The sequence below is a fragment of the Achromobacter sp. Bel genome (assembly GCF_012928505.1).
Lineage (GTDB): Bacteria > Pseudomonadota > Gammaproteobacteria > Burkholderiales > Burkholderiaceae_B > Achromobacter.
Map to the genome: position 1 here is coordinate 57672 of NZ_JABBJN010000011.1, position 57671 is coordinate 115342.

At 64.4% G+C, this 57671-nt stretch carries 43 protein-coding genes and 1 pseudogene (2 of these 44 cut by a window edge); 25 read left to right on the forward strand and 19 right to left on the reverse strand.

The features are described from left to right. A protein-coding gene (locus tag HG262_RS09620; RefSeq protein WP_169270793.1) for an adenosylcobalamin-dependent ribonucleoside-diphosphate reductase crosses the window boundary here: on the reverse strand, positions 1–1040 show its 5' portion. Its footprint begins 757 nt before the window's first position; only the first 1040 of its 1797 coding nucleotides appear in the window; its start codon is at positions 1038–1040; its stop codon lies beyond the left edge, outside the window. Between the two features lie 14 nt (positions 1041–1054). Then, positions 1055–1513: a universal stress protein gene (locus tag HG262_RS09625; protein ID WP_169270794.1), complete on the reverse strand. Its 459-nt coding sequence runs from the start codon at positions 1511–1513 to the stop codon at positions 1055–1057. Between the two features lie 315 nt (positions 1514–1828). On the opposite strand from HG262_RS09625, the gene HG262_RS09630 reads away from it, so the two are divergent. Beyond that, on the forward strand, positions 1829–2476 hold the full coding sequence (locus tag HG262_RS09630) for a BON domain-containing protein (RefSeq protein WP_169270795.1): 648 nt from the start codon (positions 1829–1831) through the stop codon (positions 2474–2476). Between the two features lie 78 nt (positions 2477–2554). On the opposite strand, the gene HG262_RS09635 is transcribed toward HG262_RS09630, so the two are convergent. Continuing rightward, positions 2555–3202, reverse strand: coding sequence for a BON domain-containing protein (locus tag HG262_RS09635; protein WP_169270796.1), 648 nt, complete (start codon positions 3200–3202; stop codon positions 2555–2557). A gap of 369 nt (positions 3203–3571) precedes the next feature. On the opposite strand from HG262_RS09635, the gene HG262_RS09640 reads away from it, so the two are divergent. From HG262_RS09640 to HG262_RS09675, 8 genes are all read left to right on the forward strand, one after another. Beyond that, complete coding sequence (locus HG262_RS09640) at positions 3572–3727, forward strand: hypothetical protein (protein WP_169270797.1); 156 nt, start codon at positions 3572–3574, stop codon at positions 3725–3727. A 51-nt stretch (positions 3728–3778) separates the two neighbouring features. Beyond that, the gene (locus tag HG262_RS09645) at positions 3779–4828 is read left to right on the forward strand and encodes a CHAD domain-containing protein (protein WP_169270798.1); all 1050 of its coding nucleotides are present in this window, start codon (positions 3779–3781) and stop codon (positions 4826–4828) included. 64 nt (positions 4829–4892) lie between these two features. Next, the gene (locus HG262_RS09650) at positions 4893–5501 is read left to right on the forward strand and encodes a hypothetical protein (protein ID WP_169270799.1); all 609 of its coding nucleotides are present in this window, start codon (positions 4893–4895) and stop codon (positions 5499–5501) included. A gap of 68 nt (positions 5502–5569) precedes the next feature. Beyond that, positions 5570–6802 carry an MgtC/SapB family protein gene (locus tag HG262_RS09655; RefSeq protein WP_169270800.1) on the forward strand — a complete coding sequence of 411 codons (1233 nt, stop codon included), beginning with the start codon at positions 5570–5572 and terminating at the stop codon, positions 6800–6802. Between the two features lie 503 nt (positions 6803–7305). After that, positions 7306–7959 (forward strand): STN domain-containing protein, encoded by a 654-nt coding sequence (locus HG262_RS09660; protein ID WP_169270801.1) that lies wholly within the window; start codon positions 7306–7308, stop codon positions 7957–7959. After that, positions 7956–8471, forward strand: coding sequence for a sigma-70 family RNA polymerase sigma factor (locus HG262_RS09665; RefSeq protein ID WP_169270802.1), 516 nt, complete (start codon positions 7956–7958; stop codon positions 8469–8471). Before HG262_RS09660 ends, HG262_RS09665 begins: the two co-directional genes overlap by 4 nt. Before the next feature lie 106 nt (positions 8472–8577). Continuing rightward, positions 8578–9558: a FecR domain-containing protein gene (locus HG262_RS09670; protein WP_169270803.1), complete on the forward strand. Its 981-nt coding sequence runs from the start codon at positions 8578–8580 to the stop codon at positions 9556–9558. 143 nt (positions 9559–9701) lie between these two features. Continuing rightward, on the forward strand, positions 9702–22085 hold the full coding sequence (locus tag HG262_RS09675; RefSeq protein ID WP_169270804.1) for a filamentous haemagglutinin family protein: 12384 nt from the start codon (positions 9702–9704) through the stop codon (positions 22083–22085). A gap of 243 nt (positions 22086–22328) precedes the next feature. Here the strand turns inward: HG262_RS09675 and HG262_RS09680 are convergent, their stop codons facing one another. Then, on the reverse strand, positions 22329–22727 hold the full coding sequence (locus HG262_RS09680) for a YkvA family protein (RefSeq protein WP_169270805.1): 399 nt from the start codon (positions 22725–22727) through the stop codon (positions 22329–22331). 110 nt (positions 22728–22837) lie between these two features. On the opposite strand from HG262_RS09680, the gene HG262_RS09685 reads away from it, so the two are divergent. From HG262_RS09685 to arsH, 6 genes are read left to right on the forward strand one after another with little or no spacing between them, the layout of a single operon-like run. Further along, complete coding sequence (locus tag HG262_RS09685) at positions 22838–23164, forward strand: helix-turn-helix domain-containing protein (protein ID WP_169270806.1); 327 nt, start codon at positions 22838–22840, stop codon at positions 23162–23164. A 13-nt stretch (positions 23165–23177) separates the two neighbouring features. After that, positions 23178–23672: an ArsI/CadI family heavy metal resistance metalloenzyme gene (locus tag HG262_RS09690; RefSeq protein ID WP_169270807.1), complete on the forward strand. Its 495-nt coding sequence runs from the start codon at positions 23178–23180 to the stop codon at positions 23670–23672. A gap of 8 nt (positions 23673–23680) precedes the next feature. Further along, positions 23681–24181, forward strand: coding sequence for an arsenate reductase ArsC (locus tag HG262_RS09695; protein ID WP_169270808.1), 501 nt, complete (start codon positions 23681–23683; stop codon positions 24179–24181). A gap of 4 nt (positions 24182–24185) precedes the next feature. Then, positions 24186–25268, forward strand: coding sequence for an ACR3 family arsenite efflux transporter (gene arsB, locus HG262_RS09700; RefSeq protein ID WP_169270809.1), 1083 nt, complete (start codon positions 24186–24188; stop codon positions 25266–25268). 3 nt (positions 25269–25271) lie between these two features. Beyond that, entirely contained in the window at positions 25272–26459 is a 1188-nt protein-coding gene (locus HG262_RS09705; protein ID WP_169270810.1) for an MFS transporter, read from the forward strand. Between the two features lie 55 nt (positions 26460–26514). After that, positions 26515–27237 carry an arsenical resistance protein ArsH gene (arsH, locus tag HG262_RS09710; RefSeq protein ID WP_169270849.1) on the forward strand — a complete coding sequence of 241 codons (723 nt, stop codon included), beginning with the start codon at positions 26515–26517 and terminating at the stop codon, positions 27235–27237. 73 nt (positions 27238–27310) lie between these two features. On the opposite strand, the gene HG262_RS09715 is transcribed toward arsH, so the two are convergent. Then, positions 27311–28291 (reverse strand): LysR family transcriptional regulator, encoded by a 981-nt coding sequence (locus HG262_RS09715; RefSeq protein ID WP_169270811.1) that lies wholly within the window; start codon positions 28289–28291, stop codon positions 27311–27313. Positions 28292–28474: 183 nt separating this feature from the next. Here HG262_RS09715 and HG262_RS09720 point away from each other — a divergent pair, with 183 nt between their 5' ends. Beyond that, positions 28475–29797 carry an MFS transporter gene (locus HG262_RS09720; protein ID WP_169270812.1) on the forward strand — a complete coding sequence of 441 codons (1323 nt, stop codon included), beginning with the start codon at positions 28475–28477 and terminating at the stop codon, positions 29795–29797. Positions 29798–29830: 33 nt separating this feature from the next. Next, a complete protein-coding gene (locus HG262_RS09725) occupies positions 29831–31144 on the forward strand; it encodes an ArgE/DapE family deacylase (RefSeq protein WP_169270813.1) in 1314 nt (437 codons plus the stop codon). Here HG262_RS09725 and HG262_RS09730 read toward each other — a convergent pair. From HG262_RS09730 to HG262_RS09740, 3 genes are read right to left on the reverse strand one after another with little or no spacing between them, the layout of a single operon-like run. Continuing rightward, a complete protein-coding gene (locus HG262_RS09730; RefSeq protein ID WP_169270814.1) occupies positions 31141–32601 on the reverse strand; it encodes a TolC family protein in 1461 nt (486 codons plus the stop codon). The two genes, HG262_RS09725 and HG262_RS09730, sit on opposite strands and share 4 nt — an antisense overlap. A 10-nt stretch (positions 32602–32611) precedes the next feature. Then, positions 32612–33754, reverse strand: coding sequence for an HlyD family secretion protein (locus HG262_RS09735; RefSeq protein WP_169270815.1), 1143 nt, complete (start codon positions 33752–33754; stop codon positions 32612–32614). A gap of 12 nt (positions 33755–33766) precedes the next feature. Next, positions 33767–34231, reverse strand: a complete 465-nt coding sequence (locus HG262_RS09740; RefSeq protein WP_248293307.1) for a DUF3302 domain-containing protein — start codon at positions 34229–34231, stop codon at positions 33767–33769. Positions 34232–34402: 171 nt separating this feature from the next. Here HG262_RS09740 and HG262_RS09745 point away from each other — a divergent pair, with 171 nt between their 5' ends. Both HG262_RS09745 and ppk2 read left to right on the forward strand, forming a co-directional pair. Then, positions 34403–35332, forward strand: a complete 930-nt coding sequence (locus tag HG262_RS09745; protein WP_169270816.1) for a helix-turn-helix domain-containing protein — start codon at positions 34403–34405, stop codon at positions 35330–35332. A gap of 129 nt (positions 35333–35461) precedes the next feature. Then, entirely contained in the window at positions 35462–36298 is an 837-nt protein-coding gene (ppk2, locus tag HG262_RS09750; RefSeq protein WP_169270851.1) for a polyphosphate kinase 2, read from the forward strand. Between the two features lie 57 nt (positions 36299–36355). Here the strand turns inward: ppk2 and HG262_RS09755 are convergent, their stop codons facing one another. The 3 genes and pseudogenes from HG262_RS09755 to HG262_RS09765 all read right to left on the reverse strand — a co-directional run bounded on the left by HG262_RS09755 (position 36356) and on the right by HG262_RS09765 (position 38296). Next, positions 36356–36844: a DinB family protein gene (locus HG262_RS09755; RefSeq protein WP_169270852.1), complete on the reverse strand. Its 489-nt coding sequence runs from the start codon at positions 36842–36844 to the stop codon at positions 36356–36358. Between the two features lie 30 nt (positions 36845–36874). Next, positions 36875–37270, reverse strand: a pseudogene (locus HG262_RS09760) (VOC family protein); the annotation flags it as partial. A gap of 21 nt (positions 37271–37291) precedes the next feature. Then, on the reverse strand, positions 37292–38296 hold the full coding sequence (locus HG262_RS09765; RefSeq protein ID WP_169270817.1) for a threonine/serine dehydratase: 1005 nt from the start codon (positions 38294–38296) through the stop codon (positions 37292–37294). A gap of 85 nt (positions 38297–38381) precedes the next feature. On the opposite strand from HG262_RS09765, the gene HG262_RS09770 reads away from it, so the two are divergent. Continuing rightward, entirely contained in the window at positions 38382–39716 is a 1335-nt protein-coding gene (locus HG262_RS09770; RefSeq protein ID WP_211187096.1) for a PLP-dependent aminotransferase family protein, read from the forward strand. Between the two features lie 80 nt (positions 39717–39796). After that, entirely contained in the window at positions 39797–40417 is a 621-nt protein-coding gene (locus HG262_RS09775; RefSeq protein WP_169270819.1) for a glutathione S-transferase N-terminal domain-containing protein, read from the forward strand. Between the two features lie 29 nt (positions 40418–40446). Here HG262_RS09775 and HG262_RS09780 read toward each other — a convergent pair whose 3' ends face one another. After that, complete coding sequence (locus tag HG262_RS09780; RefSeq protein ID WP_169270820.1) at positions 40447–42780, reverse strand: cytochrome P450/oxidoreductase; 2334 nt, start codon at positions 42778–42780, stop codon at positions 40447–40449. Positions 42781–42885: 105 nt separating this feature from the next. On the opposite strand from HG262_RS09780, the gene HG262_RS09785 reads away from it, so the two are divergent. Next, on the forward strand, positions 42886–43707 hold the full coding sequence (locus HG262_RS09785; RefSeq protein ID WP_169270821.1) for a helix-turn-helix domain-containing protein: 822 nt from the start codon (positions 42886–42888) through the stop codon (positions 43705–43707). Here HG262_RS09785 and HG262_RS09790 read toward each other — a convergent pair. The 7 genes from HG262_RS09790 to HG262_RS09820 form a co-directional block, all read right to left on the reverse strand. Beyond that, positions 43697–44680 (reverse strand): hypothetical protein, encoded by a 984-nt coding sequence (locus HG262_RS09790; RefSeq protein ID WP_169270822.1) that lies wholly within the window; start codon positions 44678–44680, stop codon positions 43697–43699. The two genes, HG262_RS09785 and HG262_RS09790, sit on opposite strands and share 11 nt — an antisense overlap. 16 nt (positions 44681–44696) lie before the next feature. Beyond that, entirely contained in the window at positions 44697–45488 is a 792-nt protein-coding gene (locus HG262_RS09795; protein ID WP_169270823.1) for a hypothetical protein, read from the reverse strand. An 80-nt stretch (positions 45489–45568) separates the two neighbouring features. Further along, positions 45569–47140: a sensor domain-containing diguanylate cyclase gene (locus tag HG262_RS09800; RefSeq protein ID WP_248293308.1), complete on the reverse strand. Its 1572-nt coding sequence runs from the start codon at positions 47138–47140 to the stop codon at positions 45569–45571. A gap of 81 nt (positions 47141–47221) precedes the next feature. Then, complete coding sequence (ligD, locus tag HG262_RS09805) at positions 47222–49738, reverse strand: DNA ligase D (RefSeq protein ID WP_169270824.1); 2517 nt, start codon at positions 49736–49738, stop codon at positions 47222–47224. A 1-nt stretch (position 49739) separates the two neighbouring features. Further along, complete coding sequence (locus tag HG262_RS09810) at positions 49740–50669, reverse strand: Ku protein (protein ID WP_169270825.1); 930 nt, start codon at positions 50667–50669, stop codon at positions 49740–49742. Between the two features lie 122 nt (positions 50670–50791). Then, a complete protein-coding gene (locus tag HG262_RS09815; RefSeq protein WP_169270826.1) occupies positions 50792–51928 on the reverse strand; it encodes a PepSY-associated TM helix domain-containing protein in 1137 nt (378 codons plus the stop codon). Between the two features lie 31 nt (positions 51929–51959). Beyond that, positions 51960–54167: a TonB-dependent siderophore receptor gene (locus HG262_RS09820; protein WP_169270827.1), complete on the reverse strand. Its 2208-nt coding sequence runs from the start codon at positions 54165–54167 to the stop codon at positions 51960–51962. Positions 54168–54931: 764 nt separating this feature from the next. On the opposite strand from HG262_RS09820, the gene HG262_RS09830 reads away from it, so the two are divergent. The 3 genes in view from HG262_RS09830 to HG262_RS09840 are tightly spaced (at most 15 nt apart) and all read left to right on the forward strand, a layout consistent with a single transcriptional unit that may run on beyond the window. Continuing rightward, positions 54932–55957, forward strand: coding sequence for a glycosyltransferase (locus HG262_RS09830; RefSeq protein ID WP_169270828.1), 1026 nt, complete (start codon positions 54932–54934; stop codon positions 55955–55957). Between the two features lie 15 nt (positions 55958–55972). Further along, a complete protein-coding gene (locus tag HG262_RS09835) occupies positions 55973–57088 on the forward strand; it encodes an FAD-dependent oxidoreductase (RefSeq protein ID WP_169270829.1) in 1116 nt (371 codons plus the stop codon). A gap of 1 nt (position 57089) precedes the next feature. Next, on the forward strand, positions 57090–57671 hold the 5' portion of the coding sequence (locus tag HG262_RS09840; protein WP_169270830.1) for a hypothetical protein. 723 nt of this gene lie beyond the right edge of the window; the window shows 582 of its 1305 coding nt (coding positions 1–582); the start codon lies at positions 57090–57092; the stop codon falls past the right edge of the window.

Consider the following 57671-nt stretch of genomic DNA (forward strand, 5'->3'; position numbering starts at 1 on the left):
TCTTTGGCTTGGGCGGGTAACGGCCAACGGGTCAACTCGATCACATCGTCCAACATACGTACCTGCGTACGAACCATCTTTCCCAGTTTTTCCATATCAATTTCGGGTTCTCCGCCGATCCCGAACGAATGGTTGACTAGGCGCGTGAGATTGATTGGGCCCAACACACAGCAGCCGTACTCCGGCAAAGGCTGTTCGCCGCATGGGTTGGTGGCTCGCAAGGTTTCGATTGCCCGCAGGTTATTCGCTCGATTAATGGTGTCGATGTAGAGGAACCCAGGTTCCGAGCTGTGCGTAGCCTCTTCGGCCATTGTTGCCCAGAGACTTCGGGCAGGCTCCCGGCGATATTGCCAGAGGCCGTTACTCAATTTGAGCGCACCCATTGAGATACTGCGCTCGTCGGGCAGGGCCGGATGTACCAGGGGCCAGGCGTCGTCCTGCTGAACAGCAACCAGGAAAGCGTCAGTGATCGCGACTGAAATATTGAATGTGCGCCATCGATTGCGGCCGTGCTTGGCGCGTATGAAATCAAGAATGTCGGGATGGTTGCAGGAAAGCACCGCCATCTGCGCGCCACGCCGACTGCCCTGAAACGACAGACTGCGACAAGCCGCATCGTATCGGTCGATCGCCGAGCAAACAGCGGGTGTCGCGGCTTTCGCTTCGGCGCTTGCTGACGAAGGCGGCAAGGCGGAGAAGTCATACCCCACGCCACCGCCCATCGCCAATGTCGTACAAGCCTGTTCCAGTCCGGAATCGAAGGGCAGGGTGGGTGAGCCGACGCCCACCGGCTGCACGAAACAGTTAATCATGGTCGCGTGAGCGCTGGTGCCAGCATTCGCCATGATGCGGCCAGCTCCAATTGCGCCCATTTCCATATTGCGCAAAAATTCTTGCGCGATAAGTGTGCGCCGCTCCGGCGCTTCAGCTTTGGCCAATGCATGAGCTACGCGCGCATAGATTTGAGACGCCGTGGCCTCCCCCGGCGCTGCATATCTGTCGGCCATAACGTGAGCGCAGATGCGTTGCTGGTCGAGCATAACTGCCTCGGCGTCTACGATGTGCCTTGCGGGGCGCGTACGAGAAGTACCGGTACGCTTGCGTTGCGCATGATTCCCTCGGCGCTGCTTCCAAGCGCCAGGCGGCTGGCTCCTCGACGACCGTGCGTACCCATCACGATCAAGTCCGCCTTCCATGACAAGGACTCGTCCAGCACTCGCTGTTGCACGGTTCTGTCCAGGTTTTCGTATAAGACCGTGTCCGCCTCGACTCCCGCTGCTTTGACGGCATCCAGGGCAGAGTGAAGCACCCTTTCTCCGTTTTTCCGAATTGACTCGAGCAGTTCGCCCGCTCCATAGCCATAGGCGCCGATGGTTAGCGCAAACGAGAGCTCGTCGATGACGTGGATCAAGCGAAGACTGGCGTGGGTGAGTTGTGCGAGGCGTATCGCTTCCCCAAGTCCAAGCTCAGAGGTGGCGCTTCCGTCGATAGGAACAAGGATTCGCTGGTACATGCTGAAACTCCGGGAGAGAGGGGGCATGTCTTAGTATCGGCTGACCGAAGGCAAAAATATTGATGGTTGTCATGATTCACGCAGCGTGACGTCCGGAACGCGGGTGCAGCGAAGGGGCGCTTCACGGCACGATCGTTCGCGTTGCGATGCCGGTCACGATTTATCTTGACATTAGTCAACGACTAAACGTGGCCAAAGCTCAGGATGGATAGCGCGCGAAAGCGATCGGCGCAAATGGCGCGTGGGTGCTGTCGGTTACGACGGCATGGGTACCGAGCGGGTTACCGTTTGGCGATAGGCAACTGGGAGAGAATCATGAACGACGCAGCGCTGCGGGAAAGAGTACAGAGTGCACTAACGTTTGAGCCCAATATTGAAGCTCTGCATATCGGGGTCGCGGTAGACGATGGCGTCGTGACATTGACAGGCCATGTCGAAACCTATGCGCAGAAGCTTGCCGCCGAGGAAACGGTTCAGCGGGTCAAGGGGGTACGTGGTATTGCCCAGGAAATCGAAGTTCGCGCAGCGGCTGACAAGCAACTGGCAGACGACCAGATAGCGACTCGCGCGTTGAGCATCATCGCATGGGATGCAACGATCCCCGATGGAAAGGTGCAGGTGACCGTGCAAAAGGGATGGGTTAGGTTGAGCGGAACGGTGGATTGGTTCTATCAGCGCGAAGCCGCCGCGTGTGCGGTCCACAAACTGTCGGGCGTGACGGGCATTTCGAACTTGATAGAAGTGGTGCCGACCGTGCAGGCTGGCGACATCAAACGCAAGATCGAAGCGGCACTACTACGCAGCGCGCAGATCGAGGCGGGTCGCGTGGAAGTCAGCGTGCATGACAACAAGGTCATACTGAATGGGCGCGTCAATAGCTGGATTGAACGCGGCGCCGCCGAGCGGGCCGCTTGGGCTGTACCCGGGGTCGTCGAGGTCCAAGACAGACTAGTGGTCGGTTAGTGGAGGGCCAGACAACCCGGACGAGAAGCGAGTTTGCCGCGCGATCGGTGGGTGCTGCCGAGACGCACGCGGCGCGGATTAGCTGATTTCAAGCCTGTCATCAACGCCAAGCACGCTTGGAACGCTCCAGGCCGCCAGTTCGGCGGCATGACGATCCGCCCAGCTCCTCACTTTGCCTGTCAGCGTGACGTGCCTATCGCGCACCGAAACCTGAATATCGTGTGCTTCCAATTCGGCGCTACGCTTCAACGCCTTCTGTATCCGCTCCCTCACGTCGCCGATCTGTATACCTGCGTTGAGCGCGATCAGATTCGCGACTCCTTTGACACCAGACAGTCTCCGGACGGCGCTCTCCGCCGCCTTGCGCTGAAAGTTCCAGTCGACCTCTCCGCTCAACGTCACCCAGCCTTGCTGCACCTTTACCTGCACCTTGCTGTCGGGAACCGATACATTCCAGCCAATGCTGCTGAGTGCCCGTTTGGCTAGTTCATCGTCGGAGCTCCCTTGTTCGTAGTTCGTACGGACTTCGATGTCCTCAGCAATCCCCTTGACGCCTTTGACGTGCATCACGATTTTTTCGGCGTCGTATTTTTGGCTATAGGTACTGACGTGCCCGGTCAACGTGATAACGCCATCGGACGCGGCTACGCCAATGCCCGAAGCGTCGACGCGCGGGTCGAATTCCAGAGCATCCAGCACGTTACGGCGAAGTTCTTCGTTCTTCATGGTAATCCTCCAGTCGCGATCGAAGATGGGGTGAGCGGCCTGCGTGCTCGGTACAGCGCTTGCGGTGGACCGCTGCGCCGCATGTGAAGTTTCCGACAGCAGGGTGATCGAATATTGACAATCATCAATAGAAAAAATCGGGTCTGTTCGAAATCGGGCCCTGTGCAAGAGAACGTCATGGAATGCGGCTTACTCCTTGGGCTTGCGGCCGGTATGACACGGATGAGCGAACGCTGAGATCGTGATTTTTGTCAACACGATTTTTTTAGGCAGTTTCAACATCAAAGCAGTCCCGTGCAGCGTTCGGGCGCGCGAGGAATAGTGCGTCCACGATGGTGTAGGGATACCTAACAACCCCTGGAGGTCGACATGCAAAAACCTGTCAGTATTCCGCAGACCAAACAAAACAAGACACGATCCGACGGGAAAGAGGACGCAGCGCAGCATCAGCGGAAAGCCGAAATGGCCGAGGTGGTGGGACGGCACAAGAATATGGGGCAGAAAGACCATAAAGGCGCACGTTGAGATAGCAGCCGCCGCCCCAGCTTGGTCTGGGACCCTATCAGGAGAATGATCATGGCGCGAGCAGCACGACTGGGAAAAGAGGGGGGAGATGCAAGCACGAGTGGCGTATCTTCCAAGCCGCAGCCCAGGAAATCGCCTGCAAGCGGCGACTCGACAGGTCTACCGCTGTTGCAGACCAGATTGGAGGGGGTGGCGGACGCCTGGGCTGGCGAAATGAGGGCGCGCGCCCGACGGCTGACTGAGGTCAAGTCGCCGGGCGCCGCCGCGCCCGAGCTGATCCATGATCTGCGTGTCTACATGCGACGGCTTTCCGCCTTGTCCGATCTGATGCCGTGTAAGGAACGAGGTGGCGCGATAAGGCGGATGCTGCGTAAAGAGGTGGCCTGGGCGATGCAGCCTTTGTCGCGGGCGCGAGATTGGGACGTGTTTGTCATCGAGATGTTGCCGCGCCTATGCAATGCAGACTCGGATCTGGACCGAGTCGCTGCGACTAAACGAGCCGCCGCCCGATCCGACATCGTGCACAGTGAAATGTATGCCCATTTGCGGTCAGAGCGCTTTCAAGGTGTGCTTCGCCTGTTCCGGGAGCGGGACGAAGACATGCGGGTTGCCACCGCTGAACGCCGTTCCAAGGTGCTGTTCGGCCGGATTCACCGAAAACTGGAGGGTTGGGAAAAATCCATCCGAGATCGCTTGGCGGGGCCGGCGATGCGCGGCGCCCGCACTCAGCATCGAATGCGGATCAAGATCAAACGCTTGCGTTACGCCAGCGAGGCGCTGTTGCAACTGGCGTCCTCTCGCAAGCTGGACCGCTTTGTCCGATCTCTAGGACAGTTGCAGGGCAAGCTCGGCGATATCCAAGATCTGAGGACCGCCTCGCAGCTTGGAGGGGAGGTCAGCGTTAGTTTATCGACCGGCAGGTTAACAGGGCGGAAAGCCGAAAAAGTTTGCGCTCGATTGTTGCGCAAGGCCGAAGCCGAGCTGCGCGTAGCGAGTCGGAGTTTTGTGCGAAAGCCTTCATTCTGGGCTGACTCGAGACAGGGGAGAGTGGTTCGGCGATTGGTGTGCGGCAAGGTTTTGTCATCAGGTGTGCGGGCTTGAGTCCGCGCAATGCGTTGCGGCGGACGAAGATGTCGCTAACCAGGATTTCCCGATCGGGGGCGAGATGAAGACGCGTATCGTGGCAATGTGGTTCCTGCTCCTTCTCGCTGTGCAGCCGCTTGGCACGGCTTTTGGCCAGGCGGCAGATTCGCTGCTTACGGTTTCTCCTGCGATGCTCAAGAGGGTGGATCAGGACGCTGAGGCGACCCTGTTGCGCCTGTATCGCCAGTCGCCCAGGGCCCAAGCGCTGATTGCCCGTTCATTCGGCGTGCTGGTCGTGCCCGCCCTGCACGCAGATGGTGGTATTTTGGGCGTGGCTTATGGAAGCGGCGTGTTGATTGACGCCCTGGGGGACCGCAGCTATTACAACGTCATTGGCAGCCCGCCTGGTTCAGTGCTTGGATTGAACGACAAGGCCCTGATTCTGTTTTTCTCGACCTATGAGTCGCTGCGTGCGTTTGAGGCGACGCCGGGGTGGGTGGAGGGGCACAATGGAAGCATCCAGATCCTGGATGAGTCCTCCATGGCCAATCAGCGTAGTCCGGCTATCGAGCCGATCGGCGGTTTCATCCTGTCGGCAAACGGGCTGGCGAGCGGCCTGTCATTGAAAGGCAGTCTGTTCATCAAGGTGCCGATTTATCTATGTACAGAGGAAGCGGCTTATTGCCGCTGATCGTGCGGGGTCCGAATTTACGTCCACCAACGGCGGCGCAGTCTGGCGTTCGATAGCATCACGGCACCATGGATATGCAGACGACTCTCCCATTCGCGATCGCACTGGGCATCGGCTTGCTGATTGGCGTAGAGCGCGAGCGGCGAAACCGGCGATGGCTATCGGGCAAGACCGCCGGCGTGCGCACCTTCGCCATTGTGTCGCTCCTGGGCGCGGTAGCGATGCATTCGGGCGGGGCGCTTTTGCTCGGTTTGGTTGCAGTTGGGCTGGGAGGCGCGTTGTTGGCCCACGCGCGCGGGACCGAGCGTAGCCAAGGGCTGGCGACGCAGGTTGCCTTGCTGTTGAGTCTGTTGCTTGGCGGCCTGTGCCTGCGCGACCCGGCGTTGGCGTCGGGGCTGGCGGTAGCGGTGACTGCTCTGCTGGCGGCGCGTACTGGTCTGCATCGATTTGTGCGCTCGGTGCTCAGCCCGCAAGAGCTTGTCGACGCCTTGATCCTGGCAGCAGCCGCGCTGGTGGTGATGCCCCTGTTGCCAGATGCCTATGTTGGCCCGTTCGACGCCCTCAACCTGCGCACGATCTGGAAGTTCACACTGCTGGTCATGGCGGTTAGCGCCGCCGGCCATATCGCGTTACGGGTGTTTGGTCCTCGCATCGGTTTGCCGTTGGCAGGGTTCGCGTCCGGCTTCATTTCCAGCACATTGACTATCGGCGTAATGGGCGAGCGCGCTAAGGCCGATCCTGCGCTTAGAGGGCCGGCGGCCGCAGGCGCTGTTTTGTCCTCAGTGTCGACGATGTTGCTCATGGCAACGGTACTGGCCGCCATCAGCCCTGAAGTCTTGCGAGCGCTGGTGATTCCGCTTGCTTGCGGCGGCGCGACGGCGCTGAGCTATGGCGTATTGTTCCTTTTCAAGGTGATGCGTCAGACAGAATGCACGGCGGTCGAAGCTGGGCGGCCGTTCAAGCTGTGGACGGCTTTGGTATTGGCGCTCGTGGCGGCGGGGGTGCTGCTGTGTACTGCCACGTTGAATGCGTGGCTGGGATCGCGGGGTATCACCATTGCTGCGTTGCTGGGCGGTCTGATCGATACCCATGCCGCGGCTGCGTCAGTCGCCACGTTGGTGGCGGCAGAGACGATTTCCCCGGCGCAAGCAGCCGTGCCGGTGCTGGCGGCCATGTCTGCCAACGCGCTGACCAAGGCGATCTTCGCGGCAGTCAGCGGCGGATTCGCGTTTGCCGCGCAGGTGGTGCCGGGCCTGATATTGATGGTAGCGGCGGCCTGGGGGGGCTACACGATGACTTAGGCTAAATACGCATAATGTGTATTATGTAAAGTAAAGGAATGGGTTGCGGGATCTGGCGTCGTATCCTGAAACCGGCAGCCCATCCTGGGGCCCCTAATGGCAGCTCAAGCTCACTCAACGATGACCAAAGATGGTCGGGTGACCATCCCAAAGGACATACGACGGCGCCTTGCCAGCCGCCGCGCCGCCCTCCTCGCCTTCGTATTCGCCGCCACCTGATTCGTCAGCACCGCCATGGCCACGCATCTATCTGCCGCGGATGTTGGAGACTGCGGGGCGCCACGCTAACTGTGGTTGTTCCGTAGGCGCGTTCACCGGTGCATGGAATATGGTGCCAGACTACATCTAGCCGAAGTAACTAAATTGTCATCGGCGCGCCTTAGCATGTGCGCACACTCGCCGCCTCGCGCTGGTCTGCGTTGATTCTCTTGCGATATGCCCTGTTTCACCCAGGCTTTTCATCCGCGTTATTCGCCGCCGACGTGCACACAGGCCTGAGGCACATGCAGAAAATACTAGCGACTTTGGCCACCGGAGCGGTCATTGCCTCGTCTGTACCCGCGGCTGCCGAGATCTCGACCGTCATTGATCCTGTCTTGGCCTACGACCTCGACTGGCCGCGCCAGCCGCTACATGATGCGTTGCAGCGATATAGTCAGTTGACCGGAGACTCCGTGCTGTATGACAGTGGCCAGACGGCGGGAAAAATTGCTCCGGCGTTGACCGGCCGCTATACCGCCAGCGAGGTGCTGACGAGGATGCTGGCGGATACAGAGTTGCAGCCTCACTACACCGCCCCGAAGGCGCTGCTGCTGAGCCCTCGGACGCGCACACCTCCTGCCCCTGTGCCGCCAATTTCACAAGCCGCCCGACAGCAATACTATGGTCTGCTCCAGACCCGAGTGCTCGCGGCCCTCTGCGCCCGCCCAGACTTGGGCACGGGAGACTACCGCGTCGCGTTGCGCGTGGACCTGAATCGCCTGCACGCTTTGTCGGATGTCGTGGTCCACGCCACCGGCCGACCCGAGATGGAGGCAGCCGTGCGCGAGACTCTAGCCGGCCTGCCCATCGGCGCCCCACCGCCCGGATTCGGGCTGCCCGCAACCCTGCTGATCACACCCGAGGCTGCACGCCGCTATGGCGGCTGCGCGCCATGAGCGGCGCCGGTTTGGCCGCGCTTCGGCGCCTGATCGCCGAGCGCTACGACGCTATCAAGTATCAGGTGTCTCGCCGGCTGGGCGGTGCGTCCGACCTGGCGGGAGACGCGCTGCACGATGCCTATATGCGCTTGTCCGTGCGCGACGACCTGGATGCCATTCGCCACCCGCAGTCCTATCTGGTCAACACGGCCGTGCACGTGGCCATCGACCGTATCCGGCAAGATGTGCGGCTGCTCAGCGAAAGCGAGGTGAATGAGTTTTTCGACGTCGCGGATGCCAGCCCCGGCCCGGACGTGGTGATGCAATCACGCTCGGATCTATCGCAGATGTTCAAGGCGCTTGACGCGCTGACACCGCGTCAACGCGATATCTTGCTTGCCGCGCGCGTGGAAGGTCTGTCGCGGCCCGATCTCGCCAAGCGCTGGGGCATATCGGTGCGGTTGGTCGGGCGTGAACTACAAATCGCGCACGAGCATTGCGTACGGGCGATGGCTCGGACGGAGGAATAATTGCAAGAGAGTGTTTATTTCTCTCCGACGGAGTTCCGTTCCGGCTTCGTGAAAACGTCTAGATATAAGAACGGCACAAATAGTGCCGCGCAAGCGAAACAACTCCATGGATTCCGACCTTAACCCAGGCCCTGTTCCCGACCCCGCCATCGAACGCGAGGCCCATGCCTGGGCACGCATTCTGGCGACCAATGTGCCCACCACGCGAGACGGCGACGCCTTCAAGGCATGGCGCGCCCAAAGCGCGGCGCACGAGCGCGCGTGGATAAACGCCGCCCGCGCCTGGAGGGAACTGGGCCACATCGCGCACGCCTACACGGCGAGCAACCCAATGCCTGGCCAGACCCGCCCTGCCCCGGCCAAGCCGAGCAGAAGATGGTTCCTGGCGGGAGGCGCCGGCGCCTTCGCCAGCATGGCGGCAGTCGCACTGGTGCGGCCACCTTTTGGCCTGTGGCCGTCATGGGCACAAGCCAATGCCGACTACCGTACCGTCACGGGTGAACAACGCAGTATCGCGTTCACCAGCCAGCACCTTGTGCTGGATCTGAACACACAGACCAGCATCAATGTGTCGACCCAGGGTACAGAGCCACGCATTGAACTTGTGTCAGGCGAGGCCGCGATCCGCGCCGCTCGAAGTCAACCCTGCGCGATCCTCGCCGGCGCGGCGCGCATGCGCCTGGCCACCGGCGACATCGAGGTGCGCCACCTGCATGACGACCGTATCCACCTGCGCTGCAACAGTGGCCAGGTCGAACTGACGCATCCCAAAGCCACGATGCTGCTGGCGGCGGGACAGCAGCTCAGCTACGACGCCAATACGCTGGGTGCACCCACCCTCTTCACCCAGACGGTGTCGGATTGGCGCGGGGGCATTGTCAGCTTTCACGACTTGCCGCTGAACCTGGCGGTAGACGAAATCAACCGATATCGGCCCGGTCGAGTGGTGCTGATGAACGAAGCGCTGGCGCGACATCGGCTGAGCGCGCGCTACGAGGTGAAGAACTTGGACGAGGCCATTGCGCAGATCCAGCAGTTGTACGGCGTTTCGGTGCGTCGCGTGGGCGATGTGGTGTTCTTGATCTGAGACAGTCTGTGCAGGCCTGACGCCTGTCATAAAAGATTCATGGGATTTCCATGCCGAATCCCGAGATGTCGTTCGACTAGATAAGCAAGCAGGCACGGTGGCCATGTCACTGCCGCCCTTCATCGACATCCTTGAATCACGCCATGTCCTCGTCTACGTCCGCTACGCCTTTCGCCACATCCCGCTCGCATTACCTCCCCGCCCCTACGGGTTCGCGCCAACATGGCGCCGCCCCCTCCTGGCACCTGAGCCCGTTATCGCAGGCCCTGGCGGCCTTGGCGATCGCGGGAAGCGCCAGCGGCGTTGCGCAGGCCCAGACGCGCGCGTTCAGCCCCGGCTGGTTCGCGGACAAGAATGCCGTCCAGTCAACCGCCCAACGCACGGGCCGCATGCCGGACGGCAGCATGGCGGGCATCGGCAATGGGGCCAGGCAACAAGCCCAATCGCGCCAGCAATTGCAGAAATCGCTGGACAACTTGAATCGCACAGCCGCCGCGGTCGCCGCCCAGCAGGCCGCGCAGGCGGCCGCGCGCGCAGCGGCCGCGGCCAATGACGCCAACGTGCCGGACGGCAGGACCGAAGGCGGATTATGGGAAGCCCAAGGCGAGCTGGCCAAATGGCAAGGAGCAACAGCCGCGACCTCGTCGTCAAGCGGCGGCAGGCATACGGTCACGATCGAACAGACGCAGCCCCGCGCGATCCTGAACTGGGACACCTTCAACGTCGGCCGCAATACCACGGTGCAGTTCAAGCAGGGCGCCAGCGATGCGGTGCTGAACCGCGTCGTCGGCGCCAGCGCCAAGCCCAGCCAGATCCAGGGCGCGATCAAAGCCGACGGCACCGTGCTGGTCGTGAACCAGAACGGCGTGATATTCGGCGGCGCCAGCCAGGTCAACGCCCGCAACCTGGTGGCCGCGGCCGCCACCATCACCGACGGGCAGTTTCGCGAAAAAGGCCTGTTCGTTGACACGGACGGCACGCAACCCACGTTCAAGGACGCGCTGGGCAGCGTGCAGGTGCAGGCTGGCGCGCGCATCGCCACCGCCGTGCCCACGACCGCGACCAAGGGCGGCGGCTACGTGCTGCTGCTGGGCAGCGACGTCCACAACGCCGGCGCGCTCACCACACCGCGCGGCCAGTCCGTGCTGGCCGCGGGCGACGATTTCGTCATACGCCGCGGTTACGGCACCGACGGCAACCCCAAGTCCACCACTTCGGGGGTCGAAATCAGCGCCACGCTCAAAACCGGCAGCCAGGCTGGCGAGGTTCGCAACACCGGCCTGATCAGCGCCCCCGTCGGCGACATCACGATGACGGGCCATGCCGTGCGCCAGGACGGCGTGCTGGTCGCCACTACCGATATCGGCGCGCGCGGCGCCATCCACCTGCTCAACCGCAGCAGCGATGCGGCAGGCAGCGTGACGCTGGGCGCGGGCAGCGTCACCGCCGTGCTGCTGGAGGCCTCGGCCGTGACCGGCCTGGACAGCCAGCGCCAAGCCGCGATCAAGACGCTGGACGGCTCCGCCACCAACAAGGCCACTGGTGCCTTCGACAACCTGAGCACGGTCGCCGACCGCATGGACTTGTCGCGCATCGAGGTGGTGACGGGCGACCTGGCGTCTTTCCAGGGCGGCTCGACTGCCTTGGCCACCGGCGGGCAGATCGTCGTTTCAGCCAAGCGGCAGGCCGTGCTGGAAAGCGGCGCCGAATTGGATGTGTCGGGCGCCATCGGTGTCAACGTGTCGATGGAATCGAACAACCTGCAAATTAACGTGCAGGGCAACGAACAGCGCGACGCACCCGTCAACCGCGACAGCAAGCTACTGAACAACAGCGACGTCTGGGTGGACCGCCGCACCCTGGTGAAGATTGCCGGCGGGGCAAACGGTTCCAGCGGCGACCGCTGGTACACCAGCGGCGGCCTGCTGGAAGTGGGCGGCTACCTGGCCACCAGCGAACGTGGGGCCGGCGAATGGCTGGCGCAAGGCGGCACCGCCACCTTCACAGGAGGCGAACTGGTTACGAAGGCCGGCTCCGACATCAATCTGTCAGGCGGCACGCTGGACGTGCAAGCCGGCAATATCCGCCAAAGCTGGCTGCGCGGCGCCGACGGCCGCTTGTACGAAGTCTCGCGCGCGCCCGGCGACCTGCTCTACACCGGCCTGTATCAGGGATATGAACAGACCCATGCACGCTGGGGCGACAAGGCCACGCGCAGGTTCTACAACCTGTTGCTCGCCCCAAAAACGCGCTTTGAAGACGGCTATACGGTGGGCCGCGATGCGGGCCAACTGATCGTCTCCACCGGTGCCGCCCAACTGGCGGGCACCTTGACGGGCGAGGTTTACCAGGGCGCGCGTCAGGTCGAGGCGCCGCAAAGGGACATCGACGGCTACTACCAATCGCAAACGGCCGTCGCGCGCCGCGCGCAATTGACTGTCGGAAGCTATACGCCGATCTTCGACGCCGACGCCAACATGCTGGCCTGGACGCTGGGCGGTGTCGCCAAGCAGGTGACGGCAGGCACGGGCGACGCGGGCGACGACGAGATCCGGCTGGATGCGGCCTGGCTCAACGCCGCCAATCTCGGCGCCATCCGGCTGGCCGGGACCGAGCGGATCGTGGTGGATCAGCCCCTGCGCTCGGCGCCGGGCGCGAACGTGGTCTTGTATGCGCCCCAGGTCGACATCAACGCCGGCATCAGCGCGGCGGGCGGGCGGATTCTGGCCGGCAACCTCATCAAGCAGTGGAACGCCAACGGCCGCAACGAAGACACGCCAGTGCTCGCACCCGCTGACCGGCCCACGGGCGTGGCGGTCTCGGCGGGCGCGGTATTGGACACCGGCGGCCTGTGGACCAATCTGCTTGCCAACCCCGCCGCTTCCGGTGCGCTGGCCTATCGCCAGGGTGGCAGCGTATCGCTGCGTAGCACCCAGGGCGTTACGCTGGCCGCGGGCAGCGCCTTGGACGTGTCGGGCGGCGGAGCCGTGCTGGCCAATGGCAAGACCCTTGGCGGCAAGGGTGGCGACGTCACCCTGGCGGCGGGCTTTGACGCCGCGCTCAGGCACGAAGGAACGATTGCGGCCCAGGGCGTGGATGGCGGCGGCAAGCTGACCTTGCAGGCCGACAAGGTGCGCATCATAGCGGCGGGCCAGGCGGCCGCATCAATCGCCGACGCGACGGAAAGCAAAGAATCCGTCCTGTCCGACGAGGCCTTCGGCATGGGGTTCTCGCAATACGAAGTGATCGGTTTCCATGGTCTGGAGGTCGCGGACGGGTCGCAAGTGCGGGTCACGATGCCGGTCCAGCGCCATGCTTCCGGCATACGCGCCATCCTGGACAAGTCGCAAGCCTTGCAAACCTTCACGCCCGAGCTCTACCAGGAGAATCCGGTTGAAAACCATCTGACGCAACGCAAGGGCGCCAGCCTGCGACTGCAAGCGGGGTCCCAGTTGTCGACCGCCGCCGATCTGGCGACCACGGTTCTGCGCGTGGGCAGCGGAGCCCTCGTCGAGGTGGATCCGGGGCAAAAGATCGATCTGGCCGGCGTCGGGCAGATCACCCTCAATGGCACATTCAATGCGTGGGGCGGCGCCATCACTGTCCAGGCAATACGGCCTGGTTCGACGGACGACGCCATCGCGGCCGGGCATGGCCGATCCATTTGGTTGGGCGAAACGGCCGTGCTGGACGTCGCGGGCCGCGCCGCCACGGCCTTCAATCACAACGGCCAGGCATACGGCCGCGTGCAGGACGGCGGCAGCATCGTATTGGGCGGCCAGGTGAACGTGTCGCTGGGCGTCGCCCCATCGCCCGACCTGTTCATCGTCTCGCGACCCGGCAGCCGCCTGGAGGCGTCGGGCAGCGCCGCCACGTTACTGGTCAACGGTGCGCCGACGATGTTGGCCGGCGCTGGCGGCAGCATCACTCTCGGTTCCAGCAACGGCCTGTACCTGGATGGCCGCATGACCGCCCTCGCGGGCGGCGCCGGCGCGCCCGGCGGCACCTTGTCTATCGGCCTGGATGCGCCGGTCTATCGCACAGCGGCGATGACCCCCCGCGTGAACCAAGGACGCGACCTGCTCCTGTCGCAACAGGCCCTGCCCGACGAACTTGCCGGCTTTGCCGACCCGGAGACCGCCGCCGACGCGCTGGTGTATGGGCGCGGCGCCCTCAGTGTCGCGCAAGTGGAGGACGGAGGTTTCGGCAGTCTGAACCTGCTGAGCAATGGCGCCATCAGCTTCGCGGGCGACGTCGACCTGCGCATGGGTCAAAGCCTGCGCCTGTTCAGCACGTCGCTCAACATGACGGAAGCCGCAGCCTCAACTGCCCGGGTGCAGCTGGCCGCCCCCTATGTGATGCTGGCCGGGGCCACCGACAACGGCGCGCCCGACTTGTACACGCGCCCGACATCCTCGCGCCCCCCCTCTACCCGCGTCAGCGAATCCACCTTCATCACGGATGCCGGCTTCATCGATATCCGCGACCTGGTACAGCTGGGCGCGCTGACCACGCAACAGGCGCCGAACGGCGATGTCAGCTATGTCGGCACGGGTTTCACGCATACCGACCTGCGCAGCCAGAGCGACATCCGTGTGCTGGGCGGCCGGGGCACGCAGGTCGCGCTGGCGAACCAGCCCTACACCACGCAGCTTGCTGCCCCGGGCAATCTCAGCCTGACCGCCGCGCAGATCTATCCGGACACTGGAGCGGTGACGCGGATCGTGGCCGGTCCGAACGGCATGCGCGACGGCGTCATCGGCTATGAAGCGGACCGCACGCTTACCATCCGCCGCAATAGCGACGCCCTTCCCCCTCTTCCGTACAGCGCGTTCGGCAAGCTGCGCTTAGCCGCCGACATCATCGACCAGGGCGGCGTGGTGCGCGCGCCGCTCGGAATGCTGGAAGTGGGGGTCGCGGATACCACCGGCACCACCTCCCGCGTCAATCTGCTGCCAGGCAGCGTCACGTCCGTCAGTGGCCGGGGGCTGGTCATGCCCTATGGCGGCACCGTAGACGGCGTGACCTATCAATACGCCGGGCAGAATATCGTGTTGAACGGCGCAGGCGCCGCCACGATCGGCGGCGAATTGAGCAGTGGCATCCAACTGGCTGGCGAAGAGGTTCGGGTGGACGGCAACGCCATGCTGGACCTTTCCGGCGGCGGCCGCTTGCTGGGGGCCGGCTTTGTGACGGGACGGGGCGGTTCCACCGACGCCCGATTCAACCCGCTGGTGCAGATCAACGCCAAGGGCGCGGGCTTCACCCTGCCGGGTCTGGCCACCAATCCCGTCTACGCGCTGGTGCCCGGCGTGCAGGCTCCCGTGGCGCCCACCACGCCCGACGGACACCAGACCTTGCCGCAAATCGGGCAACAAGTCACGATCGGAAACGGCGTGCCCGGCCTGCCCGCCGGAACCTATACGCTGATGCCCTCCACCTATGCCCTGATGCCGGGCGCGTTCCGCGTGGAGGTCAACGGCCTGGCGTCGGGCGCCCCCGCTTCGGGCGCGATACCGCTGCGCAACGGCTCCTGGTCCATCGCGGGCAACGTCGGTACGGCCGGCACGAACCTCGCCACGGCGGCGCCCCAACAGTTGTTGGTCACGTCCGGCGAGGTCCTGCGCCAGTACTCGCAATACAACGAGATGGACTACGCAGCCTTCGTGCAGGCCGACGGCGTGCGCCGCGGCGTTCCGCGCGCCATGCTGCCCGCGGACGCGCGCACATTGCGGGCTTATCTGGCAAGCGGCGCCGAGGGTCAGGCCTTTTCGTTTGCGGGTCAGGTCGACTTTTCCGCCGCCACAGCCGGCTACGGCGGCACGTTCGCCGTCTCGTCCAGCGATACCAAGGCGGAGCATCTCGAGGTCACCGCCCCGGGCGCGGGGCGCAGCGCAGGCTTCGAGGGATTATCCCTGGATTCCGGCCAGCTCAGCGCGCTTGGCGCGCCCCGCCTCGTGCTGGGCGCCGTACCCTATGTGGACTACACCAGCAACAGCAATACCGTCGACTTCGGCTACGCCCGCACCCACTTCTCATCCATAGCGCTGCGCGAGGGCGCGTCACTCTCAGCGGCCGAAGTCTTCCTGGTGACCAGCGGCCTGACCACCGGCATCACCGTGGAACGCGGGGCATCCATCAACACCATCGGTCGCGGCAAGGCGCCTTTTGATTCCACTGCCGGCTACACCTATGGGGCATCCGCCAGCAGTTTCCTGGCGTTGTCCAACGGTTGGATCAACATGCTCCCGCCCACCGCGGATCAGGAACCCAAAGGCGCCGGCCCTATCCGCATCGGCGTCTGCGGTGTTACCTGCGCCGGCGAATCCCTGCTGTACACCGAGGGCACGCTAGCCGCCGTCACCAACAAGACCTTCGACCTGGGCAGCGCCGCCAGCTACGGCGCGCGCTACCTGACGCTGGCGGTAGGCGCCGTCAACGCCGGCAGCGAACAGGCCCTGGCGGCAGCAGCCGCGCGCGGCGCGCTTGGCGCAGGGCTTAGCCTGGACCAGACGCTGCTGAATCGCCTGATGGCCGGCGACCAGCGCTTCGGCGCGCCGGCGCTCGAGATGCTGACCCTGGCCGTCAGCGACTCGTTCAACTTCTTCGAAACCGTCACGCTGGACACGACCGATCCCGCCACCGGCAAATCGCGCCTGCAAACGCTGGCTCTGACGGCCCCGGCCATCTACGGCTATGGCCAAACGGGTGACGTGGCCACGCTGCGCGCGGGCAACCTGATCTGGAACGGATCGGTCACGCCGCCCGTCGGCGTAATCGATAACGGGGCGGGCACCGGCAGCGGCACGCTGAATATCCAGGCCGAGCGCATCGAGTTCGGCTACGGCCCCTACACCCAACCGCTGGCCGACCGGGACAATGCCCGCCTGGCCCTGGGCTTTGCCGACGTCAACCTGACCGCCAGCGACCGCATCACCGCCAATCATCAAGGCAGCCTGGCCGTGTACCAGTCCCGGGGCGCTTTCGATTCCGCCTCTGGTTGGCGCTACAGCGGTGGCACATTGAACATGGAGGCTCCCCTTCTGACGGGTGAATCCGGCTCCATCAATCGAGTCAAGGCCGGCACCGCGATCAACTTCAGCAGTCCGCTGGCAGTGGCATCCGTTCCCCAGGGGCTCGGGATGGGCGCGGAACTGGCGCTGGACGCCGGCACGCTGAATATCAACGGCCGCATCACCCTGCCTACGGGCAAGCTGAGCGCAATCGCGGACAACGCCTTGATCCTGGGTCCCGGCGCGCAGCTGGACGTTGCTGGCCGGCCCGTGCCATTCGAAGACATCACAAAATACAGTTGGGGAGGCGACGTCAGCCTCCACAGCCGGCAAGGCGACATCACGCAAGCGGCGGGCAGCATCATCGACCTCTCCGCCCAATTCAACCGAGCCGGGCGCCTGACCGCCGTGGCGCTGGCCGACGACGCTGGCCGCGTGGACCTGCAAGGCCGCATTCTGGGCATGGCTTCGGGCAGCTACGACGCGGGCGGCACCCTGGTCCCCTACGCCTTCGGCGAAGTGGATATCCGAGCGCAGCAAGTGGACTTCGCGGCGCTGAATCAACGCCTGAACGAGGGCCAGGTGTTTGGCGGCCGTAGCCTTCAGCTCAAGCGCGGCAACCTTGCCATCGGCGACGAGGTACGCGCCCGAAATGTGAATATCTCGGTCGATGGCGGCAGCCTGACCGTGACCGGCCGCATTGATGCCAGTGGCGACGGTGTCGGCAGCATCCGACTGGCCGCGCGCGATGGACTGCGCCTGGCGTCCACCGCCACGCTGGATGCGCATAGCGCAACGCTGCGCGTGGACAGCTACGGCAAGATCATTGACGCGCCCAACCGCGCCATCGTGGAACTGAATTCGGGCAATGGCCAGTTGCAGATGGACGCAGGCGCGGTCATCGATTTGCGCGCCGGCACGGAGGCGCCCCGCAATGACGGCCTGCCGCGAGGCACGCTGGCGCTGAATGCGCCACGTCTGGGCGGTGCGACCGGCGGCGACATCAACATCGATGCGCGCGGGCCGCTGGACATCCGCGGCGCGCGCAGCATCGCGGTCAACGGGGTCTGGATCTATACGGACGCAACACCCGGGACCGAAACCACGGCGGACGGCGAGCCCTACCAGGTCATCGACCAGGCCTACCTGAACCGCCTGCACGGCGACAGCGTCGAATTCATCGACCGGGCCCTGTCCAACGGCAACCTGGTCAACGGCAAGCTGGCCGGCCTCCTCGCCTATGGCGACGCCCTGCACCTGCGCCCCGGCGTCGAGATCCGCAGCGCCACCGCGGAGGGCAACCTGGTGGTGCAAGGCGATCTGGACCTGTCCGGCTTCCGCTATGCCAGCCTGAACCCGCATACGCCGCTGCGGCCGGGCGCCTATGGCTCGGGGGAGGTAGGCAATCTGGTCATCCGTGCAGGCGGGGACTTGCAGATCCACGGCAGCATCAACGACGGCTTCGCCCCGCCTCCGGAGGTCAAGCAGGACTTGAACGGCTGGCGCCTGCTGCCGGGCCGGGACTTCACCGGTGGCGACATGATCACGCCCCATGCCGGCGTGGTGCTGGCCGCCGGTACTGCGTTCCCGGTCGGCGCCATCCTGAATTACGACTTGATGCTGCAAGGCGGCATGCTTGCCGAACATTCCGTATTGCCCGTTACTGCCCCATTGGCCCTGGAGTTGATACTTCCCGCCGGCACCGTGCTATCGGCACCCATCTTCAACCCGGACGGCACGGTGGCGCACGCTGCCGGCACCGTGCTGCACCAAGCGCTGACACTGCCCCCCGGCATGGCCCTGGCGGCAGGCACGCGCTTATCAAGTAGCGCCTTCCTTGGCGCCGTCACCTGGCCTGCCGGCATTCCACTGCCCGCCAACGCGAACCTGGCCGCCGCGGTCACCCTGCCGCGCGGCGCGCTGATCCCGTCGGGCACGAACGTGAAACTGGAGCCAGGAGTGGAATACGTCGATCTGCGTCCCGTGGTCGACGGCGCCCAGGGCCAGGTGTGGGCCGTGGCGCCCATGCTGCCTGAAGGTTCGCAATCCTGGTCTCTGCGGCTTGCGGGCGGCGCTGATCTGGGCGCGGCCGATACACGCATCACGCAGTACGCCACGAAGGTCGGGCTTCAGCGTGGGGACCTGGTGCTGGCCGACAGCCACTACGGCATGTATGGCTTTGATGGCCCCGGCAACTTCGTCTGGACGCAGTTGGTCGCCGACGACCTCGGCATGCCGGAGTTGGTGGGGCAGGTCATGGAGGACGATTTCATCCGCGACATGTTCGGCTATCCGAGTGCCGGCGCCCTGTGCGCGGACGTCCCAGAGTATTGCGCCGCAAGCGGCGCGAACAACTACATTCCCGCGCCTGCCACCCCGCGCTTCAGCGTGCTGCGTACCGGCACCGGCGACCTGGATCTGCTGGCGGGTGGCAGCTTGCGCATGCAGTCGCTCTATGGCGTCTACACCGCGGGCACGTCATCCACTGGCACTTACGAGGGCGACCCCTACAACCAACCGCGCCTGATTAATCCCGACGGCACGGTGCTGCGCGACCCGAGCAAGGGCTTCGAAGCCTTTGTGGACGGCGGGCCGCAAAGCGTCTACCGGGCCTGGTATCCGGATGGAGGCGGCAACCTGACGCTGCGTGCCGGCGTCAGCCTGACCGGCGATCTGATGACGGCATCCCTGGCTTCATTCGGGCGGCCAGTCACTCGCTCGACCGGATACTCCTCCGACCTGGTCGGAAACTGGCTATGGCGCCAGGGCAGCGGCGACGCGGCGATAGGCCAGGCGCAGCCCACCGCATGGTGGCTGAACTTCGGCACCTATACCTCAAGCGCGCCAGACCAAGCCGATGAATTGCGCGGCTTCACCGGCTTCGGCACGCTGGGCGGCGGCAACCTGGACATCGACGTGCGCGGCGACGCCGGCATCATCACCTCGCATCCCATCAGTTTCCAGGAACGCCAGATCAACCCGCGCAGCCAGGCCTTGACGCTGGCCGTGGCCAGCACGGGCCGCGTGATGGCCGACGGCACGTTGGCGCTGACCGGTGGCGGCGACATCATCCTGCGGGTCGGCGGCAGCTTGAACCCTGCGCTGCCCAGCTTCTATGAAGCCCCGGGCGCGGTCACCAACCTGCGCGGCCAGACGCTGCTGCAAGCCGCCTCGATGGGCCGAATGGACCCGATCTACAACATTCGGGCGGCACGCGACACGCGCGCGCTGGACCGCTTCCAGGCAAGCACCTACGAGCCTGCGGGGGCGTTGACGCTGACGCCGGGAGACAGCGCCTTCCAGCTGCAAACCCTGGGCGCCCTCGTCATCCAGACCGCCAGGGACCCCGGCCGCTTCCTCCTGCCCGTGTCCATGCCGTACACGCAGGCTGACGGTACGCTGGGCGTTTACGGATCCAACAGTTGGTTTTCGCTATGGACGCCCAATACCGCCATCGACCTGTTCAGCGCGGGCGGCGACGTGGCGCCGGTATTCAGGGCCGGCATCGACAATGATGGCATCGTTATCTACCCGTCGCAGTTCTCAGCAGTCGCCGCTCAAGGAGATATCCGGTACGACAATCCGGTCGCCCTCGCGCCCGGCGCCCTGTCCCGCCTGGACCTGCTGGCCGGTCAATCCATTTATGGCGGCGACGCCCCCTTTGGACGCACCAGCGCCGATCCCGGCGCGTTGGCATCCATCGACCGGCCGGCCTTTGCAGGAAAGGTGAAGGCCGCCCAAAGCAGCAGCATCGTCTGGGGTCCCACCAACCTGTCACCTGACGGCGGCTATCGGGACAACGTATTGTTCGCCTTCGGGCCGTTGACGGCCGCCACGTCGAGTGTCATGGCGCCATCGCGCTTTTATGCGAAGGACGGCGACCTTGTCGGCGTCAGCAGCGGCCGGCATATTCGGCTGGCGAACAACGGCAATGTCCTGACCGGCACGGAATGGTATGTCGCGGGCGGCCCGGTGCGCATGATCGCCGGCCGGGACATCGTCGGCAGCGGCAGCCCGCTAGGGTCGGCCGATTCCCTATCCGGCCCGATCCCGTATCAATACACCGACAATCTTCTCGTGCATGGTGACGCGAACGATGTGTCCGTGGTGCAAGCCGGCCGCGACATCCTTTACGGCAGCTTCACCGTTGCCGGCCCCGGCACGCTGGAAATCAGCGCGGGCCGCAACATCCTGATGGAAGACAAGGCCACCGTCGTCAGCCTGGGCCCTGTCGTGACGGGCGATACCCGTCCAGGCGCCAGCATCGTGCTGCAAGCCGGGCTGGGTGCGCAGGGCGGCGATTACGCCGGCTTGCTGCGGCACTACCTCGATGCGGGCAGCGCCGATCCCGCCCTGCCGCTGACCGACCAAGGCAAGCCTTTCAAGACTTATGAAGCCGAACTGCTGCTTTGGCTGACGCAGGCCTATGGATTTACCGGCAGCATGGACGACGCCCGCGCCTTTTTCGATGCGCTGCCGCCAGCGCAGCAGCGCGTGTTCGCGCGTCAGGTCTACTTCGCCGAACTGCGTGCCGGCGGCCGCGAATTCAACGACCGGACCAGCCCACGCGAAGGCAGCTACTTGCGCGGCCGGCAAGCCATTGCCGCGCTGTTCCCGTCCCTGAGCACCGCCGGGCAGACGCAACGCTACGAAGGCAGCATCACCCTGTACGGAGGTGCCGGCCTGCAAACCCGCAGCGGCGGCAACGTCCAGGTTCTGACGCCCGGCGGAGCGCAGGTCTACGGCGTGGAAGGCGCGGCGCCGCCCGCCACCGCGGGTGTGCTCACCCAAGGCAGCGGCGACATCCAGCTATATGCCCAGGACAGCATTCTGCTGGGACAGAGCCGCGTCATGACGACTTTCGGCGGTGACATCCTGGCGTGGTCCGCGCAAGGCGACATTAACGCCGGGCGCGGTTCCAAGACCACGGTGGTCTACACCCCGCCCCGCCGACTATACGACAGCGTAGGCAACATCACGCTGTCGTCCGCCGCGCCGTCCAGCGGCGCCGGCATTGCCACCCTGGCGCCGTTAGCAGAAGTGCCCGCCGGCGACGTGGACCTTTACGCACCGCTGGGCACCATTGATGCAGGGGAAGCTGGCATCCGCGTGTCGGGCAACGTCAATATCGCTGCGCAATCCGTGCTGAACGCCGCAAACATCAAGACGCAAGGAGACAGCGTCGGCATCCCGCTGGCCGCAACCGTCAACACCGGCGCGCTCACGTCAGCCAGCACGGCGGCGACCTCGGCGGTCAACGCAGCACAGGAATCCGTACAACGCAGCCAGGACAGGGCGCGTCAGAACCAGCCCTCCATCATCAACGTGCAGATTCTGGGCTTTGGGGAGGAGCCGGTATCTGGCGGTGCGCCACCACTCCAACGGGACAGCCGAGTCGATAACGCCTCGGCGTATCGACCGAACAACATGGTGCAGGTCGTCGGCGACGGAGCGCTTACGGCAGCGCAACTTGAAAAGTTGAGCAGTGAGGAAAGGATGGCGTTCGGACTGTAGCCATCTTCAAACATCGGAGGGGCTACGCCCAGGCTGAGTTCAGCGCACGGATGCCGGGACTACAGTGATTTCGCTTCACCCGCCAACCGAGCAATTCCGGCATGACGAGCGCCCACTTTGTTTTCTTAGAGTTAAATGTATTTGGAGTCAATGATATATAGACTATTTCTAAGGCCTTTTATCTCGTTGCCTTGTGTGGGATAGTTCCTTAACTGGACGCCTGCTCCACCGAATTGGCGTTGATCAATCCAGGGGCCGTGGCAGCAACCAGAGCCACAATGCCAGACCAGTGGCAACCCACATCGCGATGATCAGCGTCGCACCGATCATGCTGCGGGGCTTTGAGGCGGCCGAACTCATCCAGGCCTCTGCCTGGCGCCTGCTTTCGACAAGAATGTCCGGCGGCAAGAGCCTGATGGCCAGGTAGATCAAGCCTGGAAGCAGCAGCACGTCATCGATGTAGCCCAATATCGGTATGAAGTCAGGAATCAAATCGATGGGGCTAAGAGCATAGGCCACCACGAACACCCCTACCGCCTTGGCGTACCAAGGCGTCCGAGGGTGCTTGCCTGCAAACCAGAGGGTTAAGCCGTCTCGCTTGATGCGCTTGGCCCAGGCCTTCAGCCGTTCACTGATGTTCATGACGATGTTGTGGGTTTTCCCGCAGCAGATGCGCCTCCTATTCTAGGAGCATTCGTCTCCAGCGAAATTTTTACTATTCAATAGTTCAACGTTCGTTGTATGATCGAATTATGAACGAAGATCAAGCAGTTTTCGCCCTCGGTGCCCTGGCCCACACCCAACGTCTTCGCGTGTTTCGCGCACTCGTGGTTGCCGGCCCCAGCGGTCTCACGCCCAGCGTCTTGGCGGATCAGCTCAGCGTCGCGCGCAATAACTTGTCCTTCCACTTGAAGGAGTTGTCGCATGCTGGTCTGGTCACCATCGAGCAGCAAGGCCGAAATCTGATCTATCGCGCCGACTTCTCGCAGATGAATGGGCTGCTTGGCTATCTCACCGAACACTGCTGCGAAGGTTCCACCTGCGAGGCCTCCGACTCCGGAGCTTGCACTACCTGCTGATCAGGAGCTGTCCATGAAACGCTTTCACGTTCATCTACATGTCGATGATTTGGCCAAGAACATCGGCTTCTATTCGCGGCTGTTTGCGCAAGATCCCGCTCGCGTCGAGTCGGACTATGCGAAATGGATGCTCGATGATCCGCCAGTGAATTTCGCAATTTCGACCCGTGGCGCTGCCGCGGGAGTCGATCACTTTGGCATTCAGGCCGAGAACGCCGAAGAGTTGATTGCCCTGAAGTCGCGAGCGAAATCAGCCAGCCTGTCTCTGGAGGACCAGGGAGAGACGTCATGCTGCTACTCCCGCAGCGAGAAATACTGGATCACTGATCCGCAAGGCGTGGCGTGGGAGCACTTCCATACGTTGGGGGCGATCCCTGTCTATGGAGCGTCACACCATGACGCACTTGCGACCGACGTGGCCGGCGCCTGCTGTTCGCCTTCTGTGTCCTCCGCGGTGAAGAACCACTGCTGTGTCCCGAATACCAAATCCTCCACTCGCTGCTGCTAGGAATTCCCATGTCGCACTCCCCTTTCAACGTGCTGTTTCTCTGTACAGGCAACTCTGCACGCTCCATCCTGGCTGAAGGTCTACTCAGAGGACTCGGTGGCGATCGCTTCCAGGCATATTCCGCTGGCAGCACCCCCAAAGGCGAGGTTCACCCTTTGGCGCTCGCCACGCTGAGCTCTTTTTCATTGCCCTCCGATGGCTATCGGAGCAAGAGCTGGGACGAGTTCGCGGCGCCGGGGGCGCCAAAAATGGACTTCATCATTACCGTCTGCGATAACGCCGCCGGCGAAGTGTGCCCTGTCTGGCCTGGACAGCCAATGACGGCACACTGGGGCATTGCCGACCCAGCCGCCTATGAAGGAACCGAAGAAGAGCGTCGCAAGGCGTTTCAGGACGCCGCACGTGTACTCAAGCGCCGCCTCGAGCTTTTCCTTTCTTTGCCCATTGACCGCCTGGATGCCATGTCGCTCCAGACCGAGTTGCGCGGTATTGGCAAAACTCAGGAGTAAGTCGATGTCATCCAGTACACAGGCGGCGGCGCCCGTGCCGCAGGCGCGCGGTGGCATGAGCGTCTTCGAGCGGTACCTGACGCTCTGGGTGTTTCTCTGCATCGTGCTCGGTGTCGCACTGGGCCAGCTCATGCCGGCCCTGTTTCAAACCATCGGGCACCTCGAAGTCGCGCAAGTCAATCTGCCCGTCGGCCTGTTGATCTGGGTAATGATCATTCCGATGCTGCTCAAGGTGGATTTCGGCGCGCTCGGTCAGGTTAAACAGCATTGGCGCGGCATCGGCGTGACGCTGTTCATCAATTGGGCTGTCAAGCCCTTCTCGATGGCGTTCCTGGGTTGGTTGTTCATCCGGCAGGTCTTTTCCCCCTGGTTGCCTGCTGACCAGCTGGACAGCTATATCGCGGGACTGATCCTGCTGGCCGCCGCTCCATGTACTGCCATGGTGTTCGTCTGGAGCCGGCTGACCGGTGGTGACCCGGTGTTCACGCTGTCCCAGGTTGCGCTGAACGACACGATCATGGTGTTCGCTTTCGCGCCCATTGTCGGATTGCTGCTGGGCCTGTCGGCCATCACCGTGCCCTGGGATACGTTGCTGGTGTCCGTTGGGCTGTACATCGTGATTCCGGTCGTCCTCGCCCAGCTCTGGCGTCGCGCGCTACTGCGCCGCGGGCAGGAAGCGTTCGAAGCAGCCTTGGCCCGAATCGGCCCGTTTTCCATGGCCGCGCTATTGCTGACGCTGGTGCTGCTGTTCGCGTTCCAGGGCGAAGCCATCATTGGCCAGCCGCTGGTGATCGCCATGCTGGCCGTGCCGATCCTGATCCAGGTGCTTTTCAACTCCGGATTGGCGTACTGGCTCAATCGCCGGGTTGGCGAAAAGCACAATATCGCTTGCCCGTCAGCGTTGATCGGCGCATCCAACTTCTTCGAGCTCTCCGTCGCCGCCGCGATCAGCCTGTTCGGTTTCCAGTCCGGAGCCGCTTTGGCGACGGTGGTGGGCGTGCTGATCGAGGTCCCGGTGATGTTGCTGGTGGTGCGCGTCGTGAACCAGTCCAAAGACTGGTACGACGCGGGCGCCAAGCGGGGGTAAACGGTGACAGGAGCACCCGTCCGGGTCGTCGGTGGCCTGGGCACCGCCCAAACGCTGGCCTGGGCGTCGTCCTACTACCTGCCTGCCATGTTGGCGGCGCCGATGGCCAGGGACCTGGGTGTTCCCACGCCAACGGTCTACGCGGCCTTTTCCGGCGCAATGGTGGTATCGGCCCTGGTCGGCCCGTGGGCCGGGCAAGCGATCGACCGCCACGGCGGTCGTGTCGTCTTGGTCGGCACCAGCCTGATATTCGCGCTCGGATTGACCGTGCTTGGATCCTCCCAAGGGCTGTGGACGATGGCCGCCGCCTGGCTCATTATCGGCGTAGCGATGGGGGCTGGCCTGTATGAAGCCGCCTTCTCCAGCTTGGTTCGTCTGTATGGGCATCATGCCCGTGGCGCGATCACGGGCATCACCCTGATTGCCGGCTTTGCGAGCACCGTCGGCTGGCCATTGTCTGCCTGGATGGAAACACAATTCGGATGGCGCAACGCGTGCTACGGCTGGGCGGGCTTGCATCTACTGATTGGCTTGCCGCTCAATGCCTGGCTTCCGAAATTGATGCCCCAGGCGAAACATGAGAGGTTCGCTGTCGCGGATTCCACGAAGGTCGTCTCCTCCCCTACGCCTACGACCGAGCGCCACGGGTACGCAACCGCCCTCCTCGCCTTCGTCTTCGCCGCAACCTGGTTCATCAGCACCGCGATGGCCACGCATTTGCCGCGGATGCTGGAGGCTACCGGTGCCACGCTCGCCGCGGCAGTCGCAGTCGGTGTCCTCATCGGTCCAGCGCAGGTGGCCGGCCGCGTGCTCGAGTTCGGGTTCCTGCGGCGCGTTCACCCCCTGCTGTCGGCACGCTTGGCCGCACTGGCACACCCCGCCGGTGTGATCGTATTGCTGATGGCGGGGCCGGTTATGGCCCCTGTATTTGCGATCCTGCATGGGGCGGGTAACGGCATCCTCACCATCGCAAAGGGCACCTTGCCGCTGGTGCTGTTTGGCGCCCAAGGGTATGGCGCGCGCCAGGGGTGGCTGATGATGCCCGCGCGGATCGCGCAGGCGGCGGCCCCATTTCTTTTCGGCCTGGCTCTGGACGCTTGGGGATCCCACGCATTGTGGCTGTCGGGCGCCATCGGTCTGGCCGCCTGTGGCGCGCTGATGCTGCTGCGCGCCCAGCCCCCCAGACAGTGAAATTTCAGTCTTGCATCAAGAGAGGTATTGCATGAGTTCCATCCAGAGGGCCATCGTGTCCAAGCACGTTGCAGACCTGCCCAACATTGACCCGTCATTGTTGGAACAACCGTCCATAGAGGCATTGTTCTCGCCCAATCGCGCCACGCACGCGCCACGCTTTTTGGTGCTGTATGGCTCCTTGCGCGCACGTTCCTACAGCCGCCTGGTCGCCGAGGAATCAGCAAGGCTGCTCCAAGCCCTGGGCGGCGAAACCCGTATGTTCAATCCATCCGGGCTACCGCTGGTCGACGACGCCAGCGACGACCATCCCAAAGTCCGCGAACTGCACGAGCTGGTTCAATGGTCGGAAGGCATGGTGTGGAGCTCGCCGGAGCGCCATGGCGCCATGACCGGGCTCATGAAGACGCAAATCGACTGGATTCCCCTGTCCATGGGGGCTGTGCGCCCCACCCAGGGCAAAACGTTGGCCGTCATGCAGGTATCGGGCGGCTCGCAATCCTTTAACGCCGTGAACCAGATGCGGGTGTTGGGGCGCTGGATGAGGATGCTGACGATCCCTAACCAATCCTCGGTGGCCAAGGCTTACCAAGAATTCGACGATTCGGGGCGAATGAAGCCCTCGCCCTACTATGACCGCGTCGTCGACGTCGTCGAGGAACTGATGAAGTTCACCTTGCTCACGCGGGATGTTGCGCCGTACTTGGTGGACCGCTACAGCGAACGCAAGGAATCCGCCGCGGCCCTTTCCAGCCGGATGCAGCAAGGCGCCCTATAAGGGGCTTGCAGAGCAGTCGCATGACCAAAGGCCCCTTTTCCCCTGCCTGCCGTGCAGGTTTTGGGGGGCCGGCCTACTGCACGGCCAGTTCATGGGAAGCCAGGCGCTCCGCCATGGAATAGCCGTCGATGTAGTCCCGGAAATGCTTCAGGAAAGCGGTCTCGGCGGACGTCAATGGCGCGTCGCGGTGCCAAAGCAGATGCAGCGCGACCGAGCAAACCCCTTCCCCGGGCGGCAGGCGCCACAGCCGCCCTTGTTCCAGGTCCGCCTGGACGCTGTGTTCAGGCAGACATCCGATTCCGAACCCTGCGATCAGCAAGCGCTTGACTTCGTCATGCTGGGTCGACGTTGCCACGATCCGGCCTGAAAAGCCGCGCTGATCGCGGAAAATAGTCAGGGGGGACAGGCTGTCGCCCAGGGCGTCGCTTGCGAACGACACGAAATTCTCGCCCAGCAAGTCGTCAATGCGGATGTCGGGCTTGCCGAACAAGGCATGGTTGCGGCCGCAGAACAATGCGTACCGCTGCTGCAGGAACACCTTGCTCTCCAGGCGCTTGGGCATCTGGCGGCTTAATGCGATGCCTGCCGTGGCGGCCCGCTGCTGCATCAGCGTCACGATTTCGCTGCTTGGCATCACGTCCATCTGCACCTCGATACGCGGAAACGCGCGATGGAAATCCGCCCAGAAGTTGTCATACACGGTCGAGTGGATCCGGCTTGCCACAAGCAGATGGATCCGCCCTGTGGCTTCTACCTTCGTTTGCGAGACATCCGTCAGCAGCTGGGACACGCTGCCGTAGATGGCCTCGGCCGCCCGGCAGGCTTCCTCGCCCGCATTCGTGACCGTGAATGCGGTGTTGTGCCGCTCGATCAACCGCCGCCCAAGCTGGTCTTCCAGGCGCTTTAACGCCTGGCTGACCGCCGATTGGGTCAGGTGCAATTTGGTGGCGGCGCCGCTGATGCTCCGTTCCTGAACAATGACCAGAAACGTACGGAGCAGATTCCAGTCCAGCCGATCGCCGGTGCGGGTGTCGAGAAGCGTGGCAGGGGTCATGAGGGGCGTGCGCCGTTGAGCGATGTTTGGCCTTATCCCGCGAAAAACAGGCGGGATACCCCGTGTTTTCGCCGGACATCAATGCAGATTAAGTTGATTATTAAAAAGCATAAATTGACGTTATGTCCAGCTCGGAGCGATAAACGCGCCTTCGAACAACGATATTCAGTCAAGGGGAAAACCATGGCCGCTTCCGCCAGTCCTTCCACGGGGCGTCAGCCCGTCCGGGCCGCGACCGCCGCGTTCGTCGGCACGACCATCGAATGGTATGACTTCTACATCTACGCCACGGCCGCCGCCCTGGTGTTCGGCAAAGTGTTCTTTCCCACCGTGGACCCGTTCATCAGCACCATGGCGTCGTTCGGCACCTTCGCCGCCGGGTTCCTGGCGCGGCCATTGGGCGGCGTGATTTTCGGACACCTTGGCGATCGGGTCGGCCGCAAGAACGCGCTGATGGCGACACTGGTCATCATGGGCGTCGCCACGGTCGGCATCGGCCTGCTGCCCAGCTACGCGACCGCCGGTCTGTGGGCCCCCGCCCTCCTCTTGCTGCTGCGTCTGGCGCAGGGCCTGGCGGTGGGCGGCGAATGGGGCGGCGCGGTGCTGATGGCGGGCGAACACGCTTCGCAGCGCCGGCGCACGTTCGCCGCATCGTTCGCGCAGCTGGGCAGCCCGGCGGGATTGATCCTGTCGCTGCTGGCCTTCCGCCTGCTGACGACTCTGGACGAGGCCGACTTCGTCAGTTGGGGGTGGCGCGTGCCGTTCCTGATCAGCGCCGTCCTGCTGTTGGTGGGCTACTTCATCCGCGTGGGCGTCAACGAATCGCCCGACTTCGCGAAAGTGCTCGAACGCCAGGAGCGCGCAGAGATTCCAGCCAAGGAAGTGTTGCGCACCGCCTGGCGCACGGTCCTGCTGTGCATGGGCGTGTGCACGGTCGCGATCGGCGGCATCTACTTCACCAACACGTTCATGCTGTCGTACACCACGCAGACGATGGGCCTGTCCCGCGCGATGATCCTGGACTGCCTGTTCGTCGTCGCCATCATCCAGTTCCTGGTCCAACCGCTGGCGGCCTGGCTGGCGGACGTGATCGGGCCCAGCCGCGTCTTGATCACCGCTGCGGCGTGCTCGGTGCTGGCGCCCTACCCGATGTTCATGCTGGTCAGCCAGGGCACGATGTTCAGCATCATCGCCGGCATCTCCATCGTACTGGTCTTCATGGCGGCGATCTATTCGGCGATGGCTGGATACATCAGCTCGGCGTTCGCCACGCACGTGCGCTATTCCGGCATTTCGCTGTCGTATCAGCTCTGCGGCGCCGTCGCGGGCGGGATGACGCCGCTGATCGGCACGTGGCTGGCCTATCACTATCCCGGCCAATGGCTGCCCTTGGCGATTTTCTATTCGACCTTGTCAGCGATCACACTGATTTCACTGTGGGCGTTGGCCGGTCATAAACGCCGCCTGGCGCTGGAAGCGCCGCGCGCCGCCGCGTCGGCCGCATGACCCCGATATCCACTCATCACTGAAGGAACCCGCATGACGCAACCCACCACGCCGCCCGCGCTGACCGAGGCGCAGACCCGTCGCATCCTCCAGGCGGTTGATGCGCAATTCGACGCCCAGCTCGCGTTCACCCAGGACCTGGTCCGCTTTCCGTCCCTGCGCGAGCAGGAACATACCGCCCAGGACTTCCTGTATGAAGCGATGCGTGGACGCGGCTTCGCGATGGACCGCTGGCGCATCGACGTCAAGGACATCGAGTCCCACCCCGGCTTCGGCCCCGTGACGGTCTCCTATGAAAACGCCTTCAACGTCGTCGGCACCTATCGGCCTGAACAGCAAACCGGCCGTTCGCTGATCCTGAATGGGCATATCGACGTGGTTCCCACCGGCCCGGTCGACATGTGGAGCCGCTCGCCGTGGGATCCGGCGATCATCGACGGCTGGATGTACGGCCGCGGGGCCGCGGACATGAAAGCGGGCCTGGCGGCCAACCTGTATGCCTACGACGCGGTGCGCGCCGCTGGCTACGAGCCTGCCGCGCCGATCTACTTCCAATCCGTCGTCGAAGAGGAATGCACCGGCAACGGCGCGTTGGCGGCGCTGCTGCGCGGCTACCAGGCCGACGCCGTCATCATTCCGGAACCCGAAGAGAACATGCTTGTGCGCGCCAATGTCGGCGTGCTCTGGTTCAAGGTCCGGGTGCAGGGCCACCCCACGCACACCCGCGAAATGGCCAACGGCTTCAACGCCATCGACGCCGCCTATGCCGCGATCCAGGCGCTGCGCGGCCTGGAAGCCAAATGGAACGGCCAGCATCACTGCCACCGTCACTTCGAACACCTGGACCACCCCATCAACTTCAACATCGGCAAGATCGAGGGCGGAGATTGGCCGTCAACGGTTCCGCCCTGGTGCGAATTCGATGTGCGCGCGGCGATCTACCCGGGCACCACGGCCGATGAGGCGCGCGAGCAGATCGATGCGTGTCTGCGGGATGCCGCTACGGACCCGAGGTTCGGCGGCACGCCGCCGCAGGCGACCTACACCGGCTTCTACGCCGAAGGCTATGTACTGGAAGAAGGCAGCGACGCCGAGAACACGCTGCGCGAATGCCACAAGCAGGCGTTCCACAGCGACCTCGAGAGTTTCACCACGCCCGGCTATCTGGATGCGCGCGTGTTCGTGATCTACGGCAACATGCCCACGCTGGTCTATGGCCCCAAATCGCTGGATATCCACGGATTCGACGAACGCGTCCACCTCGAGTCGCTTCGCTTGATCACCAAGTCCATTGCGCTCTTCATTGCGCAATGGTGCGGCGTGAAGGAGGCGGCGCCTCAGCGCTAAGGCGCCGCCGCGTTGCCGACGGAAAACGGGGCGGCCACTTGCGGGTCCGCCTGCGTTTCCGGCGCGAAGCGGCCGCCCAGCGCAAGATGCAGGTTCACGCGCTGGACCAGCCGCTCGGCACGCACGTGCATCAGGTCGCTCTGCACGCGCAAGAGATCGCGCTTGCGCTGCAGGACGTCGAAATCGTCGAACTGGCCGATCTGCCGTTGAACCCGCGCCAGTTCCAAAGCCCGGCGGCTTTCGGAAAACTGGCGCTGGATCGCCCGTTCGCGCAGCGCCAGCTGCTGCTCGCCCGTCAGGCCGTTCTCGACCTCGGTCATCGCGGTGAGGATCGCCCGTGCATACTGCGCCAACGCTTCCCGTTGCTGCTCCGTGCGCAGTTCCAGCGTGATCTGCCGGCGTCCCGCGTCGAACAGCGGCCACGCCAGGGAGGCCCCGACCGGGAAGACCCAGCTTTGCATGCTGGTCGCCAACCCGGAGTAGTCCTTCGTGAACCGCCCTGCTCCGGCGAATATCGCAATCGCCGGCAAACGGGCCGCTTTCGCCTCTTCCGCGCCGAAATACGCCGCCACCAGCCGCTCGCGCGCCGCGACCAGGTCGGGCCTGCGGTCCAGCAGGTCCAGCGGCAGCCCTGGGGCCAACGGCGCGGGCGCGTCCGGAATCGGCTCGTCGGCTTGCGCGGCGCCAGCGGGGTAACGGCCCAATATCAGCTCCAGCGCCCGCAACGCTTGCGCCCGGGCCTGTTCGCGCTGCACGACCACGTCGGACGCGGCGGCGACTTGCTCCGACCAGTGCGCGACGTCCATTTCGCTGACTTTGCCGATGCGGCGGCGGTACTCGATCAGCTTGAGTTGTTCGCCGGTGGTGCTTTCCAATTCTTGCGCCAGAGCCAGTTGCCCGCTGGCCTCCAGGGCCGCCAGCCAACTTCGGGCCGTCAACGCCCCGATGGATTGGCGGGCATAGGCATAGTCCGATTCCGACGCACGGAATCCGGCCTCGCCGGCTTTCTTCTCCGCCCGCGCCCTGCCCCACAAGTCGATCTCCCAATTCATCAGGACCGCATAGCCGTTGGCCGAGAAGGCGCTCCCCGGCGTCGGGTCCGTCGCGGCCCTGGCACCCAGGCCGATGGTGGGCAACAAGTCCGCGCCCGCCAATCGGGCCTGGTGTGCCGCCTGTTGCATTCGGCTGGCCGCGACCCGCAGGTCCAGGTTATTGGCCAGCGCCTCGTCGATCAGCGATTGCAGCGTGCCGTGTTCGGGAAAGCCGGCCCACTGGGGGGCGAACGCGGCGGCCTCCGCGCTGGCCGCCCACTGGGCCGGCACCTGCGTCCCCGCCATGGCCTGCTGATACAGGGCGTCGCTTGCGGGCGGATCCAGGTTTGCGCAACCGGCCATCAGGGCCGTGGCGCTGCATACCGTGGCAAGGACGCGGGGGGCGATCGTGCTGCGCGCTGGCATGTCGGCCCCGTCAGTGAAGCTTGAGAACCAGGTAATCAAGCTTGGCCGAAACACGGAATATCACTTTGCGCACCATGTGCAGCGCTCCCAGGCTGTCGGTGTAGATGGCCGCCTTGCCGCGCGCGCCCATCGCCAACGCCATGTCCTGCGGTGTTTCCAGGTCGATCCGTACCGCATATTGCATGGGTGCCTCGGCGTGGTCGCCCTCGGCGGTCGTGCCGGGCAGCAACCCCGACGCTTGAAATTGCCCCTGCGAAGTCGCCCAGACGATCGAATCCACCTTGCCTTTGAAAACGTGCCCTGGAATCGTGCGCAGCGACACTTCTACCTCGTTGCCAGGCTTTACTTTCGTCAATTGATTCTGGTCGAAGAACGCGATCACCTGCTGCGTGGTCTCGACGAACGACATGATCGGGCGTATCGGTAGTGCGGCGGCATAGGATCCCACGCGGGCTTGCAGGTTGATCGCGTAGCCATCCGCAGGCGCGTACAGCGTCGTCTGCGCCAGTTCCCATTTCGCCGTATCCAGTTCGGCCTTGACCTGCGCCACGGCGACCTGGTCGCCTTCGAACACCGCGCCCACGCTCAGGCGCACTTTGCGTTCGGCTTCCCGCGCCGCCTCCCAGTTCGCAAGCCGGACCTTCAATTCGCTTTGGAAGCTCTGCACATCGTATTGGCTGCCCGCCCCGCGAGCGGCCAAGGCGGTGCTTTGGCGTAGCCGCATGCGGGCCAGTTCGACTTGCGCCAGGGCGGCCGCCGTCATCGCTTGCGCCGAGGCAAGATCGCGGTCCAGGGACTGCTGGCTGGCCTGGGCATCCACCAGCTTGGCCTCCAGCTGCCTGACCTTCAGTTGATAGGGCTCGGCGTCCAGGCGCAGCAGCACATCGCCCTTTTTGATGGGGCGGTTCCCCTCCACGGCAATTTCCACCACGCGCCCGGTCACCCTGGGCACGATCTCGACGACGTAATTGATGACCCGCAATTCCGTCGACGACGGCGTGACGACGTTGATGGTCAGGACAAGCGCGGCCAATCCGGCCGCGCCGACGGCAACCACGCCGACCTGCGACTGGATGTTCCAGGGAAGCAGTTTCAGCTTGATGAAGACCAGCCAAACCAGCAACCCATACACGACGCAAATGAGCTCTAGCATCGCGACCCCTTGTCAACGCGCGGCGTCAGTGTCGGGCCTGGCCGGCCCGGGGGCACCGCTGTCGGTGCCCGTGGCCGCTGCGGCCGCTGACGCCTCGTCCCTGGCGCTCATCTCCTGGTAATAGTTGTCGTGCATATCGCGGCCGTAGGCCAGCCGGTATCCGATCGGTTTGGTATGGGCCCACAGCCACGCGAACGGCCACAGCATTCCCCCGAATGCCAGCGACAGCAGGCACAGCGATTTGATCGCCTCGGCTTGGGGATGATGGCGCTTTTCGGCGATGACTTCCGGCAAGACGTGCAGCTTCCAGAAGAGCCAGATGGCAAGGATGGGGACCAGGACCAGCACGACCCAGACCAGCACATCGGCGATGGCATCTTCCAGGTGCCCGCCCGCCGCGCGGCCCGTCATGGGCAGCAGCGTGGTCGCGATGGCCGAGATGACGACGAGTCGACGTCGCGGATTGGCAAGAAACATATCGAACCCCCTCTTCCCAATGGGATGCCGGTGATCCTGCACGTCGTCGGGGTGGTCTCGCTTCGGAATGCCTGCGCAGCAGCGCGTGTACTGCATTTTGACTAGTGACCGAGCCGTAAGTCCATGCTAATTTCGGCAATATGTCGTCAGGTCCCTCCAGCGGAGTACTCCATGGACCTTCACCGATTCGAGTCGTTCGATGCGTATGCCGACGCGCTTTTTGATGTGGACGCCCGGGTGTTCTTGCTGGGATCCAGAGACGGCGGATGGGGGGTCGGGCATCTGGATGTGGACGGCATCAACGTCCAGCATGGCATCGCGGCCGTACCGAACTTGTGCGAAGGCGTTGGCCCGCCGTCGCACCTGACACTGCTGTTGTCTCAGCCGTCGCCCAGCTCCACCTGGCTGAACGGCGTCCCGTTGAATCAGGAATCCTTGGGGATCCTTGCGCCCGGCAAGGGATTCGTCTTCCGGGCAGCCGGGCCGAACGAATGGATCACCCTGGCGGTGCCGGTCTGCTCCCCATTGTTCGCGGGCAGCGGCGCCGTGGCCCAGACGCTTCGGCAATGGGCGTGCGTGGCCGGCATCGTCCACACAGACCCTCTGCAGTTGGCCGCCTTGCGGGAAGCCGCGCTCATGGCGATGGCGCCGGGATGCCCGCCGGCGATCGGCCGCCGATTGCTGGAACAGCGTTTGTCCAACCTGATCGCCTCCCGCACGCCGAACCGCGGCGGCAAGGGACGCCCCGGTTTGCCGATGCCGCGGTTGTGCGAGACCGCCTTGACGGTCTTTCGCAAGCAAGGCCACGCCGTGGATGTGAACGGCCTGTGCAAGGGCTTGAGGATCAGCGCGCGCAGGCTGAGGGATTTTTCGCAAGCCTGTTTCGGCATGGCGCCGGGGCATTACCTTTCCCTTCGCAGGTTGCACGGCGTCTATCTGGACCTGTCAAAAGGCACGGACCGCCGGATCACGGTGGCCGACTGCTTCCTGCAACATGGCTACCCCTATTCCACCTATGCGGCGGCGCGCTACCGGGCCCTGTTCCTTGAAACGCCATCCGAAACGCGGCACCGCCGGGGTCGGCATGAGCATCCATGCTGACGGCTTTTCGCCGGAATCATCATGGACTTGCGATGGCGCCGCAGCTCACAATCGCAAGGCGGCCGCCTCGAACGCTGGCTGGCATCGACGGTCCCTTAGGTTCGCAGACGCAGATCAAGGAGCGCAATGATGGCAAAGAAAGGCGAAGCGGAAGTCGCGGAAGCGGCGCAAGGAAGCGACGCGCCGGCAAAGGACCGGCTATCGGCGAAAGCGTATGAACAGGAGCTGGCGCGCCTGCATGTCGAACTGGTCAAACTCCAACAGTGGGTCGTGCACACCGGCGCCAAGGTATGCATCCTGTTCGAAGGCCGCGACGGCGCTGGTAAAGGGGGGACGATCAAGGCCATTACCGAGCGTGTCAGCCCGCGGGTGTTTCGCGTCGTCGCGTTGCCGTCGCCCACGGATCGTGAGAAGACGCAGATGTATTTGCAGCGTTACCTTCCCCACTTGCCCGCTGCCGGCGAAATCGTGATTTTCGACCGTAGCTGGTATAACCGCGCCGGCGTCGAGCGCGTCATGGAATTTTGCACCAAGGATCAGGTGAAGTCCTTCTTGAAAGCGGTGCCGCTGGTCGAGCGGGCCATCATCGAGTCAGGCGTCATTCTGCTCAAATACTGGCTTGAAGTCAGCGAGGCAGAACAGACGCGCCGGCTTCAAGCGCGGATCCACGACGAGCGCAAGGTCTGGAAGCTCTCCCAGCTGGACCTGGATTCCTATAGCCACTGGTATGACTATTCCCGCGCCCGCGATGACATGTTCGCGGCGACGGATACGGAGTACGCGCCCTGGTTCGTTGCCGACTCGAACAATAAGAAGCGCGTGCGGCTGAACATCATCAGCCACATCCTCCAGAGCATCCCGTACAAGGGGCTTGCCCGCGCGAAGATCAAGTTGCCGAAGCGCCAGAAGCCACAAGGCTACCGCGAGCCCGACCATTCGCGCATGGGCATCCCGCAAAAGTTCTAGCGCGGCGAGGGCCGGCTCCCTGGGTGCCGGCCGCGGCCGGGCTTGCCGGCGGATGGATCACATGCCTTGCCCGCGGTGGTCCCGGAGGTATACGGGAAGATCGTTGGATGGCGGCGTGACCGGCACCTGATACATCATGTCGCCCACGAATCCGCGGTGATACGTGCCATGGTTGACGACATGCAGCACGATTTCCTCTTGCGTCATGACGCCCGCCCCGCCGCCGACAAACTCGAAATGCACCGGTTTGACCAAATCCTCGTCCCGCCAGGCGTCGACAATCCCGATGTACCAGCGGTCCATCTCCTGGACCGCGTCCCATAACGCGGCGACGGCGGGCGTATGTTCGGTGTTGCGGGACGTATAGCCGTGCGGCTTTCCCAGCAAGTGATGCCTGAAGATGTCGTCGATGACATAGGCGTGGTTCAAGGTATGGACCATGTTTCCAAACCGCGTGGGCCTGGGCCGCAGGGCCTCGCCGTCCGGCAACTGCATGACGCTGTTGAACGTCAGTCCATTCGCCCAGGCCTTGTAGCGAACCAGCATCCTCAGGGTGTCCGTTGCGCGGGTGCGCGGGATGTCGCCGCGGCACACCAGATGCACTTTGTTCCCGTCGGGATCGCGCAGGTACGCGCCGTAATAGCCTTCTCCGTATTGCGGCCGGGGGCCAGGCGCGCCACCGTCGGCGCCATGCGCGGCCAGGCCCGCCGCGTACGCGGCATCCACGGCGGCCGGCGTCGGCGCCTGGAACGCCACCATGCTGCCGTTGCCGGCGCTGGCCGCTTTGCGGTCGAACGGCAGGTAGACGTAGAAGCGAGGCAAGGATGCCCCGGGGGCAATCCAGCACAGCGCCGCAGGCCCGCCGTCCGGCGCGACCGGGCGCCGTACCAGGCCCAGGGGGTGGAGGACGGCATCATAGAAGGCGCCAGCACGACCCAGGTCGCTGCTGCCCACCGTCACGTGGCTGAACATGTGTGTGGTTTCCTGGTTTATTCAGACCTGGCGCAGCGCCGCGCCGGCCAGATCAAGATCGGCATTGCGGCCGGATAGCGTGACGGCGACTGTCCGGCCGTCCAGCGGTATTTTCCGAGTCAGCACGGCCGCCAGCGCGACCGCCGCGCCGGGTTCGACCGCCAGGCCGAACTCGCTGAAGGCGACGCGCATGGCGGCTTGGGCCTCGCCGTCGGTCACCGCGAACGTGCCCGCCAGACGCCCCTTGATGATCTGGAAAGGAAGCTTGGCCATGTAGAGCCCGCTGATCGCGTCGCAAATGGAATGGCCGCCGGGCGCCAGATCGACGCACTCGCCTGCGGCGAGCGAATTCGCCATCTTTTCGAAACCCGTCGCCTCCACGGCATAGACCTGGGTGGCCGGCGACGTTTCGCTCAGCCCCAGCAGGCATCCCGCCGTCAACCCGCCGCCGGAACAGCAGGTCAGCAGGACATCGATGCCGGCATCCAGCTTGGCCGCTTGCGCGACCATTTCCAGCGCGACCGTACCGGCTCCCGCCACGACCCAGAAGTCGTCCGCCGGGGGGACAAGCACGCGGCCTTCACGTGCGGTGACGTCCGCCGCGACGGCGGCCAGGTCTTTCATCGGCACCGTCACGACGCGTGCACCATAGGCGGCGATCCGCTCTGCCTTGGCCGCGGGCGCGGTGTCAGGCACTACGACCACCGCCGACGTGCCCATGAGGCGGGCGCAATAGGCGACCGCCAGACCGTGGTTGCCGGAAGAGCGCGCCACAATGCCGCGCCGCCGCTCATCGGCGGTAAGCGCGCCCACCCGATTGGCGGCGCCGCGCAGTTTGAACGAGCCCGTCACCTGCAGGTTTTCTGCCTTGACCAAGAGACGTCCGCCGTATTTCTGGTTGAGATAAGGCGATTCCAGCAACGGCGTCTCGGTGCAATAGCGGCCGATGCGGCGCAGGGCCGCTTGGATGTCCTCGAAGGTCGGAATGGGGACGACGGCGGCGTCGGGGGGAACGGTACGCAACATAGGCTGTCCAGTGTTATCTTCTGGATAAAGCATTGCACGGAGATTATCTCGATGCAATGTAAACATTGCACTCGGAGCAATATTGATGCCGGATTTTCATGCCATTGCCGATGCTGTCGCCGCGGAAATCGTGTCAGGCAAACTCGCCGCCGGCTCTCGCCTGCCACCGCAAAGAAGCTTCGCCGACGACTGGGGGATCGCGGCCTCGACGGCAAGCCGCGTCTACGCCGAGCTGACACGCCGGGGCCTGGTCACGGGTGAAGTCGGGCGCGGCACCTTCGTTCGCGCAGCGGAAGCCTTGCGCGCCATCCGCGTCAGCGAAGCTGCCGATGCGCCCATCGACTTGCAGTTGGCGATCTCGGCGTCGCTTGAACAGGCCGCTTTGATGGCGCCGGCCCTGCAAGCGCTGGCCGGCCCTGCGGCGCTTCGGGAGGCGTTATGCGCAACGGGTCCGTTCGGGCCCGAAGGCGCCGGCCCAGCCGTCTCCCGTTTCCTGGCCACTTCGGGCTGGACGCCGGACCCGGCGGGCATTCTCTTCGCCGGCGGCGGGCGTCAGGCTATCGCCTGCGCCTTGGCCGCGCTGTGCAAGCCCGGGGACCGGGTGGGCGTCGAACCGTTGACCTATCCTTCGGTCATCCGCATCGCCGCCCGGCTGGGGCTTCAACTCGTGCCCCTCGAGATCGACCACCAGGGGATCGACCTTGCGGCCTTGGCCAGGGCGCACGCCGCCAAGCCCCTTGCCGCCCTCTACCTCCAGCCGACCCTTCATAATCCGCTGGGCATATCGATGACGTCGGAACGCAGGCAAGCGCTGGCGCAATGGTTTAAGACGACGGGTCTGTACGGCATTGAAGACGCCGCGTTCGCGTTCCTGTCCGACGAAACGCCGCTGGCGGCTTACGCGCCCGACCAGGTGGTTTACGTGAACAGCATGCAAAAACGCCTGGGGCCGGGCATTGGCGTCGGCTTCGTGGCCGCGCCGGGCCAGGTCAAGGACGCCATCGCCGCCATCATGCGCGCGGGCGGCTGGATGGCGCCGGCATTGTCCATGCGCCTGGTGATGTCCTGGATCGCTGACGGGACGGCCGCGCAGGTCGCCAGCCTGAAGCGCAAAGACGCTCGCGCGCGCCAGGCGCTGGCGGCCCGGCTCCTGGGCGCCGACCGGATCCGCGCCAACACCGATGCGTTCCATACCTGGCTGGAGCTGCCGCAAGCCTGGAGCGCCGACGCTTTCACCGCCGCCGCCGCCCAGCAAGGCGTCGCCATCACGTCCGCTGGCGCCTTCGCCGTCATCCCAGGCCACGCGCCGAACGCCGTGCGCCTGGCGCTCTCGTCCCCTGCCCTGAAGGACCTTGAGCAAGGGTTGCAGATCATCCGGGCGCTGTTGGCCTCCGCGCCCAGCGATGCGCCAATCGAGTAAGAGTTTGCTATCGTGAGCAGGTCTCGGGTCTGATGCAAACGGCCCGGCCGCTTCCCGCCCCAAAACGATAGAGGATGACAATGCCCCGTTGGACTTTCTACTCCGCCCCTGGCACCTGCGCGCTGGCGACCCACATCGCGTTGCACGAAGCCGGGGCCGACTTCGACCTGGTCAAGCTGGATTTCGGCGCGGGGCAGCAGCAAAGCCCCGAGTACCTGCGCGTGAACCCCAAAGGCCGGGTCCCGGCGCTGAAGACCGAGCAAGGCGTGCTGACCGAGACCCCCGCCCTCCTCGCTTTCGTGGCGCAGCGCTTTCCTGAGGCCGGATTGGCGCCGCTGGGCGATCCCTTTGCGTTCGCGCGGATGCAGGAGTTGACCAGTTACCTGGCAGCGACGGCCCACGTCGCGCACGCGCACAAGCGGCGTGGCGCACGATGGGCCGATGACCCCGCCGCGCACGAGGCCATGCGCGCCAAGGTCCCGCAAACGATGACGGCTTGCGCCGCGTATCTGGAAGGGCTGATCGCGGGCCCGTGGGTGGCGGGCAACGATTACAGCGTGGCCGATGGGTACTTGTTCACCATCGGCAGCTGGCTTGACGGCGACGGCGTGGACATGGCGCAGTTTCCGAAGCTGGCCGCCTACCTGGCGCGTGTCGCCGAACGGCCGGCGGTGCAGCGCGCCCTTGCCGACGCCCGCTAGCACGCCGGCTTAAGCGCCTGCCTGGCCAGTCAAAGCGCCAACACGATACGCTGGCCGCAGGCGCGCGAACAGCAACTCATCATTTTTTTGTTTGCCTCGCGTTCGGCGCGGGTCAGCACCACGTCGCGATGGTCGATATCGCCGGCCAGCACGCTGACCTCGCAAGACCCGCACAGGCCCTCTTCGCAATCACTTTGCACGTCGATATTGGCGGCGCGCAGGGCGGCCAGCAGCGTCTGGTCGGCACGCACGGTCACCACGATTCCCGAATCTTTCAGTTCCGCCTCGAAGGCGTGTTCGCGGTCGGGGTCGAGCGTGCCCAGCGTGGAATGGAAATGTTCTACCCGCAACGCGTCCTGCGGCCAATGGGCGCTGGCCTGTTGCAAGGCCGTCAGCAGGCGTTCCGGCCCGCAGGCGTAGATCTGCGCGTCGGGATCCGGCTGCGCCAGCAGCGCCGCGAAGTCGTTGCGCCTGCCTTCGTCGCTGGCATGGACGTGTAACCGTTCGCCATGCAGCGCAGCCAATTCCTCAAGCAGGGCCATGCCGGCGCGGGTGCGGCCGCTGTAATGCAGTTCGTAGTCGATACCGAGCTCCCGCGCGCGTCGCGCCATGGCGCTGATCGGCGTGATGCCGATGCCGCCGGCGATCAGGATCGCCCGCGACGCGCCTTCATCCAGCCGGAAGTGGTTGCGCGGGCCGCGGACGCGCAGGCGCTGGCCAGGTTTGACCTGGTCATGGACCCAGGCCGAGCCGCCGCGGCCGTCAGCTTCGCGCAGCACGGCGATGCGCAGGCGCTTGGTATCCGAGGGGTCGCCGCATAGCGAATACTGGCGCGACAGGCCGGTGTCGCCGCATTCAATATCGATATGCGCGCCCGGGGCCCAGCGTGGAAGCGCCCTGCCGTCCGGCGAAGCCAGCGTCAGCATGACAATGCCGTGTGCGGCCGGCTCCACGCGCTCGACCACCAGGTTGCGCGCGCTGGCATGGGCCGAGGGCTCGCCGATGCGCACCGGCTGGCGTTGCGCCAGCAGATCTGGCTGGGTGCGTTCGGGGTTCCGGGCAGGATCCCATTGCACCCACAGGTGTTCCGGCCCGCGGAACGAGGTGTTGGGCACATAGGTGAACTGCTGCGCCGACAGCCGCAGGTGCGGCAGGCGGCGCGTCAGTTCTTCCAGGAAGATCTGCATCTCCATGCGCGCCAGGTTCTTGCCCATGCATTGGTGGGCGCCATACCCGAACGTGAGCTGGTCGCTGGCGTTGTCGCGCCGAATGTCGAACAGGTCCGCGTCCGCGAACTGCCGCTCGTCGTGGTTGGCGGACGAACTGACGATCAGCAGCTTTGCGCCGGCCGGGATAGGCGTGCCGGCGATCATGGTGTCGCGCGTGGCCAGCCGCCGCCAGGCAGCCACCGAACCGTTGTGCCGCAGGCATTCTTCGACCGCATTGGGGATCAGGGACGGGTCTTCGCACAGGTCGCGCCACGCATCGGGGTGCTGCAGCAGCAGCTTGAGCGCGTTGGCCGAGGCGTTGGCCGTGGTTTCGTGCGCGGCGACGATGCCCGCCATCATCATGGAATGCAGGTAGGAGTCGGTCACGACGTCCGGGTAGTCCCGCTGCTTGCGGATACCGTACTGCATCCAGCCGGGCTGGTCCGGGTCCTGGCGCATTTTGTCCAGGATATTGCCGGCCAACTGCCAGAAATTGCCGACCGCGTGCGCCACGGCCACCTGCTCTTCGGGCTTGGGCCGGCCCCAGGTATTGACGGTGTGCGCGATGGAATAGCGGCGCAGCAGGTCCATGTCTTCCTCAGGAACCCCCAGGAAATGCAGCGCCACGGTAAGCGGGACTTCCCAAAGCAACTGGTCGACCAGATCGGCGCTGCCGTCGTCGATGAAGCGGTCGACGTATTCCCGGGTCAGGCGCCGCACCATCGGTTCGTGGTGCTTCAGGGCTTCGGGCGTGAATGGTTCCATCAGCGCCCGCCGTCGCGGCATGTGGGCGGGCTCGTCTTCGTTGACCAGCGTGCGGTTCATCGCGTACCCGTACGACGCCAGCACGGCATTGGCTTCCGGCCCGGTCGGCGTGATTTTCTCCAACGCAATGGACGGGCTGAACGTGAGGTTGTCGCGGAAGATGGCCTTGATGTCTTCGTACCGGGTCACGACCCAATAGCCCAGTTTGGGGCTGTAGAAGACGGGTTCCTGCTCGCGCGCCCAACGCACATAGTCGGGCGGGTCCTGCTGGTAGCCGTCGCCGAAGGGGTCGAACTCGGCGGCGCGCTCGCTGACGTGCATCGGACAGCCGTCCACGCGCGCAGCGGCATGGACCGGACAGCCGGATGGGGTTTGGGCGGGTTGGGACATGTCTGCACTCCGGGTGTTATCGGTTTTATGCGTAAATCATATACGCATTGCGTAACTTGATAAACCCGGTTTACCCTTCGGCTATCCCCTACCCGGCCTGCCCCCATGATCGCCATCGATTCCCCGCGTCCCCGTGAACGCCGCCAGCGCGTGCAAGCTGCCGAAACCAGCATGGCCGTCCTGAAAGCGCTGGGTCATCTAGGCGGTCGCGCCGGGTTGAGCCTGATTGCGGCGCAGATCGATGAAAGCCCCGCCAAGGTGCACCGTTACCTGGTCAGCCTGATGGAGGGCGGACTGGTCGGCCAGGACGCCGCCACCCAGCACTACTTCCTGGCGTTGGAAACCTTGCTGCTGGGCCTGGCGGCCATGCGGCAGGCGGATCCGATCCGCTTGGCCGAAGCGTCGCTCGCCCGCCTGCGCGAAGAACTGGAAGTGACCTGCTTCGTCGCGGTGATGGGCAACAAGGGGCCCACTATCGTCCGTTTCGAAGAGCCGGGCCTGCCCGTCACGGTGAACGTGCGCGTGGGATCGGTATTGCCCATGCTGTGGTCGGCTACCGGGCAGGTCCTGCTGGCGACGCTGGACGAAAAGGCGGTGCGCGCGCTTGCCCAGGCCGACCTGGACGCGGCCACGCCCGAACAGCGCGCGATGCTGCACGCCGACGATCCGATCGGCGCCCTGCGGCGGTCGGTGCTGGCGGCGGGCTGCGCGGTGGTGCGGGACACGAACCTGCGCGGCATCAGCGCCGTCTCCGCGCCGATCTACAGCTACACCGGCCGGCCTTGCGCCGTGCTGACCGCGTTGGGAGCCACCGGCGGCTTTGACGCGTCGCCCGACGGCCGCGTGGGGCTGGCCCTGCGCCGCGAAGCGCTCACCATCAGCCGGCTGCTGGGCGACACGTCGACGCGGGAAAGCGTCAAAAGCTGACCGCCAGGCCGACCGAAAACCCCGACACGTTCCTGCCAAAGACATAGCGGCCGACCAGCCGGGTGCGGGTGATGACGACGTTGTAGGCGCTGGAATCCAGTTCCAGGCCCGCACCCACCGAGGTCAGGCGGTCAAAGCCCAGCACGCCGCGCTGGTCGCCCAGGAATTCGGAATGGGTCAGTTCCAGCACGTAGCGCAGCGGGCGCTGCAGCATCGTCAACCCCGTGGGCGCCCGGTAGCGCGCCCACAGGTTGGCGGATTGCGCGATGGCGTTGCCCTGGACGGCGGCGGAACTGGCAAAGCTCTTCAAGCGGATGTCGGAATACCGCAGCTCCACGTCCACCTCGTAGCCGGGCCGGTAGTGCTCATAGTCCAGCATCAGCGAACCGCCCAGGCCATAGGCGTTCAGCGAGCCCTTGTCCAGGAACGTCACGTCCCGGCCGGTCTGGCGGCCCACGTACCAGCTGGCCGCCCGCAGGTCGCTGGTAACGTTGCCCAACGCAACGTTGAAGATGGGGCGCAGCTTCAATTCGTCGGTCAGCTTGAAGTCCCAACCGATCCCGCCCGTGGCGGAAACGCTGTTCCACTTGGTGGGGATCCTGCGGGTTTCCAGGCCTTGCGTGGCGACGAAGGTCGGATCGTAGCGGCTGCCGGCCAGGACGCCTTCCAGATAGATGGGCACCGATTTCGAAATGGTGTCGCCGCCGCCCAGCTGCGTCATGTAGAAATCGGTCGAGCCCGTGGTGCCGCCACCGCCGCCGATGGACAAGGCGCTGGTCGTGATGTCCGGCACGATCGAAAACGACATCAGCGCCAAGACCCCGTTGGCGCGCTTCTGCAAATCGTCCTGCGTCAGCCGGACGGTCGGTTGTGCGGTCGCCGCTCCTCCGGCCACGCACGCCTGCGCCGCGATCAGCCACGCCGATAGCCGTCGGGCCGCCCTGCCCGAAGCCCCTGTTTTATGGTCCGCCATGCCGTTCTCCGCTTCGCTATTTCACTGCGGCCGCCGCGGCGCTCCCCATGGCCTGGCGCTGGGACATCAGCAACGTGTCGCTTTGGTCAATCCGTATGGCGCCGATGCGGGGGAATTCGAAGTCGACGATGATGTAGAGCGCCACCGTCATCACCAACGCATAGATGATCTGATGGAACAGCGTGTCGCGTTTGGCGCCGACCAGGTTCAAACCGATCAGGCAGGCGCACACCAGCGCCAGGAATCCCAGAAACGCATACGTGACGATGGGCGGGTGGACTTTCTGCGCGACGGTCTGTGCGGTCGAAACGTCGAACATGTCGTTGACCGACGCGATGTACGACGCGGCGAACGGCGGCGCCGCATTCTTGCCTGCCGCGATGGAGGTCTTCCAGATTTCATTCTGGATGGCGCCCACTTTCGTGGCGATCACGTCGCGCTGATTCAGGTCGGCGACGTGCTTGTAGTAGTTGACGCGCTCATCCACGTAGCGGCGGAACTGTTCGCGCAGTTGCGGCTGGTCGGACGCGTTCAGCAGGTCGATGCGCAACCAGGCGGTTCCGATGGCGTTGACCTCGGCGACCAGCAGGTTCCTGCGGTCCGCCATGCGTTGCGCGGCCCCCGAAAACGTGAACGCGATCAACAGGCCCAGCAAGGCGAAAACAGAGGCTTCGATGGCAGCGGACCCTGCGGTGCCCTTCTCTTCCGTACCGCCACGCCCGCCTAGCAGCCGTCCAAACCGGATGGCCCCCAGCAACAGGAAAAAGAAGACGACCGCCGAGCCTGTCAATACAAATGAATAGTTCACATTGCCACCCTACGCCTGGTCTTTGTTGATCGGACACGTTGGAAAAGCGGAACAGACATTCGAATAGAGCGGAAAGTCGCTTAGGGCGACAGATCCTCCTTCCAGAGCGTGACGCGGTCACGCCCGGCTGATTTGGAGGCATACAGGGCCTCGTCCGCGCATTTGACAACGGCTTGCGCGGTTTTTCCATGCTGTGGCCATAATGCGACGCCAACCGATACTGTCGCATGCCCGACGCCGTCCGGCATCGCTTTCCTGGCGATGTCTGCGCGGATGCGTTCGGCGGTATGCAGCGCGACGTCGGGCGTGGGGGCCGGGACGACCACGACGAATTCCTCGCCGCCCACCCGGAACGGCCTGTCCTGCTGTCGCACGCTGTCGCTCAGGGTTTTTGCCACCAAGATCAAGACCTTGTCGCCTACCGGGTGGCCGAAAACGTCGTTGACTCGCTTGAAATGGTCCAGGTCCAGCGCGATGACCGCGAATGGCGTACCGGCCGCCACCAGTTCCTCGAACCGCAGCTCAAGAGCGCGCCGGTTCATCAGGCCGGTCATCGGGTCGGTCATGGTCTGCGTGTTCAGGCGCCCGACCTCGTGCCGATGCTGCGCCAATGTGGCGATCAGGGCCTCGCGCAGCTTGTCCGCTTCAAAGTACCAGGTCTTCAGCAGGCTGGCCTGCGGGCCTTGCCGGTCGACCGCATCGGGGCTGCCCATCGCGCTGGTCAGGCGGGCCAACGGCCTGGCGATGGCGTAGGCCAGCCCGCACACCAGAATCAACGTGACAATGACGGCGGGAATGGCGAAGCGCAAAGATTCGGCCAATAGCGTCTTCAGCGGCGACAGCACCTGGTCCAGCGGCCGCTGGATGACGACCGCCCATTTTCCTTTCGTGACCGGCGCGTAGCCCGCCAGCACCGGGTCGCCCGCAGCGTCCAGGACCTGCGCGGAGCCCGGTCCTGACGTGGGCGACACATCCGCCTTGACCAGGCTGAGCACGTTTTCGTCCGGCCCGCCGCCGCGGCTATACAGCACCCTGCCATCCACATTGACCAGATAGACGGACGCGCCGTCGCCATACGGGTGTTCGCCGATCACGCGGTCCAGGCGGCTGCCGCGCTCCAGGACGACGACCGCCGCGACGAAACCTGCCGGCGCGCCGTCCTTGCCGGGCACCGGCTCCACCAGCATCAGCGCAGCCCGCTGGCCGTCATGCTGGCAGCATGGGACAACCCAATCCGCCGGGCGATGTGTCAGCATGCCCAGTTCGGCAAGCGTACTGACCGCGGACAACGGCGCGGGCGACGAGTCGGACCGGGCGATGATGGTGCCGCCAGCGTCGGCAAGCAGCACCGCGGACACCCCCTGCCCCTGCGCGGCGACACGGGACAACTCGGCGGCGACCGCCTGCGGCGTGCCCCCGGCAGCCCCCAGGCGGCTGGCGCTGGTCTTCAGTTGCCGATGCAGCGCATCGATATACAGATTGATGAATTCAGACAGCTTTTCCGCATAGGCCACATTGGAGGCCAGCGAATTCTTGACGACTTGCGCCTTCTGCACCTGATAACCGGCGTAGAGCGCATTGAAAAAGCCGATCGCCACGCTTAGCACTGCCAAGGCGATGAGTACCGTGAACAAGCTGACCTTTCTTTTCATCGTGAAGGATTTCCGCCCGCAATCGACCTGCAATGCAGCATACAGAACCAGGCAAAACGGGTCCACACCCCGGGCAAGCGGTCACTTTCCCGGCTTGAAGTCCATCGCCGCCATGGCCGGCCCCACGGCCTGCGGCGCATATCCCTGCCAGGGCGTGTTGCCCGCATCCAGCCTGGAATGGATGTTGGCAATGGTCCAGTGCGCGCCACCGCTGAGTGTCGCCAGCTCTTCCCATGCCACCGGCACCGATACCCCCAGTCCCGGCCGCGCCCTGGCCGACCAGGCCGCGACGGTGGTGGCGCCGAAGCCGTTGCGCAGATAATCCACGAACACTTTTCCGACCCGGTTCTTTGGCCCGCTCTTGGCCACGAACACCTGCGGCAGCGTCGCCGCCAGATGCGCCACGATTGCCTGCGAGAACGCCTTGATGGTATCCCAGCCGTGTTGCCTGCGCAGGGGGACCACCACGTGCAGCCCTTTGCCGCCGCTGGTCTTCAACCAGGCCGTCAGGCCGATTTCCACCAGCAGCGTCTGCACCAGCTGCGCCGCCTGCTGCAGCATCGGCCACGCCACGCCTTCCCCCGGGTCCAGGTCGAACAGCATGCGGTCCGGTTTGCCGATGGCGGTCTTGACCGCGTTCCACGTGTGGAACTCCACCACATTCATCTGCACGGCGGACATGACGGCCTGGGGCGTGGGCACTTCCAGCAAGGGCGGATGGCCGGGGTCCAGACTGGCGGGCAAGGATTTGACGCCGGGCATGGCGGCTTCCAGGTGTTTCTGGAAGAACAGTTGCCCCTGGATGCCGCTGGGCGCGCGCAGGAACGACACCGGGCGGCCCGTCAGGTGTTCCTGCAACAACGGCGCAATCAGGCCGTAGTAGCGCGCCAGGTCCAGCTTGGTCAGGCCGGTCGAGGGGTCGATGATGCGCTCGGGATGGGTCAGCTTGCCGATTTTTCCAGCGCTCTTGGGGCGTTGCGCGGCGGCTTCGGGCGGGTGCGCCGCGGCCTTGGCGCGTTGGGCCGGGGCGCGCGGAGCTTGCACCGCCTTTTCGCGGGTGATGTCGCGCGCCGGCTTGTCCGCCCGCAGGCCCTGGAAGACCGAATGCCGGATATGGCCGCCGCTGGTCCAGCCCGAGAACGACACTTCGGCGACGAGCCGGGGCTTCACCCAGTGGACGCCCCGGCCCTGCCCGCCTGCCACCGGCTTGTCGGCGGTCTCGATGCGGGCAAGTTTTTGCTGAAGCGAGATCAGGCCGGGGCGATCGAATCCAGTGCCCACCTTGCCGGCGTACCGCAATGTTCCGTCGTCTTCGTGGACGGCCAGCAGCAGCGCGCCCAACCCCTCGCGGCTGCCTTGCGGCGCCGTATAACCCACGATGACGAACTCCTGCCGACGGCCGCATTTGATCTTCAGCCAGGTATCGGACCGGCGCGACACGTACGGCGCGGACTGGCGTTTGGCGATGATGCCTTCCAGCCCCATCTTGCAGGCGGAGGCCACCAGATCGGCCGGCGCTTGCTCGAACGTGTCGCTAAAGCGCAGATGATCGTCGTCGGCCGTCGCCATCAGTTGCGCCAGCAATGCCCGGCGCACGCGCAGGGGTTCGCGGCGCAGGTCCCGGCCGCCGATGAACGGCAGGTCGAAGGCATAGAACACGATGCCGCCCGTGGCGTCGCCGTCGAAGGCGTTCTGCAACGCCTGGAAATCCGGCACGCCGTGCTTGTCCAGGACGACCGCCTCGCCGTCCACCCACGCGCATTTCGCCGGCAGCCGGCCAAAGGCCTCGACCAGGTGCGGCAGTTTGGCGCTCCAGTCATGTCCGTTGCGCGTATGGAGGGTGACCGTGTCGCCGTCCAGCCGCGCCAGCAGCCGGTAGCCGTCGAACTTCAATTCATAAAGCCAGTCCGCGGCGTCCTGCGGGATCCCGTCGGCCAAGGTGGCCAGTTGGGGCGCCAGCGACGCCGGCAGTTCGGCGGCCTGCCCGGGCAGCGCCGGTTCCTTCCGCTTGGCCGCGACCGGTGGCGCACGCTTCGCGGCTTGCTTCTTGCGCAGCGGCACCACGCTGTCGGGCATTTCATCCACGACGCTGAACTCGCGCTCGGGCCGCGCAAAATCGTCCTTGTCCTTGATCAGCAGCCAGGCCGGCTGCTTGTCGGACGCCTTGGCCTTCATCCGCACCAGCGCCCACCGGCCTTGCATCTTCGTGCCCTGCAGGTCGAATTTCAGGTGTCCTTCCCGGTAGCCTTTGCGCGCATCGCCAACCGGCACCCAGCGCCCCTCGTCCCAGATGATGACTTTGCCGGCGCCATACTGGCCTGCCGGGATCTGGCCTTCGAACTGGTTGTACGCGAGCGGGTGATCCTCGACCTGCACGGCCATGCGTTTGACGGCGGGATCGTAGCTGGGGCCTTTGGGCACCGCCCAGCTTTTCATCGCGCCGTCCAGCTCTAGCCGGAAGTCATAGTGCAGCCGGCTTGCCCAGTGTTTCTGGATGACGAAAGCCCGGGCCTGGTCGTTGGCTTCGCCGCCCTCGGCGGGCTCCGGCGTGACGGTGAAGTCCCGCTTCTTGCGGTAAGTCTTGAGGGTATCGGCCATGTCACGCTGCCTTGCGGGCCCGCGTCGTCTTAGGGGCGGCCTTCGCCGCCTTCGCAGGCGCTTTCTTTGCGGCCGCCTTCCTGGCCGGCGCCTTGCCCGGCGTGGCCTTCTTCGCGGCGGCCGCCGGCGCCTTCCTGTTGCCCTTCAAGCTGCGCTGCAGCAACTCGGTCAGGTCGATCACGTTGTCCGCATAGGCGGGCGTTTCCTCTTGCGGCTCGATGACCGTTTCGGTCTTGCCCGCCTTGACCTTCTTGGCGACCAGGCCCATTACCGCCGCCTTGAATTCGTCCTTGTATTGCGCGGGATCCCACTTGCCGGACATGTCTTCGACCAGCATCTTGGCCATCTTCAGCTCGCTGGCGCTGGGCGTCACGCCCCGGGCGCCGGACTTGGGCAGATCCAGTTCGTCTTGCGGCTTGACGTCGTCGCCCCACCGCATCAAGTCCAACACCAGCGCATCGCCCGACGGAATCAACGCCGCCAGATGCTGCTTGGTCTGGATGACGACCTTGGCGATGCCGATCTTGCCGGTCTTGGCCAAGGTGTCCCGCAGCAAGGCGTACACCTTCTGGCCCTTGTTGATCGGCGCCACGTAATAAGGCCGTTCAAGATAGACGAATGAAACATCGGCCGCGTCCACGAATTGCTGTATTTCAATGGTTTGCGTGGTGCGCGGATAGGCGTCGGCAATCTCTTCCGGGGAAATGATGACGTACTGGCCGTCTTCATACTCCACGCCCTTGACGATGTTGTCCTTATCGATTTCCTTGCCGGTGCGCTTGTTGATGCGCTTGTACCCGACCGGGTCCATGGAGCGCTTGTCCAGCCAGTCGAAGTCCACCCCGGACTCCGTGGTGGCGGTATGCAAGCCGACGGGAATATGGACGAGGCCGAAGGAGATGGCCCCCTTCCAGATGGTTCGTGTTGCCATGATCAGCTCCTCTAGACCGGGAAGTGATCAGCAAATAGTATTCCCGCGGACGTGGGAATGTCACACGTCGGGCGTGATCAGCGGACGCTCAGCCTGCCTGACGCCACGCGCCGGACGCGGCGTCAGCGGGCGCGCGCCTTAGCGGTCGCGTGCTTGATGGCCCGCCTGCGCCACCACAACCATACGCCGCTGATTCCCAGGCCGCCCAACGTCAGTCCACCGATGGCCACGGCGGTTTCCAGCGCCACGCCGCCCAACTCGCCAGTGTGCAGCGGATAGATCACCGCCGTCGCCCGGGCGCCGGGGTCCAGCGTGTTCCAGCGTTGCACGGCCAGCACCTCGGCCGAGCGCGGGTCGATCCAGACGGAAGACATGCCGTTGGGATGCGGGTCGTCGGCCAGCATCATGCGGAAACGCGTAGGCGTCGCGGCATGCGGCGGAACCACGATGTAGCCGATGGGTGCCGGTTCCTGGAATTGCGCCACGGCTTTCGCGGCCAGTTGGTCCAGCGTCAGCGGCGTTGCGGGGACGGTCGATTGCGCGGACGCGCCGGCGGGCATCGGCGGCAACTTTGGCGCCTTGACCGGCGTGGCGCCGCTTACCCACGTCACGGCCGCGCCCAGCGGGCGCCATGCCATGTAGGCGCCGGTGGCGACTGATACGGCGATCAAGAGGCCGAGCGTGGCCCCGCCGACCCGATGCAGGTCGAACAGCGAACGCAGCAGGCCGCGGTCCAGGGCGATGTTCCAGCCCTTTGCCCAGTGGCGCGGCCACCACAGGACGCCCCCCGTGACCAGCAGGAACAGGTAGGCCAACGCCACCCAGGCCAGGATGGCCTTGCCGGTACCGTCCAGGTACAACGCGCTATGCAGTTTGAACAGCACATTGGCCGCACCGTCGGATTCACCGCGCCGGCCTTGTTCGGCGCCAGTGGCGGGGTCCAGGTACAGCGTGCCGTGCCACGCGCCGCGTACCCGGACTTGAAAAGTCTCGCCCGGGGCGCGGGCGGGCCGGAACACCAGATTCGCGCCGTCGCCGAATTCTTTTCTGGCCGATTGCAGCACTGACTCCAGCGCGACACCCGCCTGGCCGGGCGCCAGATCGGAACGGGCCTGGAACAGTTGGGGGTTGGCCCAGCGGTCCAGTGCCGGCGTGACGACAAGCCCCGCGCCGGACAGGCCCGAAAAGATCAGGATCCATCCGGCGCTGAGCGCCAGCCAGCGGTGGACCCGCAGCCACACGCCGCGCAGGCCTTTCACGAGGACGATCCGGTTGATGTGCTGCCCACGTTCAGAACGCCATCGACGCCTGCATGTAGATCGTGCGCGGCTGGCCCACGAACTTGCCGCCGTTGTTGTCGGTGGAGCGCGTGTAGTAGCGGCGATCGAACAGGTTCTTGACGCCCACGGCCAGCTTCAGGTTGTTCATGTCGCGGCCGAAGTCGTAGCCCGCGCGCAACGCCACCGTGGCAAAGCCGGGAATGTCGCCCAGGCGTCCGCTGGCGTCTTCCTCGGTGACGTAGCCCGCGCCCGCGTCGGGCGAACCCGGCGAATGTTGCTTGGACTGCGCGAAGACGTCGGCGTTGAAGGTCCAGCGCTGCACGGCGTACCGGGCGCCGACGGAAGCCACCTGGCGCGAGTACAGCGGCAGGTCGCGGCCTTCGAAGGCACCGGCGCGGGCGATGGCTTGTGTATACGTATAGGAAGCGTAGACGGACAGGCCGCGCAAGGCATCGCTGAGGTCGCCCATGTCGTAACGCAGCGCCGATTCCACGCCGCGGTGGCGGGTGGCGCCCAGATTGGTCCACATCCCCTCGCCCACGATCGACCGGGTCAGCTGCAATTCCTTGTCGAAATCGATGTTGAACAAGGTCAGTTCGCCGCTCCAGGCCTCACCCGCAAAGTGCGTGCCGATTTCGTAGGTCTTGGCGGTTTCCGGGTGCAGGCCTTCGGTGGTGGATGCCAACTGGCTGTACTGCTGGGGGCCGAACGACTTCCCGGCGTTGGCGAACAGCGACCACTTTTCGTCCACGCGATACAGCACCGACATCGTCGGCAAGGTCACGCGCGAATCGATCGACGGCGACAAGGCGCTGGTGACGGCACCGGTCGCCGTGTTGAAGTTGGTGACGTTGTTGTAGGTGCTGATGCTTTCGAAACGCACGCCGGGCGTGATCGTCCATTTGCCGATGTCGATGCGGTCGTCGATATAGAAGGCATGGGCGGTGGTGCCGCCTTCGCTCGTCTGGTAAGTCGGCATGTTCAGGTCGAACGCGTCGCCGCCGGCGGCCGGGTTGTAGTAGGCCGTGCGCCCCGCCACTTCCGAGCTGCTTTCCTTCAGGTAGCGGTAGCCGACGGTGACTTCCTGCACAAACGAGCCGGAATCGAACAGGCGCGAGTAGCGCGGCTCGAAGCCGAAATAGTGGTAGCTGCGAGGCGCGGTCGTCAGGCGGAATTGATTCGCCGTGGCGCCGGTGCCGCCCTGCTCGATATAGCTGCCTCGGAAAGAATCCACGTAGTACGTCAGCACTTCGAAATTATTGAGGCCGTCATTATGCGTGTATTTCAACGAGCCGTCGGTACGGCGGCCGGTGAACTGGTCGTACTGGCGGGTGGACTGGAACGGATCTTCCGAGTATTGCGCGGTGGTCAGGCCGCCGGGCATCCTGCCCTTGCCTTCAAAGTGGTGCAGCGAAACGGCCACGTCGTCGGTCGCCGAAAAACGGTAGGCCCCCTTCAGGATCACGTCGTCGATATCGGTCGAATCGTTGCTGGAACGATAGCCGTCGCCGTGCGTGCCGGAATATAGCAGCGCGCCGCCCAGCCCGCGGTCGGTCGTGCCGCCCACGAACAGGCTGGGCGTCGTCTTCACGTTGCCACCGTGGCTGTAGATTTCGCTGCCGACATTCAGGCTGGTCGTGAACGCCTGCGGGATCTGGCGCGTCACGAAGTTGATGATGCCGCCCACGTTCTGCGGGCCGTACCGGACCGAACCCGCGCCGCGTACCACGTCGACCGATTCCAGGTTGCCCAGCGACACGGGCGCCAGCGACAACTGCGGTTGACCGTAGGGCGCGTACGCCATCGGCACGCCATCCATCAAGATGGTGGACCGGGGCGACAGGCGCGACGTCAGGCCGCGCACCCCCACGTTCAGCGACACGTCGCTGCCGCCCGTACCGTTGCTGTCCTGCACCTGGACGCCGGGGATCTGGCGCAATACGTCGCGCACGTTGCTGGAACCGCTTTCCTCGATCTGTTGCTGTTCGACAACCGTACGGGCGCCGGGATGCGACAGCACTTTTTCCTCGGTGGGTGTGCCCAGCCAGTCGCCGGTCACGGTCACGGCCGCCAATTCGCCGCCCTCCGCCGATGCGGCGGCAGGCGCCGTCTGCCCGTGCGCCATGCCGGACAAGCCGGCCAACGCGGCGGCGATGGCCGCCGCACGGCGGTTCAACGGGAATCCGGCCCGCGTGTTTTCGATTCTGGCCTTAGCCATCTTGCTCTTCTCCAAGCGCCCTGTTGAGGCGTCACCATGATTGGCGGTCATCCTCAGTGCGACCTGGAGCTGCAAGAGTCAATGACACCGAAGCCGGACCATCAGGGGCCGACTTCGGGCCGAAGTATAAATAGGATCCATTTTCAAGTAAATAGGCGCCAAAATGTTCACCACATCTCGCTAACTGATTGATATGTTAATGTTTTTCGTCTGCCGAGATGCCAAGCAAGACGTAGCGCCTGCTGGCGTAGATCGGTGTGATCCGCCCTGAAATGCGCGTGCGGATGTCCGCCGCAAGTCTACCAACCGTCGTCCAAGACCCGCGCCGAGGTCCGCGCGGACCTCAGGCTCTGGACCCGGGCCGGCCTGGCCGACCTGCACCGTGGCGAATTGGAACCCGACGTCTTCGGCCTGGATTACCGCACCCGCTATGCCGACTACGTGCGGATGCGCAGCGGCCAGGAATACACGGCCGAACTCTGCAGGCAGCTGGGCGCGGCCGGCTAGGCGCCTCGGACTAGTCGCCCCCTGGGGGCGCGCCTGACGGGAATATGGGGTGCCCGGCCAATGACGCGGCCGGGCACCCTTTTTTCGTTCCGCATTCTGGGAAAAGCGGCTTGACAGCCCTCATCACGCTGCGTTTGCTGGTGCTCATTTAGTGAATAATGGCTATACAATTCGGCCCGATTCATCGCAAGCGGTCAGCCCACTGAAAAATGGGTCCTGGATCGTGCTTGCGCCTATGAACACTTTCAGGGTGATGCATGGCGGTTGTCCCCGTTTTTCTGTCTGTTGTGCTGGTGGTGCGTAATCAAGCCTCACAGCTTGAGACGCTGCTCGCCGAGGCCCAGGCTCATGTGGCATCGTGCGTCAGCGACTATGAGTTGATCGTGGTCGATAACGCCTCCGACGACAGCAGCATCGCCGAACTGAAGCGCTTGGCGGGCGAGCATGGCTTGCCCAATCTGCAGGTGTATGCGCTAGCCAAGCAGGTCGACACGGATACCGCGACCTGGGTCGGCCTGGAAAACGCGCTGGGCGATTTTGTGGCTGCCCTTGACCCGATGACGGACGACATCGCATTTTTGCCGACGATGCTGGAAAGCGCAGTTTGCGGTGCGGATGTCGTGTTCGCCGACAATGCCCAGAAGGTTCCGCAAAGCCTGGCCTATCGGATGGCGGCTTCGGCGTTCAGCGCCCTGTATGTCCGGTTCAAGGGCATCCATCTGTCCAAAGAGGCGCCGCAATACCGCATGCTGAGCAAGCGCGTGGTCAATTTCATTCTTCAGCATTCTCAACCCGCCGTGACCTATCGCCATTTGCCGGCAACCGGGGGGTTCGCGCGCGTCAACCTCAGTTACAGCGCGGCGCCCAAAAGTGCCGGCAAGAAGCAGTTGGGCGAGAGCGTCGAACGGGGGCTTCGCCTGCTGGTCTCGACCACGCATGCGCCGATGCGCCTGGTGACGACGCTTTCGCTGTTCGGTGCCCTGGCCAACGTGGTGTATTGCATCTATGTGATCATCGTCGGTCTGGTGAAGGCCGATGTGGCGCCGGGCTGGATCAGCCTGTCCTTGCAGCAATCGGGCATGTTTTTTCTTATTTCGCTGGTCTTGCTGGTTCTGGGCGAATATATCCTTCATATGGCCAGCCTTTCCAACGAAGGCCCGCTCTATTACGTCAGCCAGGAATTCACCAGTGCGCGGATGACGCGCCACCAGAAGCTGAATATCGAAGAGGCGGCCAGTGTTCAGCGGGACGACGGCGGCATTGATACTCCCCCGTCGATCTGAGGCGGGCGCGTCGGCATGCACAGCGCGGTCATCATCGGCGGAGGGTTTTATGGCGTAGCCATCGCGGTCTATCTGGCCAGACAGCGAGGCCTGAAACGCATTTTGCTGGTCGAGCGTGAGGCGTCGTTGCTTTCCCGTGCCTCCTACAACAACCAGGCCCGGGTCCACAATGGCTATCACTATCCACGCAGCTATACGACCGCCTATCGCAGCCGGGTGAATCTACCGCGCTTCGTGCGCGATTGGCCCGCCGCCATCAAGCAGGATTTCACCAAGCTGTATGCGATCGCTCGGCGCAATTCCAAGGTCACGGCCAAGCAGTTCGAGCGATTCTGCCGCGAAATCGGCGCAAGGCTTCAGCCTGTCGACCGGGGGTTGCGCACTTTGTTCGATCCGCGTCTGATCGAAGAGGTATTTCTGGTGGACGAATACGCCTTTGACACCGGCAAGCTGGCGCAATGGGCGATTGACGAACTGAGCGCTGCAGGCGTGGAGCTGCGCTTGCAGACCCGGGTGACGGAGATTGCCCAAGGGCCGGAGGACCGTTTGCAGCTGGTGCTGGAGCCGCAGCATGGGGATTCTGAGCGTATCTCCTGCCGCTACGCTTTCAATTGCACCTATAGCGGTTTGAACCAATTCCGGGGGGACGCGCCGATGAGCCGGGCGGGATTGAAGCAGGAAATCAGCGAAATGGCCTTGATGCAGATGCCCGCCGCATTGAATGGCCTGGGCATTACCGTGATGGACGGCCCTTTTTTTTCGATGATGCCCTTCCCGGCCAGAGGCCTGCACACCCTGTCCCATGTGCGCTATACGCCGCATTTGCACTGGAAGGACGAACAAGGCCTTGATCCATACCAGAAACTGGCCAGTTATCAGCAGGATAGCCGCGTAGACCGAATGGTCCGCGACGCGGGGCGCTACCTGCCGGCGATACTGCAGGCAAAGTACGTGGAGTCGTTGTTCGAGGTCAAGACCGTATTAATAAAGAACGAGAGCGACGATGGCCGCCCGATTCTGTTCGAAAAGCACGCGGAGTACCCCGGCTGCTATTCGGTGCTGGGCGGAAAGATCGACAACATCTATGACGTCATGGAGAGGCTGGATCTTGAGAGGTTTGCAGTTGAATAAAATGGCTCAAGCCGTTTTTGTCGTCGTCGCCACCGCCCTGGCCGCCGTCGCCTGCTATCTCTATTTTCCGGGAGCCATGACCTGGGACAGCTTTGACCAGCTGCGGCAGGCGCGTGTGAACGAATACAGTGACTGGCAGCCGCCGGCGATGGCCTATCTGTGGCGCCATCTGCTGTGGCTGCAGGATGGCCCGGGCGTCATGCTGGTCTTTCACGTCTCCATGCTGTGCCTGGCGTCCGTTCTGCTTTGCGCGTGGGGCATCCGTCAGGGCGCGCGCTTTGGCGCGGTGTTCGCCCTGATTCCCCTTCTTCCCTGGGTCGTGAACTTCGAGTTTGTGATCTGGAAGGATATGGGCATGGCATACGCATGGTTGCTCGCGGCTGCCATCGCGATCTTTTACGCCGACCGGGAAAGGTTTCCGCTGGCGGCGGCTATCGCCGTGTTGGGGTGCTTCCTGTATGGATTTCTGGTGCGGGCGAACTCTCCCGCAGGCGCCATATTCTTCTTGCCGTTTCTCGCCTCCTGCATTTTCAAAAGAAAATCCTTGCTGTTCTATGGGCTCAATGCCCTCTGCGTGGTGCTG

Coding starts and splice junctions, on each gene's coding strand:
- HG262_RS09625 (WP_169270794.1), bottom strand. CDS start 1,513: ATGTACCAGCGAATCCTTGTTCCTATCGACGGAAGCGCCACCTCTGAG.
- HG262_RS09630 (WP_169270795.1), top strand. CDS start 1,829: ATGAACGACGCAGCGCTGCGGGAAAGAGTACAGAGTGCACTAACGTTT.
- HG262_RS09635 (WP_169270796.1), bottom strand. CDS start 3,202: ATGAAGAACGAAGAACTTCGCCGTAACGTGCTGGATGCTCTGGAATTC.
- HG262_RS09640 (WP_169270797.1), top strand. CDS start 3,572: ATGCAAAAACCTGTCAGTATTCCGCAGACCAAACAAAACAAGACACGA.
- HG262_RS09645 (WP_169270798.1), top strand. CDS start 3,779: ATGGCGCGAGCAGCACGACTGGGAAAAGAGGGGGGAGATGCAAGCACG.
- HG262_RS09650 (WP_169270799.1), top strand. CDS start 4,893: ATGAAGACGCGTATCGTGGCAATGTGGTTCCTGCTCCTTCTCGCTGTG.
- HG262_RS09655 (WP_169270800.1), top strand. CDS start 5,570: ATGGATATGCAGACGACTCTCCCATTCGCGATCGCACTGGGCATCGGC.
- HG262_RS09660 (WP_169270801.1), top strand. CDS start 7,306: ATGCAGAAAATACTAGCGACTTTGGCCACCGGAGCGGTCATTGCCTCG.
- HG262_RS09665 (WP_169270802.1), top strand. CDS start 7,956: ATGAGCGGCGCCGGTTTGGCCGCGCTTCGGCGCCTGATCGCCGAGCGC.
- HG262_RS09670 (WP_169270803.1), top strand. CDS start 8,578: ATGGATTCCGACCTTAACCCAGGCCCTGTTCCCGACCCCGCCATCGAA.
- HG262_RS09675 (WP_169270804.1), top strand. CDS start 9,702: ATGTCCTCGTCTACGTCCGCTACGCCTTTCGCCACATCCCGCTCGCAT.
- HG262_RS09680 (WP_169270805.1), bottom strand. CDS start 22,727: ATGAACATCAGTGAACGGCTGAAGGCCTGGGCCAAGCGCATCAAGCGA.
- HG262_RS09685 (WP_169270806.1), top strand. CDS start 22,838: ATGAACGAAGATCAAGCAGTTTTCGCCCTCGGTGCCCTGGCCCACACC.
- HG262_RS09690 (WP_169270807.1), top strand. CDS start 23,178: ATGAAACGCTTTCACGTTCATCTACATGTCGATGATTTGGCCAAGAAC.
- HG262_RS09695 (WP_169270808.1), top strand. CDS start 23,681: ATGTCGCACTCCCCTTTCAACGTGCTGTTTCTCTGTACAGGCAACTCT.
- arsB (WP_169270809.1), top strand. CDS start 24,186: ATGTCATCCAGTACACAGGCGGCGGCGCCCGTGCCGCAGGCGCGCGGT.
- HG262_RS09715 (WP_169270811.1), bottom strand. CDS start 28,291: ATGACCCCTGCCACGCTTCTCGACACCCGCACCGGCGATCGGCTGGAC.
- HG262_RS09720 (WP_169270812.1), top strand. CDS start 28,475: ATGGCCGCTTCCGCCAGTCCTTCCACGGGGCGTCAGCCCGTCCGGGCC.
- HG262_RS09725 (WP_169270813.1), top strand. CDS start 29,831: ATGACGCAACCCACCACGCCGCCCGCGCTGACCGAGGCGCAGACCCGT.
- HG262_RS09730 (WP_169270814.1), bottom strand. CDS start 32,601: ATGCCAGCGCGCAGCACGATCGCCCCCCGCGTCCTTGCCACGGTATGC.
- HG262_RS09735 (WP_169270815.1), bottom strand. CDS start 33,754: ATGCTAGAGCTCATTTGCGTCGTGTATGGGTTGCTGGTTTGGCTGGTC.
- HG262_RS09740 (WP_248293307.1), bottom strand. CDS start 34,231: ATGTTTCTTGCCAATCCGCGACGTCGACTCGTCGTCATCTCGGCCATC.
- HG262_RS09745 (WP_169270816.1), top strand. CDS start 34,403: ATGGACCTTCACCGATTCGAGTCGTTCGATGCGTATGCCGACGCGCTT.
- ppk2 (WP_169270851.1), top strand. CDS start 35,462: ATGGCAAAGAAAGGCGAAGCGGAAGTCGCGGAAGCGGCGCAAGGAAGC.
- HG262_RS09755 (WP_169270852.1), bottom strand. CDS start 36,844: ATGCTGGTTCGCTACAAGGCCTGGGCGAATGGACTGACGTTCAACAGC.
- HG262_RS09765 (WP_169270817.1), bottom strand. CDS start 38,296: ATGTTGCGTACCGTTCCCCCCGACGCCGCCGTCGTCCCCATTCCGACC.
- HG262_RS09770 (WP_211187096.1), top strand. CDS start 38,382: ATGCCGGATTTTCATGCCATTGCCGATGCTGTCGCCGCGGAAATCGTG.
- HG262_RS09775 (WP_169270819.1), top strand. CDS start 39,797: ATGCCCCGTTGGACTTTCTACTCCGCCCCTGGCACCTGCGCGCTGGCG.
- HG262_RS09780 (WP_169270820.1), bottom strand. CDS start 42,780: ATGTCCCAACCCGCCCAAACCCCATCCGGCTGTCCGGTCCATGCCGCT.
- HG262_RS09785 (WP_169270821.1), top strand. CDS start 42,886: ATGATCGCCATCGATTCCCCGCGTCCCCGTGAACGCCGCCAGCGCGTG.
- HG262_RS09790 (WP_169270822.1), bottom strand. CDS start 44,680: ATGGCGGACCATAAAACAGGGGCTTCGGGCAGGGCGGCCCGACGGCTA.
- HG262_RS09800 (WP_248293308.1), bottom strand. CDS start 47,140: ATGAAAAGAAAGGTCAGCTTGTTCACGGTACTCATCGCCTTGGCAGTG.
- ligD (WP_169270824.1), bottom strand. CDS start 49,738: ATGGCCGATACCCTCAAGACTTACCGCAAGAAGCGGGACTTCACCGTC.
- HG262_RS09810 (WP_169270825.1), bottom strand. CDS start 50,669: ATGGCAACACGAACCATCTGGAAGGGGGCCATCTCCTTCGGCCTCGTC.
- HG262_RS09820 (WP_169270827.1), bottom strand. CDS start 54,167: ATGGCTAAGGCCAGAATCGAAAACACGCGGGCCGGATTCCCGTTGAAC.
- HG262_RS09830 (WP_169270828.1), top strand. CDS start 54,932: ATGGCGGTTGTCCCCGTTTTTCTGTCTGTTGTGCTGGTGGTGCGTAAT.
- HG262_RS09835 (WP_169270829.1), top strand. CDS start 55,973: ATGCACAGCGCGGTCATCATCGGCGGAGGGTTTTATGGCGTAGCCATC.